We start from the raw sequence: 55,501 nt of genomic DNA on the forward strand, positions 1-55,501 counted from the left end.
ATTGTAGTGCCGACGCCACGTTTCAACGATGACCTTCGCTTCGCGTCGACTGCGGAACCACTCGACACTCAGGCATTCGTCGCGGAATCGGCCATTGAAGCTCTCATCCATGCCGTTCTGCCACGGTTTGCCGGGATCGATCAGCGCGGTCTCGACGCCAGCGCCCTCCAACCACTCGAGAACGGCGTTGCTGACGAATTCCGGGCCGTTGTCGGAGCGCAGATAGCGCGGTGCACCGTGCTCGCTGATCAGGCGGGTCAGGACGTCGATGACGCGTCCGGAGCGGATGCTGCCGGCGACGTCGATCGCCAGGCATTCGCGCGTGAACTCGTCGATGATGGTGAGGCATTTGAGGCTCTGTCCGTTAGCGCAGGCGTCGAACACGAAGTCGTACGCCCACACGTGATTTGCAGCGTTCGGCGGAATAGGCCGCGGCCGGGAGTTCGCGACACGCCGCCGTCTGCGCTTCGCGGGCAACTGAAGCGCGGCGAGCTGCCACAGCCGATGCGCACGATGCCTGCTCATGTGCAAGCCTTCACGCCGCAGGAAGATCCGAATTCGACGATAGCCGTAGCGCGGGTACTGCGCGGCCAGCCGTTTCATCGCCTCCAGCGCCGGCGCATCGCGCTCTGCACGTACCGACCGATACGACAGCGCCGAGCGCGCCACTTCGAGCAGCTCGCAAGCACGTCGTTGCGACAGGCCGCGCTCGCATGCGAACGCCACCTGTTCCCGACGCGCCTGCGAGCTCACCACTTTCGGCGGTTGATCTCCTTGAGCGTGTCGATTTCCAGATCACGCTCGGCGAGCAGCCGCTTTAGCTTTGCGTTCTCGGATTCCAAGCCGCGGAGCCGCTTAACGTCCACCGGCTCGAGATTGCCGAAATGACGCCGCCAGTTGTAGATCGTCTGCTCGCTGATCTTGTGCTTCTTCGCGACTTCAGCGACCGGCGTTTTGTCGGCTTCCCGCAGAATCGCGACCATCTGCTCTTCGGTAAAACGGACCTTCTTCATGAAACTCCCCTGCTGATACGGGAGCCATTCTCTCAACTTCCGAGTGGTCCGAAAAACCTGGGCAGGTCACTTCCTCTCCCTATCAGCGCACCGCCGTATCCCCCATACCCTTCCCGCCCAATCAAGACGAGCGCCCTGCGACGCACGGCAAGGACGGGGTTTCGCGAGATGCTATGTAGGGCTTGCCAGGTCAAACTTCCCAAGTTGAGAAGTCCATCCGATCAACTGTCGAGGAAGAAAGGAAATGGCAATGACAAGGCAAGCCCTGGAGGTGAATGATACGGATGCCGCGGTGCGGCTGTATATGGCACTCGAGCTGTCGGACGGCAAGTGGAAGGTCGTCGTCGGCGATAACAGCCGCGCGCCCAGTCAGCACAGTGTGGGCGCGGGCGAGGCGCTGGCGCTGCTCGCGCTGATCGAGAAGGCGAAGAAGCGCTGTGGTCTCGATGGTGCAACGCCGGTGGTGAGTTGTTACGAGGCAGGGCGCGACGGCTTCTGGTTACATCGTTGGCTGGTGGAGCACGGCGTGGCGAACGTGGTGGTGGATTCTTCGAGTATCGAAGTGAATCGGCGGCAGCGGCGGGCGAAGAGCGATCGGCTGGATGCGCTCAAGCTCTACGAGATGCTGGTTCGTTACTTCGGCGGGGAGAGGCGGGTGTGGCAAGTGGTGCGGGTGCCGACGGTACAAGAAGAGGATGCGCGACGGCCTCACCGCGAACGCGAGCGCCTGCAGCGGGAGCGCAACGCACACCTGAATCGCATCTGTAGCCTGGCGCTGCTGCACAACGTGCGGCTGCAGCGGCAGCGAGGCATGCAGGTGCAGGTCGCGGCGCTCGAAGGGCGGGTGCCGACGGCCTTGCTGAACGAACTGCGGCGCGAATGCGAACGCTTGCAGCTGATCGAGCGACAGATGCGCGAGCTCGCTGCCGCGATCGACGCGCAAGCGGAATCGCTGCTCGAGCAGCAGGGGCCGCTGGCAGCACTGATGAAGGTGCGCTCGATCGGGATCAAGAGCGCGTGGATTCTGGTTAACGAGTTATTCGGCTGGCGCCGCTTCAATAATCGGCGTGAGGTTGCCGGGTGCGTGGGCCTGACGCCCACGCCATACGACAGTGGCGGCAGCACACGCGAACAAGGCATCAGCAAGGCTGGCAACCGGCGGCTGCGCGCGCTGTTGGTCGAGCTCGCCTGGCTGTGGCTACGGCATCAGCCGCAGAGCGCTCTGAGTTTATGGTTCGGCGAGCGCTTCGCCGGTGGCGGCAAACGCATGCGTCGCATCGGCATCGTGGCGATGGCGCGGCGGCTGTTAGTGGCGCTGTGGCGTTACGTGCAGCACGGTGTGATACCGGCCGGGGCGCAGCTCAAGGCGGCGTAGCGGCGACCCACTTACCGAAAGGATTCGGTTCGAGATTCGATCGGTTGTGTGTTCGAGGTTCCGGCGCCCGGGACAGTCCTGGGTAAAGCGAAGCGGTTTACCGTCCTGCGAGATGGGGCGCTGTTGATTAAAGGTGGGCACCACAGCCTGAAATTCAGGCGCATGTTGCATCGGGTGTTGAAGGCACTGCCTCAACACGGATAGTAGGTGGACCGGGCTTGTGGCCCGGCGCCAGCCAACACCGCCTTAGAACATGCACTGCGATCGACGAACGCGAAGAGGATTGAAAGGCTCAACGAGGTGAGTTGACAAACGAGTCCTCATAGTAGGACTGTCGAGCTTCTCCGGTGGTGCCACGCGCGATGCTGTCCCCGCGTTGACGGGCGGTAGATCGAAGTCGAGCTGGTGCGCGAGTTCGCAGCGCCGTCCTTGTCGGGCGTCGCAGGGTTCCGATGCCGCAGCGGCAGCGCAGGCAGCGGCGCGAGGAGGGCGGGAAGGGTGTGGGGGATGCGGCGCGGAGTCCAGTGAGCACGCGGAGCGTTCAGGCGGTTCTGCTTCAAGGAGGCGCGCATACCACCGTAGCGGCAGCGGGAAGAACGAACCGAGTCAGTAATCGAAGAAGACCGTCTCGTCCCTCCCCTGCAGCACGACGTTCCGGCTGGCATTGCCGGAACGGACGCCGGTACGGTGAGGGATCGGCCATTCGAGCCTCGTCTTAATCAGCCTTGGCGCCCGACGCGCGCACGATCGGCGTCCAGCGCTCGATCTCCGACGCGACGAAAGCGGCATACGGTTTGGCATTGGCGCCCGCGAGCTCCATGCCTTCGGCGCGCAGGCGATCGCGCACCTCGCGCAGCGCGAGGATGCGGGCGACTTCGGCGTTGAGCTTGCTCACGATGTCGGCCGGGATGCCTGCCGGCCCCGACAGCCCGAACCAGACGGTCGCCACGAGCTGGGCAAACCCGAGCTCGCGAAACGTCGGGATGTCGCGATAGTCCGGCAGCCTCTCCTCCGACGACAGCGCGAGCGCGCGCAGCCGTCCGCTGCGTATCTGTCCGCTCGCGGTGCTCAAGGTCGTCGAGATCGCATGGATGTTGCCCGCGATCGCGTCCGCGACCGCGAGGCTCGCGCCGCGGTACGGCACGTGACGGATGTCGACGCCCGCGCTACCCTGCAGTAAGTGGGCGACGAGGTGTCCCTGCGTGCCGTTACCCGGCGAGCCGTAGGTGAGCTGCCCCGGCCGCGAGCGCGCGAGCGCGATAAACGTCTTGAGGTCCTTCGCAGGCAGTGACGGGTGGACGGCGAGCGCTGCGGGCGGGCCGCCGAACAGGGCGATGTGCGTGAAGTCGCGCAGCGGATCGAACGGCACCTTGGTGAGCGCGGCCGCGATGACGTGCGAGGCGACGCCGGACACGACCAGCGTATAGCCGTCGGGCGCGCTCTTCGCCGCGACCTCCGAGCCCACGACCCCGCCCGCGCCGGTGCGGTTCTCGACGATGAAGCTCTGGCCGAGGCTCTCGGCGAGCTTCGCCGATACCACGCGGCCCAGCGTGTCCGCGGTGCCGCCCGGCGCGAACGGCGCGATCACCCGCACCGGCCTGGCGGGCCACGCTTGCGCGTAGGCCGACGCGCACGACACGCACAGGAGTACGCATGAGGCGGCAAGCGCCGGCACGACGCGGTGGGCCATGACGACGAGTCTACCGACGATCGCCGGCAGACAGAACAGCGCGCAGGGCATCCGCGGGGTACAATCGCGGGGTGAAGACGCTCTGCGACGGCAGCCGCCGTCCTGTACGGGGCGCGCGGCACCAGCTCAAAACCTCCCCCAGCGGCCATATGAAGGCGCGCTGTCCCGTCTGCAAGCGCGTCCTCGTCGTCAGCCGCGTGCTCGGCGTGGTCGAGTTTCCCCGGCACGAGCCGAAGTAGGACGCGCCGCTTCGTCAGAGCGCCTGCAAGCGCTCCACGACCGCTTTCTTGACCACGATCCCCTGCCTGCGCCGGATCTCGCGCTCGCGGAAGCCGCGCTCCGAGGGGATGCGGATTTCGGACACGCCGGGCTGCCGGGGAAGCTGTCTGATCCTGCTCAGCAACTCCTCCAGCTCGGCCGTGAACTGCTCGACCGGCATGAAGAGCGCGGGATCGAAGGCGATGAACAGATGCGCGAAGTCGCAGACGTCGCCGTTGCGCACGCGCGCGCCGGCGATCAGGCCGAGCGCCTGGATCGCGATCGACAGGCCGTAGCCGCGGTGCCCGCCGAACGGGAAAACACCGCCTTCGGCGATGTCGCGCGCGGCGCGCGTCGGCGTGCCGTTCCTGTCGATGCCGACGACTTCGTGAAACTCCTCGCCGAGGAAAGCCTTCATCAGGACTTCACCCGACATCACCGCGGCGGTGCCGGTGTCGAAGATGAACGGATCGACCTTGCCCGGCAGCGCGATCGTCATCGGATTGGTGCCCAGCACCTTGCGGGCGGCGCCCGGCGGCACGACCGTCGGCGTGCTGCTGCCGATCGAGATGGCGGCAAAGCCCGCGCGGGCGATCTTCTCCATGTAGTAGGCGTTGCGGCCGCTGAACCAGGTATTCCTCAGGCCGATGATGGCGATGCCGGTGTCGCGCACCTTTTCGATCGCGACTTCGACCGCGCGCAGGAGCGCGACGTAGCCCATGTTGTTGCCGGCATCGAGCTGCGCCGAGCTCGGCGTCTCCCTGACGATCGAGATCGGCGTGCGCGGCTTCTTCAGCTCCGGCCGTCCCGCGATCACGAGTATGCGGGGCAGGCCCGCGAATTCGTAGCCCCACGTCGACGCATCCACCAGGTGCGTGGTCACGATCGTCGCTTCTTCCGGCGTGAGGCCCAGCCCGCGCAGCGCTTTTTCCCCCAGCGCCTGCGCTTCCTTCACGCTCAGACGGATCGTGTCCTCGGAATCCTTGTCCAGCAGCTCTTCTGTCATCTCGATCTACCTTGTCGCCAACGTCACGGCCTCAGGCCCGCGTTCGCCACGACCTTGCGCCATGTGTCCAGCTCCGCTTTCACGACCTTCGCGAGCTCGCCCGGCGAGCTGCCGACGATCTCGGTCCCCTGGGCTTCCGCACGCGCGGCGAACTCCGGCTGTTGCAGGGCGCGCTTCGCTTCGGCGCTGAGCTTGTCGACGACCGCCTTCGGCGTTCCCGCCGGCGCGAACATGCCGAACCAGCCGACCATGTCGTAACCCGGCACGCCGCTTTCGGCGATCGTCGGCAGATCCGGCAGGGCCTTCGCGCGCCTGGCCGAGGTGACCGCAATCGCCCGCAAGCGACCCGCCTTCACGAGCGGCATCGCGGAAATGGGAGCGCTGATGATCCAGTGCACGTCTCCGTTGGCGATGGCGGGATAGGCCTCGTTGACGCCTTTGTAGTGCACGCCGGTCATCTTCGTATTCGAGAGCATGGTCAGCAGCTCAGAGCTGAGATGGATGATCCCGCCCGCGCCGGAGGTCGCATACCGCAAGGTGCCCGGTTGGGCCTTCGCAAGCGCGACCACGTCCTGAACAGATTTCACCGGCAGCGATGGCGTGACCACCATGACATAAGGCAGAGACACCAGATTGCTCACCGGCTGAAAGTCGCGGGACGGATCGTACTTCTCGCGGCCAAAAGCGGCGTTGGTGACAAAGCCGCTGCTCGAGACGAGCAGCGTGTGGCCGTCCGGCGGCGCCTTGGCGACCAGCTCGATGCCGATGCTGCCCCCTGCTCCCGTGCGGTTGTCGACGACGAACGTTTGTTTGAACACCGTGCTCAGGTGCTGGGCGACCGCGCGCGCCGTCATGTCGACGCCGCCGCCCGCGCTCACGGGCACGACGATGCGCACCGGACGCTGCGGGTAGGTTTGCGCGAGGCACGGGACAGCGGTGCCGATCGAGGACATCAACAGCGCGGCACGGAGGACAGTTCTGGCAGGGCAATCAGTCATCATCCCTCGCTCCACCCATTACTCCAGCTTGATGTTCGCCTTCTGCACCACCTGCTTCCAGCTCGCGATCTCGTTGATCATGAACGCACGGAATCCGGCGGAATCCTGGTAGTCCGGCTCGACGCCCTCATCCGAAAACGCTTTCCGGATTTCCGGAACCGCCAGCAAGGCCTTGATGTCGCGGTCCACTCTGCTCACGATGGGCGCGGGTGTGCCGGCCGGTGCGAGCACGCCCCACCAGACGATCGCGTCGAATCCGGGCAGACCGGATTCGTCGAGCGTGGGCACGCCCGAGAAGAAGCTGCTGCGCTGCCTGGAGGTGGTGGCCAGCCCTCTGAGCTTGCCCGCCAGGATGTGCGGACGTATGGCCGGCAGCGACAGCAGGACGCCCTGGGTGTGCCCGCCCAGCAGGTCGATCACCTGCTGGTTGCCGCCTTTGAAGTGCACCACGTTGATGTCGACGCCGGCTCTCAGCTTGAAAAGCTCGGTGAACATATGGGCGGTCGACCCCGCTCCGGCGGTGCCGAAGAAGAGCTTTCCCGGGTTCGCTTTGGCGTAGGCGATGAGCTCTTTGACCGTCCTGGCCGGAACCACCGGATTGATCGCGAGCACGTAGTCGCCTTTCCCCACGCGGGAGATCGGCGCAAACGACTTGATCGGATCGTAAGGCAGGCTGCGCAAGGCCGGCTGCATCGTGAACGACGCCGGCACGAAGGCCAGCGTGTAGCCGTCGGGCGCCGACCGCGCGGCCAGATCGACGCCGATCACACCGCCGGCGCCCGCGCGGTTGTCGATCACCACCTGCTGCCCCAGCCGTTCCGACAAACCCTTCCCGATCACGCGCGCGACGAGGTCCGCGCCGCCGCCCGCGGCGAACGGAACGATCATGCGCACCGGCCGGCTCGGATAGCTTTCCGCCGCAAGCGCACTGCCGATGAACGCGAGCGGCAGCAGGAAGCCGGCGAAACCCGAGTAACGTGAACTACACCTCCTCATGCTCTCCTCCACTTGTTATTGGACGGGCGCGGGCGCTGTCAGTGCGCCTGCCCCTCTTCGCGCGGATATTGCAGCACCAGCGCCTCGAGACCTTTGGGACCTGCGCGAAGCTCGAACTGCTCTTCTTTCGGCTCGACGACCACCATCGACCAGAGCGGGAGCTCCTCCTCGCCGTGCACGATGCTGCCGTTGCCCACGAAGACGTAGTAGCCGCCTGCGCGTCGCGGGTCGGGCCCGTTCGCCGTCCTGCCGGCGCCGAGCCGCACGACGTGCGCCGCCATGCCGTCGTCGCTCTCTTCGAACAGCGTTTCCCAGACCGTTTCGGTTCGCGACTGCATCACCGGCTCGACCGAGAATTTCACCGGACCCGCGGTGAGATTGCGCCGCCGGCTCGGCCGGAGCTTCTCGCGCGAGCCCGGATCCTTCAGATAGGTCGGCTCCGAATTGCCCGTGTACATGCGCAGCGCGACGAACGAGAGTCCCTGCGGCCCGGCGGTGACCGGACCATAAGCGGTGTGGTGATCCTTGAACTGGACCGTGAGCGGCTCGAGGACCTGGCCGCGGCTGCCGATGGTTCCGGAGCCCGCGACGAAGAGCTGGAACATCGTCACGCCGTGAAAGTGCGGCACGATCGCCTCGTGCGCGTTGAGCTCCGACATCGTCGCCTGCGGCCCCGGCGCCTGGGCGCTCGAGCTGCGCGGGCCGAAGAACACCGTCCCCCAGTGCTGGTTGCCGGTACCGGGCGATATCACGACGTCCCGCTGCGCCAGCGCGTCGGCTCCACTTCGCGTGTAAATCATCGAGACTCTCCTTGTGATAGACGGGTCAGATCTCGATCATCTCGAAATCCGCTTTGGTCGCGGAACAGTCCGGGCAGATCCAGTCCGCGGGCACGTCGGCCCAGCGGGTGCCGGCGGGAATGCCTTCGTTCGGCAAGCCCGCCGCCTCGTCGTAAGTGAATCCGCACAACACGCACTGCCACACCTTGAACGGCATGTCCGTCGACCTTTCATGCAGCCGGGCATGCTACCATCCGTGTTCTATTCTCCAGCATGGGTTCCGTCTATCGGAACCGCTCGCGATGCAAGAGCGCCCGTGAATCTCGGAATCGCCGGCAAGACCGCGCTCGTGACCGCTTCCAGCGCGGGCATGGGCAGGAACATCGCGCATGCGCTCGCGGCGGAAAGCGCGAACCTCGTGCTCTTCGCCCGGACCGCCGAGAAGCTCTCCGCCGCTGCGAGCGAGATCCGGGAGCAGCACGGCGTGAAGGCGCTCGCGGTTCCCGGAGACATGCTCGTTCGCGCGGACGTCGAACGCCTCGCCTCGACGGTGCAGAGCGAATTCGGCGGGCCCGACATCCTCGTGCTCAATACCGGCCGCGCGCCGAATCCCATCCGCGCCACGCTCGAGGAGTCGGTCGAGAGCCGGTGGCACGAGGCCTACCAGAACCAGTTGTGGGGCGCGATCCAGGTCGCGACGACGCTCGTGCCGCTCATGGCCGGGCGCGGATGGGGTCGGATCATCGCGATCACTTCGGCGTCGGTGAAGGAGCCGATGCCGCACCACAGCCTGTCCACGGTGTTTCGAGCGGGCGTCACTGCGTACATGAAGCATCTCGCGAACGAGCTCGGCCCGCGCGGGATCACCGTGAATTGAGTCGCCCCGGCGCTGATCGACACCTCGCATCGCGCCGGCAGCGCGGCATACAGCGAAGCACAGACCGAAGCGCGCAGGAAGCTCACGCCGCTGGGCCGCATGGGCACGCAGGAAGAAGTGTGCGGCGCCGTGGCGTTCCTCGCATCGATGCAGGCGGGCTTCATCACCGGCTCGACCCTCAACGTCGAAGGCGGAATGCTCCGCGCGCTGCTATAGCCTCGGCCGTGATGCGCGCCGTCCAGCGAATACTCGCGATATTCGAAAGCTTCACCCCCGAGCGTAGCAGTCTCACGCTGCAGGAGATCGCCGACGACATCGAGCTGCCGAAGTCCACGACCTTCCGGATCGTGCAGAGCCTCGAGCAGGCCGGTTATCTCGTGCGTCTCCAGGATCAGAAGTACTGCCTGTCGTTTCGCATCACGCGCCTCGCCGGCCTCGTCAAGAGCACGCTGGGCATACGCGAGATCGCGCGGCCGATCGTCCTGGAACTCGCCGACGCCACCAAGGAGACGGTGTCGATACACACCGTGAGCGGCCGCAACCGCGTCTGCATCGAGGCCATGGCGACGGCCGCGTCTCCCTTGCGCAACGTCGTGCAGCCGGGAGAGCAGGTACCCCTGCTGGCCGGATCGGCGTCGAAAGTGCTGATGGCCTACATGCCGAAATCACAGCTCACGCCCATCGTCGCCGCGATCGCGCGGCAGGCGAAACGCAGTCAGTCCGACCTGGTGGACGAGCTCGGCAAGATCCGGGGTCACGGCTACGCGGTCTCTCATGGAGAGCGCCTGCTCGGCCTGTCGGCGGTATCGGCGCCGATCCTGGATGCGAACGACGAAGTTCACTACTGTCTCTCGATCGGCGGACCGACCGTACGAATGCAGGCGAACGAAAAAGACTTCATCGACCGCGCAATCAAGGCGGCCGCGCAGATCTCGAGGCAGTTCGGCGGCAACCATTAGAAGAAAGGGCATCGATGTTGCTCGACCACAAGATCGCCGTCATTACCGGCAACCCGTACGGCATCGGCCGCGAGACCGCCGCGCTCTTCGAGCGCGAAGGCGCGCGGGTCATCTCGATCGACGACAGCGCACACGGCTGGGGAACCGATTCACGGCCCGATTTCATCGCCGACGCCTCGGATGCGAACGCGATGGCTGCCGTCGTCGCACAGTGCACGACATCGGTGGAACGCGTCGACATCCTTTTCAATCTCGCAGGGCGTGCGGTGAAGCAAAGCTTCGAGAATACGACCGAAGCGACCTGGAACCGGATGATCGCGCGCAATCTCAACGCCGCTTTCATCTGCTCCAAAGCGTTCCTGCCGCTCATGAAAAAGTCGCGCGATGGCGCGATCGTCAATCATGCGTCCATCGACGGCTTTCTCGGCAACCCGTCCCTGGCGGCGTATTCGGCGGGCAAAGGCGGCGTCATCCCCCTCACCCACGTGATGGCGCACGACCTCGGCAAATACGGCATACGCGTCAACTGCATTTCCACGGGAGGGATCCGCGACGGCGAGGTGCGCGCCGAGGACGCCGCGCGGCTGCGCGTGACGCCCTCCGGCCGCAGCGGCACGCCCGAGGACGTCGCGCGCGTCGCGCTTTTCCTCGCCTCGGACCTGTCCGCGTACGTCAACGGGGCCAACATCGTCGTCGACGGCGGCCGCACGGTGATCACGCAGGGATGCTACGAAGACTGAAAGCCGCGCGCTCCGGCGCCGCTTGTTAAAATCTGCAATTTCACATGAGCCATCCAACACCCGCAGCACTCGAAGGCTTCTGCGCCGGCAAACGTCTTCGCCAACGCTTCAAGGTCAGCGGCGTCGGTCCGCCTTTGGTGCTCGTCCACGGCGTCGGCACCCGCCTGGAAGACATGGACCTGCTGTGCCGGGAGCTCGAGCCTTACCTGCGCGTGCTGCGTTACGACCTGCGCGGTCACGGCGAGTCGGAGAAGGTGCCCGGTCCCTACACGCTCGAGGACTTCTCGGACGATCTCGTCGAGCTGCTGGACGCGATGCAGTGGGAGCGCGTCCACTGCTTCGGCTTCTCGCTCGGCGGGCTGATCGTGCAGCGCTTCGCGCTCGATCATCCGGACCGGCTCGTGCGCGCGGGGCTCATCAGCGCGATCGCCGGGCGCACGCCCGAGGAGCGGGCGTCCGCGCTGCGGCGCGCCGACGAGCTGCGCGACGGCGGCGGCGCGACTTCACACCTCGATCAGGCGGTGACCCGCTGGTTCACCGATGCGTTCCGCGCAGCGAACCCCGACGTGATCGAAGGCCGCAAGCAGCGCATCCTCGCCAACCACCCGCAATGCTACGCCGCGGCGTATCGCGTGCTCGCGTCGTACGACCTCGCGGACGAGCTGCCGAAGATCCGGCACGAGACCCTGGTCGCGACCGGCGAATTCGACCAGGGCTCGAACACGCGCATGTCGCGGCTCATGGCGCAGCGCATCCCGCACGCCCAGCTGCGCATCCTCCCCGGCATGAAGCACGCGCTGCTGCTCGAATGCCCTCACCTCCTGGCCGATCTCATCAAAAGCTTCGTGCTCACCGGCCGGGCTTCGACGGAAGGTTATATCTCGGAATGAATCGCATCGCTCTCGTTGCATCCCTGTTCGCCTGCACGTCGCCCTGCTGGGCGCAGACCTTTCCCACCGGACCGCTCACCCTCATCGTGCCGTTCGCACCGGGCGGCGGCACCGACTTCATCGGCCGCGTGCTGAGCGAGCAGCTCACGACACAGCTCGGCCAGCGCGTGATCGTCGACAACCGCGGCGGCGCCGGAACCGTCATCGGCACCAATGCGGTCGCCAAAGCCAAGCCGGACGGCCAGACCATGCTGGTGAACGGCGCGTCGATGGCGTTCTTTCCCGCGTTGTTCAAAGACCTGCCGTTCGATCCGGCGAAGGATTTGCGGATCGTGACCCTCGTGTCCGAGCAGCCGTACGTGCTGACCGTCACGCAGTCGTTCGCACCGAAGACCGTGAAAGACTTCATCGCGCTCGCCAAGGCGAGGCCGGGCGAGATCAGCTACGTCAGCGCGGGTATCGGCAGCGGGACACATCTCGCATCCGAGCTGCTGTGGCAGGCGCTGGGCGTGAAGCTCCTGCACATCCCGTACAAAGGAACGGCGCCCGCGGTCGCGGACCTCGCCGCGGGTTACGTGCAGGTGATGTACACGACGGCCGCCGGTGCGACGGGCATGATCAAGTCCGGCAGGATCCGCGCGCTCGGGGTCAGCAGCGCGAAGCGCATCTCGTCGATGCCCCAGGTGCCGACGATCGCCGAAAGCGGCGTGAAGAACTTCAAGCAGGTGAGCTGGATCGCGCTGTTCGTTCCGAGCGCGACGCCGCAGGCGACGCAGGAGAAGCTGCGCTCCGCCGCGGTCGCGGGACTCTCGTCCGCGGACGTGAAGGCGAAGTTCGAGACCCAGGGCCTCGAGCCCGCGTCTTCGGCGTCTCTCGACGAAGCGCAGCGCTTCTACCAGAAGGAGGCGGTGCGCTGGGCCGGCGTGATCAAGGCGACCGGGATCAAGCCGCAATAATGGGCGCCGCATTCGACCTGCACCCCGAGATGCAGGGGCTCGTCGCGGCGAAGCAAAAGGTGTCCGGCGCGCCCGCGTCGAAAGACCTGCGCGACGCGTGGAACAGCTACGGCGACAGCATGCAGCGGCCGTATCCGGCCGACATGGTCGTCGAGGACCGCCTGCTCGAAACCCCCGGCTGCGGCAGGGCGCTCACGCCGGTGCGCATCTACCGGCCGGCCGCCGTTCGCGAAACCGCCGCACCGTGCGTGCTCTACGTGCACGGCGGTTCGTTCGTCAAAGGCAGCCTCGACAGCGGCGACGCGATCGCGTGGGGCATTGCGGATCAGGTGCCGGCGGTGGTCGTCAGCATCGACTACCGTCTCGCGCCCGAGCATCCGTTCCCCGCGGCGGTCGAGGACTGTTACGCCGTGCTGCAAACCGTCGCGGCGAACGCGGCCACGCTAGGCGTCGATTCCGAGCGCATCGGCGTCTGGGGAGACAGCGCCGGCGGCGGATTGAGCGCCGGGCTCTGCCTGCTCGCGCGCGATCGCAACGGACCGCGCATCGCGGCGCAGGCGCTGAACTATCCCATGCTCACCGACGAGCTCACGTCCGATGCGTACCGGACTTACGCCGAGTCGCCGGGCGCTCAGACCGCGTCGCTCGATGCGTGCTGGAGCCTGTACCTCGGAGAGCGGCGTCCGACGGACGATCCGTACGCCGCGCCGCTGAAGGCCAGGGATCTTGCAGGCCTGCCCCCGGCGCACGTGCACATCGCCGAGATCGATCCGCTGGCGGACGACGGCCGGCGCTACGCGCAGCGCCTCGAGCAGGCCGGCTGCACCGTCGAACTCCGTGTCGCGCGCCGCATGATCCACGGCTTCCTGCGCGCCAGGTTCTTCGGGCCCGATTCGTCCCGGGAATTTGCGCAGCCCTGCGCCTTTCTCGCGCGGTGGCTGCGCGCCGCGCATGACTCCACCGCGATCAGTCGATCTTCGCCCCGCTGATCTTCACGACCTTCGCGTATTTCTGATAGTCGGATTGCAGTCGCTGCGCGAACTGCTCCGGCGTCATGTGCATCGGGTCGAGCGTCTGCGCGCTGAGGTTCTTCGCCACGTCGGGATGGTCGAGCGCTTTCTTGAGCTCGGCATTCAACCGGTCGACGACGGGCCGCGGCGTGCCTTTCGGCACGAAGCAGGCGATCCACGCGGTGAACTCATAACCCGGCACCGCTTCCGCGAGCGCAGGCACGTCCGGAAACTGCGTGGTGCGCGTTTCCGACGTCACCGCGATCGGACGCACGCGCTCCGCCTTGATGTTCGGGATCACCGACGCGATGGTGGCGACGACGCTCTGGATCTCCCCGGACGCGATGGCGATGTTCACCGGGCCGCCGCCCTTGTACGGCACGTGGACCATCTTCGTTCCGGTCATCGAGTTGAGCAGCGCCATCGCGAGATGCAGCAGACTGCCGCTGCCGGCGGAACCATAGATGATCTCGCCCGGCCGCTTTTTCGCCAGCGCGATGAAGTCCTGCGTGGTCTTCACCGGCATCGACGGGTGCACGACCAGCATGGCCACCTGTCGCGCCAGCGTCGTGATGCCGATGAAATCGCCGAGGGTGTCGTAGGGCAGGTTCCTGTACAGATGGGCGTTCGCCACGTGCGTCGCCGACTGCACCATCAGGGTGTAGCCGTCCGCCGGGCTTTTCGCGACGAGGTCGCTGCCGATCGTGCCCGACGCCCCGCCGCGGTTGTCGATGGCGAACTGCTGCCCCATCGTGTCGGACATCCTCTGAAAGACGATGCGCGCGACCACATCGTTGGAGCCGCCCGGCGGGAAAACCACGATCACCCGCACCGCCTTCGCCGGATAGGCTTGCGCGAAGACGGGCAAAGGCGTCAGCAGAGCTGCCGCTAAAACCGCGAATACTCCTACGTGCCGGTACGATTGCATGCCTCTCTCCTCTCCGTATTATTCCGCCTTCATCTTGCGTTCGCGGATCACCTGCGCCCACTTCAGGATCTCGGCGATGGTCGGCACATCCGGCAGGACCGACGAGCGCTGCGGCATGCCCACCGCCAGTGCGATCAACCGGCCGTCCTTGATGAACTGGAGCAAGCTTGCCAGGCCCAGGATGGCGAAATGGACGCGCCCCGCCACGACTTCGAGCATGGCGTCCGACGCGCCCTTGAATCCCACCGACTTGGCCTTGATGCCCGAGGCGAGCTTGAAGCGCTCGCCGTTCATGAACGTCGAGCTGCCGACGCCCGCGTGGCTGTAGATCAGCTGGTTCGGCCTGGCCTTCGCGAGATCGACCAGCTCCCTGACCGTCCTGACGCCGGTGGAAGGCGACGTGATCAGCGCCGTGGTCGAGAACCCGAGGCGCGTGATGCCTGCGAAGTCCCGGGTCACGTCATACGGCAGGTTCTCGTGGACCGCCGCGCTGATGACGAAGGCCGCCGAAGAGACGAGCAGCGTATAACCGTCCGGTGTCGGTTTCGCCACGAGGGCGGTGCCCAGCGTGCCGCCCGCTCCGGTGCGGTTTTCGATGACGACCGGCTGCGCCCAGATGTCGCTCAGCTTCGCGCCGAGGGTCCGCGCGAGAACGTCGGACGTGCCGCCGGGTGTGAACGGCACGACGATGCGTATCGGTTTGGTGGGATAGTGGGCGTTGCTCTTGTCCGCGTGCGCCACGCACGGCGCGACGAGACCCGACGCGACCGCGACGGTCAGCGTGACTCTTTGCAGTGCAGCCATGGCCGCTCCCTCTCACGTGTTGCGTTCGAGATCAGCGGATCTTCTTCGGGCGTGCAGTCCTTTCGGGTCGTGCCGGACGGCGGGCCGGCGACCACATTACGGACCAGATCGGGGCGCATGGCAAGCGCGGCGTATAGTTGGCCCGGAGGTCACGATGCTCCTTCCCGTATCGCTCGTCGGCAGTTACCCGCAACCCGATTGGCTGATCGACCGAGCCGCGCTCGAGGCGCACGGCGTGCCGCGCGTGCGCGCGCAGCAGCTTTGGCGTATCCCGGAACCGCTGCTCGCCGAAGCGCAGCGTGACGCCACGCTGGTCGCCATCCGCAGCCAGGAAGAAGCCGGGCTCGACATCATCACCGACGGCGAGATCCGTCGCGAGAGCTACTTCAACCGCTTCGCCACCGCGCTCGACGGCATCGACAACGATCACCCGGGGACGGCGCTGAGCCGCGCCGGGCGGCCGACCGCGGTGCCGCGTGTCACCGGCGCGATCCGCCGCACGCGCCCGATCGAAGTCGAAGACATGATCTTCCTGCGCGCGCACACGCGACGGCTCACCAAGATCACCGTTCCGGGTCCTTTCACCATGACGCAGCTCGCGCAGAACGAGCACTACCCGGACGAGGAGAGCCTGGCGATGGCCTACGCCGACGCGGTCAACGCCGAGATCCGGGATCTGTTCGAGGCCGGCGCCGACTTCGTGCAGATCGACGAGCCTTACATGCAGGCGCAACCCGAGAAGGCGCGGCGCTACGCGGTCAAGGCGATCAACCGCGCGCTGGAGGGCATCGCCGGCACGACCGTCGTGCACATGTGCTTCGGCTACGCCGCCATGGTGAAAGCGGACAAGCCGGATCGCTATGCGTTTTTGGAAGAGCTTCGCGACTGCGCGTGCCGGCAGGTTTCGGTGGAGACCGCGCAGCCGCGACTGGATTGCTCGAGCCTGAAAGCGCTCGACAACAAGAAGATCCTGCTCGGCGTCATCGACCTCTCCGACCTGCGCGTGGAGACGCCGCAGACCGTGGCCGAGCGCATCCGCCGGGCGCTGCCTTACGTCGAAGCGCAGAACCTCATCGTCGCGCCCGACTGCGGCATGAAGTATCTGCCGCGCGACGTGGCGTTCGGCAAGATGCAGGCCATGGTCGAAGGGGCCGCGATCGTTCGCGCGGAGCTCGGCCCCTCCGCCTGACGACGCCGGCTATTCGCCTACGATCGGGTTGCTCAGCGTGCCGATCCCGGTGATCTCGATCTCGCAGACGTCGCCGGGCTTCATGTTCTTGGGCCCGCCTTCGGTGCCCATCCAGATCACGTCGCCGGGGTTGAGCGTGCAGTACCGGCTGATCTCCGCGATGTACGTCTCGACGTCGTGGATCATGTTTCCGGTTTTGAAGCGATCCACTTCCTCGCCGTTGAGGCGGATCGCGGTCGTCATCTCGCGATAATCGAGATCGGTGACGATCCACGGCCCCATCGGCTTGAACGAGTCGCAGTTCTTCGCGCGCCACATGGTGCGGTCGCCGCGCTGCCACGTGCGCTCGCTGACGTCGTTGCCGATCGTCCAGCCGAAGACGTAGTCGAGCGCTTTCTCCTTGGGGACGTTCCTCCCCTTCTTCCCGATCACCGCCACGAGCTCGCCCTCGTACTGGAAGAGCTCGCCGGCGTCTTTCGGCTTGACGATCGGGTCGCCGTGCGCGCAGAGCGCGTTCTGGGCGCGATAGCCGACGTCCGGCCGCTGCGGAAACTGCGGCTCGACGCCTTTGCGCTTCGCCGACGCGATGATGTGGTCGCGGTAGTTGATGCCGACGCAGAAGAACGTCAGCGGTATCGTCGGCGCCAGCAGCTTGACCGACGACAGCGGGCGCTTTTGGCCGCCGGCGGTGTGCGGCTCCCAGGGCGCGCCGTCGATGGCGACCACGCTGTCACCGTCGATCTTCCCGTACGACGTCTTTCCGTCCGCTTCGAAACGACACCATTTCGTGCTCATAGCTGTTTTTCCAGGTCAGTTTATGAATCGAGCGCCTGCAACACCTTCGGCGGCGACATCGGCAGGTCGGTCAGGCGCTTGCCGGTTGCGCGGCAGATCGCGTTGGCGATCGCCGCCATCGGCGGGACGATGTTGGCTTCCGCCACGCCCTTCACGCCGTACGGGTGATTCGGGTTCGGCACTTCGACCACGATCGTCTCGATCATCGGCAGGTCCGACGCCACCGGGATGCGATAGTCGAGGAAGCCGGGGTTCGAGAGCCGCCCGTCCTTGTCGTAGATGTACTCCTCGTTCAACGCCCAGCCGATCCCCTGCACCACGCCGCCCTGCATCTGGCCCTCGACGTATTTCGGATGCACGGCGCGGCCTGCGTCCTGCGCCGCGACGTAGCGCAGAATCTTCACCGCGCCGGTCTCGGGATCGACCTCGACGTCGCAGAACTGCGCCGCGAAACCGGGCGCCTGACCTTCGGCGTTGATGGCGGCCGCGGCGACGATCGGACCGCCCGTCGCGGTGCGCTTGGACGCGATGTCCTTGAACGACAGCGGCTCGAACTCGCCGGCGCGTTTGCCCGCAGGCCTCGCCTTGCCGTCTTCCCAGATCACGTCCGCGACGTCGATCTTCCAGATCTTCGCCGCGCGCGCGCACATCTCGGCGATCACCTTGTTGCACGCATCGATCACCGCGCGACCGGTGGCATAGGTGACGCGCGAGCCGCCGGTGGCCTGCGTGTAACCGACCGAGTTGGTGTCGGCGATGATCGGTCGCACGCGCTCGTAGTCGATCCCCAGCGTCTCGGCCGCCATCTGCGCGGTCGAGGCGCGCGAGCCGCCGATGTCCGGGCTGCCGGTCGCGACGACGGCACTGCCGTCCTCGTTGACGTGCACGGTCGCGCTCGATTCGCCGCCGCCGTTGAACCAGTAACCCACGGCCATGCCGCGTCCCTGGTTCTTGCCGAGCGGTTTGCTGTAGCCGGGATGCTCCTGCAGTGCGCGCAGCGTTTCGGCGAAACCCGCGTGCCCGATCTTCGCGCCGTGCACGAGCGGCGTGCCCGGCTTGGCGACGTTCTTCAGCCTGAAGGCCAGCGGGTCCATGTCGATCGCGCGCGCGGCCGCGTCCATGGTGCTCTCCACGGCGAACGCCGAGATCGGCGAGCCGGGCGCGCGGTACGCGACCGTCTTCGGGCGGTTGCACACCACGTCGTAGCCGATGGTGCGCACGTTGGCGATGTCGTACGGCGCGAAGCCGCACATCAGCCCGTTCATGACCGGCGACGTGGGGAAAGCGCCCGCCTGATACTTCATGAGGGCGTCGGCCGCGACGATGCGGCCGTCCTTCATGACGCCGATCCTGATGGTCATCGAAGCGCCGGACGTCGGTCCGGTCGCCTTGAACACTTCCTCCCGGCTCATCATGATCTTCACCGGATGGCCGGACTTGCGCGACAGCGTCACCGCGACCGGTTCGACGTACACCACGGTCTTGCCGCCGAACGCTCCGCCGATCTCCGCGGCGTGCACGCGCAGGTCCGCGGTCTTGATGCCGAGCAGCTTGCACACCATGGTGCGCACCACGAAGTGTCCCTGGCTCGAGACCCAGAGCTCCACCTGGCCGTCGGAGTCGTAGCGCGCGAGCGTCGCGTGCGGCTCGATGTAGCCCTGGTGCACCGGTGCGGTCTTGAAGCTCAATTCGACGACCTTGTCGGCGGACGCGAAGCCCGCCTCGATGTCGCCCATCTTGTATTCGATGCGCTTGGAGACGTTCGACGGCGTCGAAGGCGGCGGATCGATGCCGCGCGTGATCATGTCCTCGAAGAGCAGCGGCGCCCCGGGTTGCATCGCCTCGTCGACGTCGATGACGTGCGGCAGCACCTCGTAATCCACTTCGATCAGCTTGCACGCTTCTTCCGCGATCGCCGCCGTGGTCGCAGCGACCGCGGCGATGGCGTGGCCTTCGTACAACACCTTCTCGCGCGCCATGATGTTGCGCGTCATGTGCCAGAAATTCACCGCGACGCGCTCGGGACCGAGGTACTCGAACTTCTGGTCGGGCAGGTCCTTCGCGGTCATCACCGCCTTGACGCCTTTCAGCGCCTCCGCTTTGGACGTGTCGATCGAGCGGATGCGCGCATGCGCGTGCGGGGAGCGCAGGATCTTGCCCCATAGCATGCCGGGCAGATGGAAATCCGCCCCGTACTGGGCGAGGCCCGTCACTTTCGGCACGCCGTCGGGACGGACCGGGCTGGTGCCGACGACTTTCAGCTCTCGTTCGGGGATGACGATCGCCATGTTCAGCTCCCTCGCATTTCAGCGGCGGCGTCGAGCACCGCCTCGATGATCTTGTTGTAGCCGGTGCAGCGGCACAGGTTACCCGCGAGCCAGAAGCGCACTTCGGTTTCGGTCGGATCGGGATTGCGCTCGAGCAGCGACTTCGCCGCGACCAGCACGCCCGGCGTGCAGATGCCGCACTGGAGCGCGGCGTGCTCGAGGAACTTGCGCTGGAGCGGATGCAGCTTCTCGCCGTCGGCCATGCCTTCGATCGTCCGGATCGATTTTCCCTGCACTTCGGCGCCGAGGATCAGGCACGAGCACATCAGCCGCCCGTCGACGGTGACGCTGCACGCGCCGCAGTCCCCCGTGGCGCAGCCTTCCTTGGTGCCGGTCAGGTGCAGCTCGTCGCGCAGGACCTGTAGCAGCGTCTGGCGTGTCTCGCACAGAAACTCGACGTCGTTGCCGTTGAGCCTGGTCGTTACATGGACTTTGGCCATCAGTTCGTCTCCCGCGCGCGAGCGAGCGCGATTTGAGCGGCGCGCCGCGCCATCACGCCGGCCACCTTGATCCGGTATTCCCTGGTGCCGCGCTTGTCGTCGATCGGACGGCACGCCGCGCTGACCGCGGCGGCCATGCGCTTGAGCGCGTCCTCATCGACCTTGGTGCCGATCAATGCCTTTGCGGCCTCGGGCACGAGCAACGCGCGCTCGGCCACCGCACCGATGCTCACACGCGCATCGGTGCACACACCCGATGCGTCGAGCGTGAGGTTGATCCCGGCGCCGACGACCGCGATGTCCATCTCGGTCCGGGGAATGAAGCGCAGATACGCGTCTCCCGACCGGGGCGGACGTTTCGGCAGCAGGAACGACGCGACGATCTCGCCCTTGCCGAGCGAGGTCTTTCCCGGCCCCGTGCAGATGTCTTCGACTTTGACCTCGCGCCGCCCTTCAGGCCCCACGATGCTCGCGATCGCGCCCGCGGCGATCATCGCCGGCACGCTGTCGGCCGCGGGCGAAGCGTTGCACAAGTTACCGCCGACGGTCGCGCGTCCCTTGATCTGGGTCGAGCCGATCAGCCCCGCCGCTTCGGTGACGCCCGGCCACGCTTTCGAGAACGCCGCGTGCTCCATCAAGGCCATGCTGGAAACCGCGGCGCCGAAACGATACGCGCCGTTCTCGGCGACGACCGCCGTCATCTCGGGTATGCCTTTCACGTCGACCAGCAGCTCCGGCTCGACGCGGCCGCCCCGCATCTGGATCAGCAGGTCGGTGCCGCCGGCGAGGACTCTCGCCGTGCCTTTCGCGCCTGCCAGGAGCGCCACCGCGGCCTCCAGCGTGCCGGCCGCTTCATACCGCATGTCGTTCATCGCGTTCCCCCTCCGTGACCCCTCAAGATACCGCGCCGCCCCTCGTCACGCCATCCTCGCGAAGTGTTTCGATCCCGCGCCCTATTCGACCTTGATTCCGGCGCTTTTCACGAGCTTCTCCCATTTCGGAAGCTGCACCCGGATCTGCTGCGCGAACTCCTCGGGCTTGTTGCCCACCGGATCGAAACCGAGGAACAGGAGACGCTTCCGGATCTCGGGGTCGTCGAGGCCTTTCACGATCTCGGCGTTGATGCGGTCGACGATCGCGCGCGGCGTCCCCGCCGGCACCAGCAGGCCCTGCATGTGGTCGACTTCGAAGCCTTTGTAGCCCGATTCGTCGAACGTCGGCACCTCGGGCATCGCGGGGGAGCGCTTGAGGCTGGTGATCGCCAGCGCCCGCAGCGCGCCGCTGGCGACGTGAGGCTGCGCCGCCGGAACCGAGATGAAACCGGACTGCACGTGGCCGCCGATCACCGCCGGCATCATGGTCGCGCCGGTGTACGGCACGTGCGTGATGCTCGCGCCGGCTGCGAGCCTGAAGAGCTCGGTGGCGAGATGCTGCGCGGTGCCCGCGCCGGGCGATGCGCAGTTGAACGTGCCGGGGTTCGCCCTGGTCAGCGCGACGAGCTCTTTCACGTTCGCCGCTTTCACCGAAGGGTGGAGCAGCAGCACGCTCGGCGCGCTCGCGATGTACGACACCGGCTGGAAATCCTTCAGCGGGTCGTACGGCACTTTGGAGTACAGGCTGGGATTCACCACGAAGCTGCTGCTGACGAGCACCATCACGTGACCGTCGGGGCTGCCTTTCGCGGCGATCGCGGTGCCGATGTTGCCGCCCGCGCCCGGACGGTTGTCCACGATCACCTGCTGTCCCAGCGCGCTGGTGAGGCGGTTCGCCATGATGCGCGCGAGCGCATCGGTCGATCCGCCGGGCGGCCACGGCACGATCATGCGTATGGTGCGGCTCGGATAACCGGTCGGCCCCTGCTGGGCCACGGCGGCGGTATTGAACGCCAGAAGAACGAGTGCTGCGAGTCGAATCGCGATCATGGGTTCAGGTACATCCTCTGGATGCCCGGCCGGATCTCGCACGCGAGGTCGGTCAGCCGCCCCGCTCTGGTGTGCGCGATCACGTCCTCGGGCGTTATGCGATCAGAACCCTGCGCGCCGATGATGACGACTTCGTCACCCGCTTTCGCGTCGGGCGCGTCGGTCAGATCGATGCGGGTGTACTCGATCGAAGGCGGGCCGAGTATCGCCGCGCGCGCGCCGCCGACGAGCACCGCGCCGGCGTTGAGCCGATGCAGGCCGTCGCTGTAGCCGATCGGGATGACGCCGAGCCGTTTCGGCGAGCGCCCGCCGAACGGCGCCTGCGCCGGAAACTCGGTGCGATGCACCGGCTTCGCTTCGAGCAGCGTCGTCCTCAGCTTCGCGAGCGGCTGCGCCTCGTCGGCGCTGCCTTCGAGCGGGGTGAACAGCGCCTGGCCGGGATCGACGCCGTCGAGGTTCATCGCCTTCGTCATGCGCAGCACCTTGGAGCTCGCCATCACGCGCAGCGGAATGCTCACCCCGAGCGCCTCCGCCTCGCGGCACGCGCGGTCGAAGCGCTCGTACTGCCACTGCAGACACTCGTCGGCATCGGCCGCGGCGGTGATCGACGGATGGGTGTTGACGATCGCGACGCGCAGCTTGCCCGCGCGCGCCACCCGCGCGATGTATTCGGCCGCGGCATCGGACGGAACGCCGATGCGCTCGTTGCCCGCGTCGATCTTGATCGCGCAGTCGAGCTGGTCGGTCACGTTCGCGAGGAGCGCGCCCAGCGACGCTTCGTCGTGCAGCGTCGGGATGATGCGATGGCGCTCGATCGCACGGACCGAGTCGGCGTCGTACGGCACGCCGGCGTAGAGCAGGATCGGCGACGTAATTCCGGCCTCGCGCAGCGCGATCGCATCGGCGAGGCTGATGAGCGAGATCGCGTCGGCGCCCGCGCCGAGCACCGCTTTCGCGACCGGGACGAGGCCGAAGCCGTAGCCGTTCGCTTTCAGCGTGCCGAAGAACTTCACCGACGGTGGAATCGCTTCCCGGATCGCACGCGTGCAGCGGCGGATCGCTTCGAGATCGATCTCGACGACGTTGGGACGCAGCCAGGACGCGCTCATGCCGATTTCCTCCTCGCCGCCGCGGTCGCGGCCGCGTCGACCTCTCCCCCCGCGCGCACGACGACGCCGTATTCGTCGTGCGCGTGCCCGATCGAGATCTTGCCCTGCTTCAGGTCCTCGAGCACCGCGTCGACGTCGCGCTCGAGCGGGTCGCCGTAACCGCCGGCCGCGGCCATCTCGGCGCGGAAGACTTCTCCACGCTCGAGCCTGCGCATGAACTTCGACGGCAGCGCTTCCTCGCGATCGGTGCCGGGGTTCATGAACGCCCGCGCGGCCGAGCCGGCACGCCCGCCGAAGATTCCCCACGGCGGATGATGGAAGCGGTCGGAGCGCACCTGCACCAGCACGTCGTCGACGAGCATGCGGTACTGGCGCACCACGCCCAGCGCGCCGCGATACTTGCCGGGACCGCCCGAATTCGGAATGAACGAATACTCGTCGATGCGCAGCGGGTACTCCGCTTCGAGCAGCTCGACGGGCACGTTCGCGAGATTGCCGATGCAATACGGCCCGCCGTCCTGCCCGTCGCGATCCGGACCGCCGCCCTGGCCCGTGTTGTTGTGAAACTCGAGATGGACGAAGCGCCGCTGCTCGTCGTTGTACCCCGACGCGGAGATTGCGAACTCCGAGCCGCCGGGACAGCCCGTCAGCCGATCGGGCATGAGCTGCGCAAGCGCGCCGAGCACGACCGAGCGGATGCGCTGCCCGCTCTGGCCGCGCGAGCCGAGCGCCGCGGGGAACGGTGCATTGACGAACGTGCCTTCGGGCGCGATCACCTCGATCGTTCTGTACACGCCGGCGTTGCTCGGGATGTCGAGATCGAGCACGGTGCGGATCGCCGCGTACGAGCACGACGCGGTGAACGCGTAATTGCTGTGCACCGCGCCGCCGAGTCGGAAATCGGTGCCGCTGAAATCGACCGTGAGCGCTTCGCCTTTCTTGGTGAGCTTCGCGTGGATGCGCACCGGGCCGCCGCCGGCGCCGTCGTCGTCGTTCCATTCGGTGAACTCGCCGACCCCGTCGGGCAGCGCGGCGATCTGCGCACGCGCGAGACGCTCCGCGTAATCCATGAGGTCGGCGAGATACGCGCAGAACTCGTCGACGTCCCAGCCCGAGACGAGCTTCAGGAGCTCTTTCTCGGCCTGCTGGATCGCCGCGATCTGCGCGTGCACGTCGCCGAGCACCCGGTCGGGGACGCGCGTGTTGAACTCGATGATGCGCAGCAGGGTCTCGTTCAGGCGCCCCGCTTCGACGATCTTGCACGGCGGGATGCGCAGACCTTCCTCGAAGATCTCGTTGCTGTCGGTGGCGTTGCCGCCCGGCACGCGGCCTCCGAGGTCGGTGTGGTGCAGGATGATGCCGATCCACGCGATGCGCCGTCCGGCTGCGTACACCGGCTTGAACATGAAGATGTCGTTCAAGTGGCTGCCGCCCGAGAACGGATCGTTGAGCGCGAGCACGTCGCCTTCCTCGATCCGGTTCCTGAAAGGCTCAACGCAGCCGCGGAACGCCGGCATCATCGCGCCCAGGTGCACCGGCACCGCGAGCCCCTGCGCCGCGAGCTGGCCGTCGGCGTCGAGGATCGCAGCCGAGAAATCCATGCTGTTCTTGACGTTCGACGAGCGCGCGGTGCGCACGATCATCACCAGCACGTTGTCGGTGATGGTGACGAGCGCGTTGTGCAGCAGCTCGCGTTTGACCGGGTTGATGTTCACGCGCGCTCCAGGTGTACGTTGTTCCAGCGGTCGAGCCGCGCCGTCCAGCCCGGCCGCACGATGATGGTGGTGTCGTATTCCTCGACGATGAGCGGCCCGCTGCGCGGCTGCGCATCGAGATCGGCGCGCTCGATCACCGGGGTGTCGCACCAGCCGTGCTGCTCGCCGAAATAAGCGCGGCGCGCCGGCTCGCCGCGGCGCGCGCGCGTGTTGCCGTGCGTGATGCGCGTAGGGGTGCGCGGGGTCGCCGACAGTCCCTGAGCGGTGGCCTTGATCGCGACCGACTGGACGATCTCGCCGGTGACGTAGCCGAAGGTGCGGCGGTGCTCTTCCTCGAACGACCTGAACAGCGTGGCGACAGTGTCCGCGGTGGCCGGGTACTGCGACAGCGGGATCGTCAGCGTGGACGACTGCGCGCGGTATTGCATATCGAGGCTCACCGTGATGCGCTGCTGGTGCGCGGCCGCATACCCTTCCTCGGCGAGGAGCTTGCGTGCGCCTTCGACCAGACTCAGCGCGGCGGCGTTGATGTCGTCCGCCGAGCCCGTCGTGAGCCGCCGGTAGAAACCTTTCGCGAGGTGATGCTCGACGTCGGCGAACAGCATCCCGAGCGCGCTGAACAGGCCCGCCACCGGCGGCACCACGATACGGTTCATGCCGGCGGAATCGGCGAGGGTCGCGGCATGCACCGGGCCGTTGCCGCCGATCGCGAGCAGCGCGAACTTCGCCGGGTCCTGCCCGCGCTCCGAGGAGACGCTGCGCAGCGCGCGCAGCATCGTCGCATTGGCGATCGCGTGGATGCCGTACGCGGTCTCGGTGGCGTCGAGCCCGACGCGCGCGCCGAGCGTACGAATCGCCTGCCGCGCCTTGTCGGCATTGAGCGCGAGCTCACCGCCGACGAGCGCGGCGGGATTGAGATAGCCGAGCGCCAGGTTCGCATCGGTCACGGTCGGCTGGGTCCCGCCGTGGTCGTAGCACACAGGCCCCGGATCGGCGCCCGCGCTGCGCGGCCCGACCTTGATGCCGCTCGCTTCGTCGACCATCGCGATGCTGCCGCCGCCGGCGCCGACTTCGGCGATGTCGATCGTCGGCGCCTGCACCGGGTAGCCCGCGCCTTTGATCATGCGATTGCCCATGAGCGCGCCGCCGCCGACCTCGCACTCGGGGCTCATGCCGAACGCGTGGTTCTCGATGATCGTCGCCTTGGCAGTGGTCCCGCCCATGTCGAAGACGATCAGGTCGGCGATGCCGATCTGCTCGCCGAGCCGCTGCCCGCCGAGCACGCCGGCGGCGGGCCCTGACTCGATGATCGTGAGCGAGCGCTCGGCGACCGTCGGCGCGGGCGCGATGCCGCCGCTCGACTGCATGATCATGAGGGGCGCGGCGACTTCGAGCGCTTCGAGCCTCGCGTTCAGCGCGTTGACGTAGGACTGCACGACCGGACGGATGTACGCGTTGATCACGGTGCTGCTGGTGCGTTCGTACTCGCCGATCTGCGGCATGAGCGAGGTCGACGTGGTGACCGACACCGCCGGGAGCCTGCGCCGGAAGAACGCCGCGGCCTGCGCCTCGTGCGCATCGTTCGCATAGGAGTTGATGAAGCAGATCGCGAGCGCGTTGATGTTCTCGCGCTCGAGCGCCTGTGCGACGCTTTCCAGCGCGGCGCTGTCGAGCGCTTCGACGACTTCGCCTTTCGAGCTCACGCGCTCGGGCACTTCGAAGCGCAGCCGGCGCGGCACCAGCGGCTCGGGCTTGCGAAACCCCATGTCATACGGGCGCGGCGCGCGAAACCGGCCGAGCTCGAGGACGTCGCCGAAACCGCGGGTCGTTACGAGCGCGACGCGCACGCCTTTGCGCTCGATGATCGCGTTGGTGGCGACGGTGGTCGCGTGCACGAACTCGCCGATCTGCGCGCCGCGAACCGACAGCTCGCTGAGAAGCTCGCGCAGGCCCGACTCGATCGCCGCGCTGTAATCGTGCGGCGTCGAAAGAAGCTTCTTGCTGTAGACGGTACCGCTGTTTGATACGAGGACGATGTCCGTGAACGTTCCGCCGATGTCCACGCCCGCCCTGTAGTGCTCTTCTGTTGCCAAAGCCCGACTTTCCTTATCTCAATCGACTTTCAATCCGATGCGCGACACGAGCTTAACCGTAGCGTCGTATTCTGCCCGAAGCATGGCCTCGAACTCCGCCGCGCTTTTTCCCACCGGCTCGGCGCCCGCTTTCGAGATGCGCTCGCGCACTTCGGGGTTCGCGAGCACCGCAACGATCTCCTGGTTGAGCTTCGCGACGATCGCCGGCGGCGTGCCGGCGGGCACGAACACGCCGATCCACGTCATGTGGGAAAAGCCCGGATAGCCGCTCTCGGCCACCGTCGGCACGTCGCTCAACGTCGGCCAGCGCTTCTCCGACGTGACCGCCAGCGCGCGCAGGATGCCGGAGGCGACCGACGGCGCCGCGGACGGCACCGCGGCCATCGCGAGCGGAATCGAGCCGCCGACCACGTCCATGTGCGACTGCGCCGCGCTCTTGTACGGCACGTGCGTGATGTCGACGTTCGCAGCCGCCTTGAACATCTCCATCGCGATGTTGGTCGGCGAGCCGTTGCCCGCGCTGCCGTAGGACAGCTTGCCGGGCGCGGCGCGGGCGGCGCTCAGAAGGTCTTTCAGCGTGCGATACGGGAGCTTGGGGCTGGTGACGATCACCGACGGCGCTTCGGTGAGCTGAACGACCGCGACGAAGTCTTTCCGCGGGTCGTATCCCGGATTCCTGTAGATGAGCGGATTGATGTTGTGGCTGTTCGTCGTCTCGAGCAGCGTATGACCGTCCGCGGCGGCTTTGGATACGTACGCCGTTCCGATGTTGCCGCCCGCGCCGGGCCGATTCTCGACGACGACCTGGCGTCCGAGATTGCGCGTCAGACGCTCCGCCACGATGCGGCCGATCACGTCGAGGCCGCCGCCCGGCGCGTAGCAGATGACGAGCTGCACGGCCTTGGCCGGATAGTCGGCGGCCCTGTCCTGCTTCTCCTGCGCGGTCACGCTGCTGCACGCGAGCGCGAACAGCCACGCCGCGTTGCGGATGACGCCGTTCATGAGCGAGCCTCCTCCTCCGTTCCCGGGAAATGTTACCCTGCCCGTTCGCACCCTCACCACTCAACCCGAACCGGACAACCGCGATGGCGACCTACCACCCTTCGATCACCGACGAGCAGGCCGAGCTGATCCGCAACGCGTTGCTGTTCTTCGTGGCGAGTGCCGATCCCTCGCTCGCCACGGGTCCGCACGACGTCGGACCGGTCAACGTCTCGCCCAAAGGCGGCGTGCCCCTGCACATCCTCGGTCCGAACCGCGTCGCGTATCTCGATTACCGCGGCTCGGGCAACGAGACCGCGCGGCACTGCGCGGCCGGCGGACCGATCACGGTGATGATCCCCGCGTTCGACGAGGAGGACGCGGCCATCGTGCGCTTGTTCGGACGGGCGACCGTGACGCCGCTCGACGAGTCGCCGCTGAAGGACGTGATGCTCGCGCACCCGGCCGCCGAGCTCAAAGGCAAGGCGCGGCAGGTGATCGAGGTCGAGATCGACAACACCATGACGAGCTGCGGCTACGGCGTGCCGGTGATGAAGCTCGTGCGGCAGCGGCGCGCGGTCGACCGCGGCCGCCGCTACAAGGAGAAGACGCCGGCGCTCATCTGACGAAGGCGAGCCCCCAGCCAGCCATCGCGGTCAGGAGCACGACGAGCCATGGCGGCATCTTCCAGAACACCAGGAGCGCAAAGGCGACCAGCCCGAGGCCGAAATCGGCCGGAGTGAGGATGCCGCTCGTCCACACCGGGTGGTACAACGCCGCGAGCAGCAGGCCCACGACAGCCGCATTGACCCCTGTCAGGGCGGAGCGCACCGCACGATAACGCCGCAGGTCGTCCCAGAACGGCAATACGCCGATCACGAGCAGGAACGCCGGCAGGAAAATCGCAGCGAGACACAGCGCCGCGCCCTGCCAGCCGTTCGGCTCGGGCCCCATCGCGGCACCGAGGTACGCCGCGAACGTGAACAACGGTCCCGGCACGGCTTGCGCCGCGCCGTAGCCGGCCAGGAATGCGTCGTTCGTGATCCAGCCGGGCGGCACGACCTCGGACTGCAACAGGGGCAGTACGACGTGGCCGCCGCCGAAGACGAGCGAGCCTGCACGGTAGAAGCTGTCGAAGTAGGCGAGCGCCTGATCGGGATAGGCCGCCGTGAGGAGCGGCAGCGCGACGAGCAACGCGAAAAACAGCGCGAGGCTCACGCTTCCCGCTCGCCTGCTCAGCGGAATGCCCATCGGCACGTGCGGCTCGTCCTGCTTCGCGCGCAGGAATGCCCAACCGATCGCCCCACCCAGGACGATCGCCCCGACCTGTCCCGCGGAAGTCGGCCACACCATCGCGACGATCGCGGCCGCGATCGCGAGGGTGAAGCGCGGTGCATCGGGCGTGAGATTCCGGGCCATGCCCCACACCGCCTGCGCGACGACCGCGACGGCCACCACCTTCAGGCCGTGGAGCCAGCCGGTGTTGAGATCGCCCGCCAAGGTCTCTACACCGTAGGCGAAGAGGAGCAGCGCGAGCGCGGACGGCAGGGTGAAACCGAGCCACGCGGCAAACGCGCCGGGCAGCCCCGCTTTAGCCAGCCCGATGCCGATCCCGACCTTGCTGCTCGCCGGCCCGGGCGTGAACTGGCATAGCGCGACGAGATCGGCATAAACGCGATCGTCGATCCACTCGAGGCGCTTTACGTACTCTTCCCGGAAATACCCGAGGTGCGCGATCGGCCCGCCGAACGACGTGAGACCCAGCTTGAGGGCGGTGTTGAATACCGCGAGCGCGGAAACGCGCTGCGTCTGGCTCGCGCGCAATCGTTCCGTATCTGCCACCTGCTTCTCCTTAGGCGTCGCTTTACGATCTGTCCGGCGGACCGGCGAGCTCCGCTTCGACGAACGCGCCGCCGGAAGCGAGCAGCGCTTCGATCTCCTGTGTGCCGTAGCCGATCTCCGCCAGCACTTCGCGCGTGTGCTGCCCTTTCGCCGGCGACGCGCAGCGGGCGGCGAAGAACTCTCCGTCGTAACGGATCGGCCCGCCCATCGCGCGCGCGACGTTCGGCAGGCCGACGTCGAGGATGGGCAGGCACGCGGCGAGCGCGGGGTCGGCGAGCACGTCCGCCACGGTGTTGATCGGTCCGCACAGGATGTCGGCCGCGCGCAGTTTTTCGAGCCAGTAGTCCGACGTGTTCGACTCGAGCAGCGGCACGATGATCGCGTTCAGTGCGTCGCGGTTCTTCACGCGCGCCGCGTTCGTCGCGTAACGCTCGTCGTCGGCGAGCGCTTCGAGCGACAGCGCGCCGCAGAACTTCTTCCAGTGCGAGTCGCGCAGCACCGCGATCGTGATGTAGCGTCCGCCCGCGACCTTGAAAGCGCCGGCGGGCGCGAGCAGGCTGTTCTGATTGCCCTGGCGCGGCGGCAGCCGCCCGGTCGCCATGTTCTCGGTGTAGCCGCCGCACATCAGCGACGCCGCCGCGGCCACGAGGCTCACGTCGATCTCGGCGCCGCCCTGCCCCGTCAGCCGGCCGTAGAGCGCGAGCAGCACCGACTGCACCGCCGAGCTCGCAGCCGTCATGTCGATCAGCGGGAAGCCCACCCGCAGCGGCGGGCCGTCGGGCTCGCCCACGACGCTCATCACGCCGCTCATCGCCTGCAATATGGTGTCGCTCGCCGGCAATTGCGCGTACGCGCCGTCCTGCCCGAAGCCGGAGATGGTGCAGTAGACGAGGTCGGGCTTGAGCGCCTTGCAGCGCTCATAGCCGAAGCCGAGCTTCGCCATCACGCCGGCGCGGTAATTCGAGATCACCACGTCGGCCTGCGACACCAGGCGCTCGACGATGCGGCGCCCGTCGCCGGTGTTGAGATCGACGCCGATGTCGCGCTTGTTGCGGTTGAGCGCGATGAACTGCGGATTGCCGAAACGCCCCGGCTCGCCCTTGCCCGCGCTGCGCTGCCAGTCGCCTTCGCGGCGCTCGACTTTCACCACCTGCGCGCCCATGTCGCCCAGCAGCGTCGCGGCGTACGGTCCCGCCACGCCTTCGGTCATGTCGACGACGCGCACGTTCGCCAGGATCGCTCTCTTCATCGCTAGTCGCTCCTGAGGCCGGCCGCTTTCACGACCGCGCCCCAGCGTTTGACTTCGGCCTCAAGAAAGCGCTTCGCCTGCTCGGGTTTGTCCGCGACCACTTCGGCGCCGTCGCCGGTCAGGCGTTCGCGCACCGACGGCTGGTTCAACGCATCCGCGACCGCGGCCTGCATGCGCGCTGTGATCGGCGCAGGCGTGCGCGCGGGCACGAGCACCATGTACCAGCCGACGGCTTCGAAGCTCGGCACGCCCGCCTCGATCATGGTCGGCACGTTGGGCACGTGAGCGGCGCGTTTCGCGGACGTGACGGCAACGGGACGCAGCCGCGCGGCCTGCACGTGCGGCAGCGCGGACACGAGCGTCGCGAACATCGTCTGCGCATGACCGCCCACGACGTCGGTCAGCGCCGGGTTCGCGCCTTTGTAGGGAACGTGGTTCATGCGCACGCCCACCGCATTCGAGAACATCTCGGCGACCAGGTGCGGCCCGGTGCCGTTGCCCGACGAGGCGTAGGTCACCTCGCCCGGCTTGGACTTGGCGAGCGCGATCAGGTCGCGCACGGCCTTCACGGGAACCGAGGGATGCACGACGAGGATGTGCGGCTGCGTCGCGACGACGGTCACCGGCGCGAGGTCGCGCAACGGGTCGTACGGCAGCTTCGCGATCATCGCCGCGTTGATCGCGTAGGCGAGATTCACGAAGAGCAGCGTGTTGCCGTCGGGCGGCGATTTCGCGGCGAGATCGACGCCGATCACCGAGCCCGCGCCTGGCCGGTTGTCCACGACGATGGTCCGGCCGAGCGTCTGTGCGAGCGGCGTCGACACGGTGCGCGCGATGAGGTCGACGCCCGGTCCCGGCGGATAGGGAACGATGAGGCGCAAGGGGCGGCCCTGCTCCGCGGCCTGAGCGCCGGCGAGCGCCGCCGCCAGCGCGGCAATCACGCCTATCGACTGGAACAACCTCATGCTTTCCGCTCCTTGTTCCTGAACTCTTCGAGCTTGGCCCGCCATTCGTCGGAATGCATGCAGCCGATCCACGCTTCGCTGTCGTAGCGCAGCCCCGCGGTGAGCCCGGTTTCCATCGCGTGATTGATCGCGCGCTTGGCCTGCACCAGCCCGGTCATCGGGTAGGACGCCATCCTGCGCGCCATCGCCATCGCCTCGTCGAGCACTTGCGCGAGCGGCACGACGCGATTGACGAGGCCGAGCGCTTTCGCCTCGTTCGCATCGACGCGGCGCGCCGTGAGGATGAGCTCGCGCGCCATCTGATAGCCGACGAGCCGCGGCAGGCGCTGGCACGCGCCGCCGCCCGGGAAGAAGCCGTGCGTCACTTCGGGCAGCGCGAAGACCGCGGTGTCCGAAGCGATCGAGACGTCGCACTGGAGCACGAGCTCGAAACCGCCGGCCATGCAATAGCCCTTGATCGCGGCGATCACCGGCTTGCTCACGCCCGCCAGCGCGTTCGTCCACTTCGGTATGAGGTGATGGCGCTCGCGGATCATCTCCTCGGTCGAGCGCGCCGCGCGCTCTTTCAGGTCGGCGCCGGTGCAGAACGCCTTGTCGCCCGCGCCGGTGACGACGATCACCTTCACCGCGTCATCGGTGTCGAGCTTCGGGAAAAGGTCCAGCAACTGCTCGCGCAACGCCCGGTTCAGCGCGTTGTGCGCCTCGGGCCGGTTGAGCGTCAGCAGCGCGACGCCGTCGGCGACGCTCAGTGTGTACAGCGGTGTATCGTTCACGATGCGCCCCTTGTGGTTTGGCGCGGAGGATACCACCGCGGTCGCCGCCGGACCGATGGAGAGGTTGACACGGCGCGGCGCTTGCAGCCATGTTGCGGCGGCGCTCACACGAAAGGAACCGCATGCAACTGCTCGGCTGGCTCATACTCGCAACGCTCGTGCTGCTCTCGCTGTTCACCGCCATCAACTGGACGCTGCTCGCGGCGCCCGCGTCGATCGACCTCCTCGTGGTGACGGTGCAGGCGCCGCCGGCATTGATCGTGCTGACGGCGCTGCTCGCGATCGTGGCGCTCTTCGGCATCTACGTGGTGTCGCTGCGCACCGCGACGCTCGTGGAAACGCGGCGCCACCTCAAGGTGCTGGAAGGTCAGCGCGAGCTTGCCGAAAAGGCCGAAGCGTCCCGCTTCACCGCGCTCGCCGCACAGATCGAGCAGGAGCTCGCGGGCACGCGGACGCTGATCGAGGAGACGCGCGCGCAGACGATCGCGCGCATCGAAGCGCTCGAAGCTACGTTCGCGCGCACGCTGGACGAGACCGCGAACGCGGTGTTCGCGAACATCGGAGAGGTCGACGACAAGCTCGACCGGCTGGCGCAAACGCCGCGCTGACCGGCGCTGATGCCGCGCTCCTGTCCAGGAGGCTTCAGCGCGGCGCGGTCGGCCCGGCGCGCGGATCGAGCTTGAGCACCGCCTGCGAGCTGCCGGCCATGGGCACGAACGCGGTGCGCTCCTCGGCCGACCGGCGCGGCGCGATGCGTGCGCGGTAGGCCGCGAACAGCGCGGTTGCGCACAGAACCAGCGCGCTGTAGGTCAGAAAGCTGCCGGGGCCGAGCACGCCCATGACCATCCCGGCGACGGTGGGACCGACCGCGGCGCCGAGGCCGTACATGAGAAGCAGTCCTCCCGTGGTCTCGAGCAGCCGGGACGGCTCGATGAGGTCGTTCACGTGCGCCACGGCGAGACCGTAGATCGTGAACACGAATCCGCCGTAGAAGAACCCGATCGCGATCAGCGCGATTTCCGAGCGGTTCGCGACCAGCAAGCCGGCAACGGCGAGCGCCGCCGCAGCCGCGCACACCCAGAACATCACGAGCCGGCGGTCGCGGCGGTCCGACAGGTGGCCGATCGGCCATTGCAGCGCCGCGCCGCCGATGATCGTGGCGCTCATGAAAGCCGCGATCCCGCCGTCCGACAGGCCCACCCGCTGCGCGAATACCGCGCCCATCCCGAAGAACGCACCGTTGAGCAGCCCCGACGCGGTCGCGCCGACGACGCCGAGCGGCGACGTCGCATACAGGCTCTTCAGCCCGACGTGCGGCGCCTCCACCGCTTCGGGCTCGCGCACCTGCGTGAGCGTCACCGGAACGAGCGCGAACGACAGCAGCACCGAAGCGAGCGCGAAAGGCACGAAGCCGACCTTGTCGCCGACGAGGATCAGGAACTGGCCGATCGCCATCGCGACCAGCGTCACCGCCATGTACGTCGCGAATATCCGCCCGCGCTGCTCGTTGGGCGCGAGCGCGTTCAGCCAGCTTTCGATGACGAGATACAGCCCCACGATGCAGACGCCGGTCACCAGCCGGAACAGCGCCCACGACCACGGGTCGACCGTGAGCGCGTGCAGTATCGGCATGGTCGAAGCGATCGACGCCATCGTCGCGAACGCGCGTATGTAGCCCACGCGCCGGATGAGCGCGGGACAGATGTAGGTGCCGAGCACGAAGCCCGCGAAATACGCGGACATGACGATACCGGTCACCCACACCGGAAACTCCGCCATCGCCGCGCGCAGGCCGAGCACGGGGAAGAGCAGACCGATGCCGACGAGCAGCAGGCCGATCCCCGAAAGCAGCGAGACGAGGCGCAGCATCGCGTCTTCAGCCGCCGCGCTCGACGGCCGATACCGCGTCGATGAAGCGCCGCACCCGCTCGTCGCGCGGCGCTCCGAACATCGCGGCGGGGGCGGCATCCTCGACGATGACGCCGCGGTCGAAGAACAGCACGCGGTCGGAGCTCGCTTCGGCGAACTTCATGTGGTGCGTGACGATGAGCAGGGTCATCGTTCCCGACTCGGCGAGCTCGCGCAGCAAGGCGAGTATCCCGCCGACGAGCTCCGGGTCGAGCGCCGAGGTGATCTCGTCGAAGAGCATCACCCGGGGCTCCATCGCCAGCGCGCGCGCGATCGCCACGCGCTGCCGCTGCCCGCCCGAAAGCTGCGCGGGATAGCTTCCCGCTTTGCCGTCGAGGCCGACCCTCTCGAGATACCCGCGCGCCCGCGCTTCGGCCGCGTCCCGCGCGAGTCCGAGGACGCGCACCGGCGCTTCCATCACGTTGCCGAGCGCGGTCATGTGCGGGAAGAGGTTGTAGTGCTGGAAGACCATGCCGACGCGCTCGCGCGCGCGGCGCAGCCTCGCCGTCGCGCCACGACCGGTGGAGCCTGCCGCCCACGGCGCTTCGCCGTCGATCGTGATCGTCCCGGCGTCCGGCGCGTCGAGGGTCATCAGCAGCCGCAGCAGCGTCGACTTCCCCGAGCCGCTGGGGCCGATGATGCTCACGGTCTGCCCGGGCGCGATGTCGAGATCGACGCCGCGCAACACCTCGGTCTCGCCGTAGCGCTTGGTGACCCCGCGCACGCTCACGATCGGGCTCATGCGTGCAGCGCCCTCGCGAGCCGCGCCTCGAGCACTCGTATGGCCGCCGCCGAGACCAGGCTCAACGCGAGGAAGACGACGCCGACCAGCGTCATCGGCTCGATGTAACGGAACGTTTCGGAACCCGCCATCTTCGCCGTCTGAAGAAGCTCCACCACCGTGATCGCCGAAAGCAGCGGCGTGTCCTTGAACATCGCCACCATGTAGTTCCCGAGCGCCGGCGCCACGCGCGCGATCGCCTGCGGCAGAACGATGCGCCGCCACGTCTGCACGCGGGAGAAGTTGAGCGCCGCCGCCGCTTCCCACTGGCCGCGCGGCACGCCTTCGATGCCCGCCCGATACACCTCCGCACAATAGGTCGCGTAATGCAGGCCGAGTCCGATCGCGCCGGTCGCGAACGGCGATAACGCGATCCCGACCTCCGGCAGCACGAAAAAAAGAACGTAGAGCTGCACGAGCAGCGGCGTCCCGCGCACGAACTCGACGAAGACCGCCGCCGGCCGCCGCACGAGGCCGTTCCCGGAACGCCGCGCGACGGCCAGCGCGAGTCCGAGTACGAGCGCAATCGCCATGCCGGCGAGCGTCGCCTGCACCGTGACCCACAGCGCGGGCGCGAGCACCGGCACGAGAGCGGCCGCGTAGCTCCAGTCGAAGCTCATGCCGGCACGCCCGCGCGGCGCTCGAGCCGCCGGAACGCACGCGCGATCAGCGTCGCAGCGGCGAAATAGAGCACGAGCACGACGGCGAAGATGAAGCCCGTCTGCAGCGTGGCGGCGCGCAGCAGCTGCGCGGCGAACGTGAGCTCGTGCACCGCGATCATCGACACGAGCGCGGTGTTCTTCAGCAGCTCGATCGCGAGGTTGCCCGCGGGCGGGATCATCGCCGGCAGCGCCTGCGGCAGCACGACGCGCGCGAGCGTCTGCGCACGCGACAGGTTGAGCGCCGCCGCCGCATCGCGCTGTCCCGCCGGCACGGCGTTGATCGCGCCGCGCACGACTTCGGCGCCGTACGCGCCGGCGTTCAGCCCCAGCACGGCCACGCCGGCGGCGAATGCATCGAGCTCGATGCCGGCGAAAGGCAGCACGAAATAGACCCAGAAAAGCTGCACCAGCGCCGAAGTGCCGCGGAAGACTTCCACGTAAAGCGCCGCGGCCCCGCGCACGGGACGCGCCGCAGCACCTCGGGCCAAACCCGCCGCGAGCGCCGCGACCACCGCAACCGCGGCGGCACACACGGTGAGCGCGACCGTCAAACCGAGCCCGCGGGCGAGCTCGATCGCGAGACCGCTCATGGCGTCGCGGGCTCGTCCGAGCCGCGGCAGAGCTCTTCCGCCGTCACCGTGCCCGGCAGCTCCTGCTCGGTGAAACCCAGCGGCCGCACGAGCTGCGCGTGGCGCGGCGTGCCGATCAGCTTCGCAAGCCCCGCGTTGAAAGCCTCGACGAGACGCCGGTCGCTCTTCCTGAACCCGAACGCGCCGTACCCGCGCACGGCGCCGCTTTTCGCGACCGGGTCGTGGAACGGCTGCGCGCGCTCGGCCGCACGGCTGTCCGCGCGGTGCAGGAGATCGTTGACCGTGAGCGCGGTCGCCGCATATGCGTCGACGCGGCCCGCGATCACGCCTTCCAGGGCGCTCGGCGGATCCGGGAAGACGAGCACGCGCTCGCGCGGCACGCCGCTGTCGAGGGCGTACCGGAGCTGGACCGCGCCCGCGACGACGCCGAGCGTCGCCGACGTGGTGCGCGCCGCATCGGCGTAGCCGTGCAGCCCGTGCGGGTTTCCCGCGCGCACGATGAACGCTTCGCCCACCGAATAGGTGGGATTGGAGAACGCGATCTCGCGGCAGCGCGCCGGCAGCACGTACATGCCCGCGGCGATCATGTCGAAGCGCCCCGCTTTCAGCCCGGGTATCAGCGAGCCGAACTCGGTGAGCACGCCTTCGATCTCGACGATGCCCATGTCGCCGAGCACCGCGCGCGCGATCGCCGGCGCCTCACCGGTCAGCTCGCCGGTCCTGGGATCGAGCCACGCATACGGCGCTTCGTTCGCATAACCGACGCGTATCCTTCCGGCCGCGCGCGCCCGCTCGAGCGTTTGCCCGTCGGTTGCGGCCGGCTGTTCGGAGCAACCGCCGGCGAGGGCCGCCAGCAGAAACGCGAGCGCCGGCAGTGCGGTACGCCGCCGCACTACCGCCAGGCTGCGTAGTCGGTCTCGGCCGGCTCGACCGGCGGCGTGTGCTCGCGCGCGGCGATGAACTCCGGACGCGGCTTCAGGCCGTAACGCGGCGCACCGAGCTTGTTCTCGACGCTGTTGTAGACCATGAACAGGTTCGCGCGCGGATACGGCGAGATGTTGCTGTTCGAGCCGTGCATCGTATTGCAGTCGAAGAAGATCACCGATCCGGCCGCGCCTTTCATCGAGCGTATGCCGCCGCGCTCGATGAGGAAACCGAGGCTCATCGGATCGGGCACGCCGCACTCCTGCTTCTTGAGCGAGGCCCTGTAATGGTCCTCGGGCGTCTCGCCCACGCACGAGATGTAGCTCGTGTGCGAGCCCGGGACGAGCAGCAGCGGACCGTTGAGCTCGTTGTTGTCGGTGAGCAGGATCGTGCACGAGAGTGCGCGCATGCGCGGCATCCCGTCCTCGACGTGCCACGTCTCGAAATCCGAATGCCAGTAGAAGTCCTTGCCGAAAAAGCCGGGCTTCAGATTGAGCCGGGACTGGTGGACGTACACCGCGCTGCCGAGGATCTGCCGCGCGATCGCCGCGAGCCGCGCATCGCGCGCCACGCGGTCGAACAGCGGATCGAGCCGGTGCGCCGCGAAGATCGAGCGCACTTGGTCGCTGTCCGGCTCGCGGATCGCTTCTTCGCGCCCGCCGATGGCCGGGTCGGCCGCGAGGCGCCTGGCTTCGCGCAGGAACACCGCGACCTCGTCGGGCCTGAAGAACTCCTTCAGGAAGACGAAGCCGTTCTTCAGGTAAGCCTTGAGCTGATGCTCGGTCAGCCCGGGCTCGTCGGCGCGGCCGTAAACGACCGGATCCTGACGCCGCAGGATCGCCGATTCGTTGTCGCTGCGCGACTGATAAGCGTCCGAGATCGGTAACACCATGTTTCTTTCTCCTTTCCTGTCGCGCCGCGTCAGGCCGCGGCGTCGTCTTCGACCAGCGGATAGACGCCTTCGGCGTCGTGCACTTCGCGGCCGGTGAGCGGTGGATTGAAGACGCAGATGAGGCGCAGGCGCGTCTTCGCCCGCAGGTAATGGCGGTCGTGACGGTCGAGCGCGTAGAGCGTGCCCGGGACGATCGTGTGCACTCGGCCGTCGGCGAGGGTCTCGACCTCGCCCTCGCCTTCGATGCACAGCACCGCCTCCAGGTGATTCTTGTACCAGATGTGCGTCTGGGTTCCGGCGTGAATGATGGTCTCGTGCATCGAGAAACCCATGCCGTCGCGCCTGAGCAGCAGCCTGCGGCTCGTCCAGTTCGGAGTCTCGACCTCGTGCTCGCCGCCGGCGATCTCGTTCAGCGTACGGACGATCATCGCGCGCCTCCGAACTTCACGAAGGCGAGGTTGTTGAGCTCCACGCGCGCCACGTCGAGCGCCGCAGCGACGCTCTCCTCGAGAATGTCGAGCCCGGCGCGCAGCCGCCCTTCGTCGATCGTGAGCGGCGGCAGCAGCTTCACGACCTGGTCCTGACTGCCGGAGGTCTCGATGACGAGCCCTCGCTCGAACGCTTTCGACGCGATCGAAGCGGCGAGCTCGGGCGCGCCCTCCGCGGCGAGCCCCTGCATCATGCCGCGGCCGCGCACGGCGAGCGCTCCGTGACCGTAGCACTGTGCGATGTGAGCGAGCCGCGCGCCGACGATCCCGGCCTTGCACTGCACCGCCACCTGGAACTTGCCCGTCGTCCAGTAATGCTCGAGCGCGGCGGTCGCGGCGACGAACGCGAGATTGTTGCCGCGGAAAGTGCCGTTGTGAGCGCCGGGGCTCCAGACGTCGAGCTCGGGCTTCATGAGCGTGAGCGACATCGGCAGGCCGTAACCGCTGATCGACTTCGACATCGTGACGATGTCGGGGCTCACCCCGAACGGCTCGAAGCTGAAGAACGAGCCGGTGCGGCCGCATCCCGCCTGGATGTCGTCGACGATGAGCAGCATGTCGTGGCGGCGGCACAGCGCTTCGAGGCCCTTCAGCCACTTCGCGCTCGCGACGTTGACGCCCCCTTCGCCCTGCACGGTCTCGACGATCGCCGCCGCGGGCGCGTCGACACCGCTGCTCGCGTCACCGAGCACGCGCTCGACGTACTCGAGGGTGTCGACGTCCGGGCCCATGTAGCCGTCGTACGGCATGAAGGTGGTGTTGCCGAGCGGGACCCCCGCCGCGGCGCGAAACTTCGAATTGCCGGTCGCGGCGAGCGAGCCGCCGGTCACGCCATGAAAGCCGTTCGTGAACGAGATGACGTTCGAGCGGCCCTTGATCTGGCGCGCGAGCTTGAGCGCGGCTTCGACGGCGTTGGTCCCCGTCGGTCCCGGGAACTGCACCTTGTACGCGAGGCCGCGCGGCTTCAGGATCACGCGCTCGAACGTCTCCAGGAACTCCTTCTTAGCGACGGTGGCCATGTCCAGGCCGTGCACCAGCCCGTCTCCCTCCACGTACTCGAGCAGTCGTCGCTTCAGGATGGGATTGTTGTGCCCGTAGTTGAGCGTTCCCGCACCCGCGAAAAAGTCGATGTACTGCCTGCCGTCTTCGTCGACGAGGACGGCGCCGCGCGCCTTGCTGAACAGCGTGGGAAATGCACGGATATAGCCGCGAACCTCGGATTCCAGCCGGTTGAAGACTTTCAGGTTCATGCTGAGCGTTCTCCTTCTGGTTGTTCGCCCTGAAACGGGCCGATGCGAATCAACATCTCGCATTCGTGGTCATCGCCGCCGAAATCTTCCTCGGCGAACAGCAGGTTCTCGGACTGCGGGGCGCCCAGCGCGCGCGCGAGCGCGTGGAACAGCCGCCGCGACGCGGCGTTCGAAGGCGACACCGTCGTCTCCAGATATCGGCAGCCCGCAAGCGCGGGCCGCGCCAGCAGCTCGCGAAGCATCGCGCTCGCCAGTCCGGTCCCGCGCATCGACGCGTCGACCGCGACCTGCCACACGAACACGGTGTCGGTGCGCTCCGGGTGCACGTAAGCCGAGACGAATCCGACGACGCGCGATGCAACGCGCGCGATCACGCAGGTCTTCGCGAAGTGCTCGCAGAGCAGCAGGTACGCGTACGACGAGTTCAGATCGAGCGGCTTGCACGCGGAGATCAGCCGATGGATCGCCGCGCCGTCGGCACGATGCGGCCTGCCGAGCGTGATCGGCGTCGATCGCGGGTTTTCGAAAGCTGCAGTTACCCCTGTCACTGTTTCAGACATTCCAGACAAAATTAGCCCCCGGTCATGCGCCGAGGTTCGGATTGGTTCGTCCCGTGCGTGGGACGGCGTTTACATCAACGGCCGATGCTGTCGTTCGGCCGCGCGGACGATGCGAAAGGCGTGTGAGCTTCCGGCCTGCATCGTTTTCAGACGCGGCGCGTCGGGATGACGCGCCGCGCGTTCTTGTGTGTCGCGAATCTTAACTGCCAGTGACGCTCGGCGAAAGCGCGAATGTCGGGACTTTGCACCACGCTTTTGCGCGTACCGAGCCATGTCTGGCCACAGCGGTACCGCGAAGTTCCCCGTACCCGAACACGATGCTGCGCGCATCGAGCGTCACGTCCTCAATGCTAGAGACAGGGAATCACCGCAATTCCTGACAAGAATGTTCGCTGCGCTCAGCGCGCACGCCCATATTCGCACTTCAGTTGCGAGGCGGCCACGCGTCCGCATCACGCGCGTGAAGCGCCGGCTATTTACCGGACAAGGCAAACCGCACGAGCTCGGCGACGTTGCGCACACCGAGCTTCTCCATGATGCGGCTCTTGTGGACCTCGACCGTGCGGGTGCTGATTCCGAGCGCGGCGGCGATCTCCTTCGCGTGCAGACCGCGCGTGACGTGCTCCAGCACCTCGCGCTCGCGTTCGGTAAGGCGTTGCAGCCTTGCAAGGTCGGCATTCGCCCTGTCGTCTTCCCTGAGCCGCTGCTGCTCGACGGCGAATGCGCTTTCGACCGCATGGCCCAGTTGCTCGTCGTCGAACGGTTTCTCGAGAAAGTCGATCGCGTGAGCACGGAAAGCCGCGCGCGCAGCGGGAACATCGCCGTGGGCGGTGATGATCACGAAGGGAATACGGCTGCCCTGCTCGCGCACCCACGACTGCAGATCGAGGCCGCTCATGCCCGGCAGCCGAAGATCCGCGAGCACGCAGCCCCGCCATTGCGGCTGCCATTCCGAGATAAACGCCTCGGCGCTCGGGAAGAGCCGCGACACGTGCCCGGCGAGACCGAGCATCAGGGCGAGCGAATCGCGTATCGCGGCGTCATCGTCGACGACGAAGATCGTCAGCTCGTGTGCCGCAGGCTCAGCCATGATCGGTCGTGACCGGGAGCGTGAGCAGAAACTCGCCGTGCTGCGCGATGCGGGCCGTCAGGCTGCCCCCGTGCGCCTCCGCGATGGCACGGCTCACCGCAAGCCCCAACCCGAGCCCGGTGGGCTTGCCCGATACGAAAGGCTCGAACACGCGATCCCGATCACCGGGCTTCACGCCGGGGCCGTTGTCGCAGACCGACAGCGCGACGAAGTCGGCTCGCGGTCTGGCGGCATGCAGCGAGATCGATCGGGCTTCGGCGGGGAGCGTTTTCACGGCGTCCACGGCATTGGCGACCAGATTGCGAAAGACGAGGTCGATCTGGACGCGGTCGATCAGCACCAGCGTCGCCGGCTCTGCGACATCGACCGATACCCGCACGCGGCTGTCCATCGCTTCGGCCGCGGCGGCCGCGCCCGCCAGCAGCTCTTCCAGCCGCACCGACTCGAGCCGCGTCGTCCCTGCCTTGAAGAAGTCGCGGAGGCGCCGCACGACCTCCGCGGCCCGGTTGCACTCGCGCAGCATCTTTTCGACGACATCTCGCAGCTCCGCGGTCCTGCCCGCGTCCGCGAGCTTCAACGCCGACCGGCCGTAGTTGGTGACGGCCGTGAGCGGCTGGTTGACCTCGTGAGTGATGGCGCCGGCCATCTCGCCGGCGGCCGCCAGACGCAACGATTGCCGCAGCCCCGCGTTCGCGCGCTCGCGTTCGTCGACCATCACGCCCAGATAGAGGCCGGTCATCGTGAGCGAAGCGACGAGCACCTGCAGGTCGAGCATCGGCAGCGTATCGTTGGGATGATGGTGGATCGCCAGCACCACGCCGGCCTGTATCAGCGCGACTGCGACGATCGCCCCTGCCATACCGCTCCGTACGGCTATCCAGATGAGCGGCAGGAACAGCAGGTAGAAATGATGCGCGGGATCGCCCCGCAAAACCTCGAATATGAGCCACAACGACAATCCCAATACGGCAATCTGCAGATAGGTTTCCGGACGACGTCCGATCTCGACCAGACGTGCGCGCCGTTCGGCATCCGCGACGACGAGCAGCAGCGGCGCGGTGACGATGATGCCGACCGCGTCGCCCACCCAGAAGCGCAGCCAACCGGCCGCCAGAGCGTCCTCGTTCAGTGACCCGCTCGCGAAGAGCACGCCCACGAATGCCGCCGAGATCGCCGCGCTCATCGGAACGACGACGACCACGAACAGCGTGAGGTGCCTCACTCGATCGAGGCGGGGTTCGGGCCGCAGCAGCCGGCGCAGCATCCACGCCGCGCCGGTGTAGCCGAGCGTCAGGACCAGAGCGGTCAGGGTGATCAGCGCATAGCCGCCCGGTGCGCCGCGAACGATGAGGTCGGCGAGCAGCACGGTGGCGAACACGCTCGGCGCATGGATCAGCCCGCCGAGCAGCATCCACGCGATCGCCAGCGCCGGCTGCGGATTCCACGGCGTGATGTTGAACGGCCCGAGCGGGTCTATGTAGCTCACCCAGTCGAGCAGCAGATAGCACGGCGCGAACACCGCCGCGTCGCGCGCGTAACGGAGCGGCGCCCTCACGGACGCATCATGGCGCAGCGTTCGCGCCTTCGACAAGTACGTAGTTTCACGTACGGATTTCTCACAATTGCGTGCTGTAGCCCCCCCGATATCGTCGCATGATGTCGACGAATATCGCACTTCTTCAGGTGGTCGGCGCGGCGCTCTTCGCGCTGGCGGTCCTCCATACCTTCTCCACCCGCTACTTCCAGCGTCTCGCCCACACGCGAGCCGCGCACGCGGGCGCGTGGCATCTCCTCGGGGAAGTCGAGACCGCGTTCGGGTTCTGGGCCTTCGTGCTCGTGCTCTTCATCGTGCTGTCGCACGGCTGGAGCGCCTCCGCTCAATACCTGGATGGGCTCACGTTCACGGAGCCGATGTTCGTGTTCGTCATCATGGTGATTGCGGCAAGCCGCCCCATCATGCAGCTTGCAGCGGACCTCGTGGAAGGCGCTTCGAAGGTGCTGCCGATGCAGCGCGGCACCGGCGTGTATTTTCTCAGCCTGTCCTTCGTCCCGCTCCTGGGGTCGCTCATCACCGAGCCTGCCGCGATGACGCTGGCGGCGCTCATGCTGCGGGATCGGGTGTTCACCTCCGGAATCTCGAACCGGCTCAAGTACGCGACCGTCGGCGTCCTCTTCGTCAACGTCTCCGTCGGCGGAACGCTCACCCATTTCGCGGCGCCGCCGGTGCTGATGGTCGCGGCCAAATGGGGCTGGACGACCGAGTTCATGCTCTCGACGTTCGGCGCCAAGGCCGCCCTCGCGGTGCTGATCAACTCGGCAGCCGTCACTTTCCTGTTCCGGCGCGAGCTGGCCCGGCGCGCGCGCATGCGCGGCGACACCTTCCACTTACGCGCGCCGCTGGCGTTCGTCGGCGTGAATGTGGCGATCCTCGCGGCCGTCGTGGCGACCAACCATCACCCCGAAGCGTTCATGGGACTCTTTCTGCTCTTCCTCGGCCTCGCGGAGGCATACCGGCGCCATCACGACCGGCTGATGCTGCGGGAGGGCCTGATGGTCGCGTTCTTTCTCGCCGGTCTCGTGGTGCTCGGCGGGCAGCAGCAGTGGTGGCTGCAGGAGGTGCTCGCCCGGCTGGACGAGACGACGCTCTTCTACGGCGCCGCTTCCCTGACCGCGATCACCGACAATGCCGCCCTGACCTATCTCGGTTCGCTGGTGGAAGGCATCACGGACGAGTACAAATATTCGCTCGTCGCCGGCGCGGTGGCCGGCGGCGGGCTGACGGTCATCGCCAACGCTCCGAATCCTGCCGGGTTCGCGATTCTCAAGGACCATTTCGAGGATCAGGCCATCAGCGCGCTCGGATTGCTCGCAGCCGCGCTGCCGCCGACGCTGGTCGTGATCGCCTGCTTTCGCGGAATTCGCGGCCAGATCGCGGAAGCGTTCGACTGGGGCATCTGGGCAGCCTGGTTCGCCGAGCTCGACCGGTCGTTCCTGTTCCTCCTGATCCTGCCTTTCGTCGTCGGGGCCGTCGGCTTGTGGGCGGAGTTTCGGCACCGGCGCGGCGAAGAACGATAAACGGGACGCCGGGCTGCAATCCGGCATCGTCCCGGTTTCATCGTCCCACGGCGCCGTCCTGCACGTCGGCGGTCGCCCGCGAATCGCGCGCCGCCTGAACTTCGGCGTGAGTCGGCCGCTTGATCGCCGAAGAATCTCCCTTTCCAGCCCGGACCGGCGGTCGCGCGGGCGTCCGCGGGAGCGCACTGTGCTCCGCGTGCTCGAGCTCGGCGCGAACGCGCGGCAGCGCTTCGGGATGCTCGCGCTGCAGGAAATCGAGCATCGCCTCGCGCACGCGGCATCGCAGGTCCCACGCCCTGGACGCATCCGCGGCGCTGACGAGCGCGCGCACCTGCACGGTCCGCTCGCTGGCGTCGGTCACCTGGATCATCGACACGCGCCCGTCCCATTCCGGCGAGCTCTTGCAGATGCGTTCCAGCTCCGCGCGCAGCGGCGCGAGAGGAACGCGGTAGTCGAGCCACAGAAAGACGGTGCCGAGCAGCTGTGAGCCGGTGCGCGTCCAGTTCTGGAACGGCTTCTGTATCACCCACTCCAGCGGCACGACCAGGCGCCGCTCGTCCCAGATTTTGACAACGATGTACGTCGCCGTGATCTCCTCGATCCGACCCCATTCGTTCTCCATGATGACGACGTCGTCGAGCCGTATCGGCTGCGTCAGGGCGATCTGCAGCCCCGCGATCAGGTTTCCGAATACCGGGCGGGCCGCGATACCGGCCACCACACCGACCACACCGGCGGATGCGAGCAGGCTCGCGCCGATCTGCCGCATGCCCGGAAAGGTCATGAGCAAAGCGGCACCGCCGATGACGAGCACGAAGAACTTGACGGTGCGGACGAGCACGCGGGTCTGCGTCTGGATCCGTCGCGCGTGAATGTTGTCCGTCACGCTCGCCGGGTGCAGCTTGACGACGGCTTCCCCGACGGCGCCGATGACTCGCAGCGCGATCCAGGTGATCGCCGCGATGAGCAGCACCGCTACCGTGTGCACCGCGAACGCGCGCAGCAGGAGCTCCGGCGGCGCCGCGCCGAGCACGAGCTCGAGCGCCAGCAGCGGAGCCGCGAAGCGGATCGGCGTCGCCGTGAACTCCACGACGGTGCTCGCGATCGTGCTGGAACGCGAGATGCGCCTCAGCACCGCATACGCGACCTGGTGCGCGACGAGCGCCGCGATTACGCCCGCGCTGCCGAGGATGCCGGTCGTCAGCCACGGATATGAATAGTCGAACAGAGATGCAAAATCCATTGTCGCTCCACGATGCTCCGGTCTTGTTGGTCGCCCTGCATCGGGGCGAGTTCACTGGGCATCGCTTGAAAAGTGTTGCAGGACGGCGCACGGGCGCGGCGTGCGGGCACCGCGCCCGGGAGAACCCCGCTGTTCGACGCCGGCTGGAGACGTTGGGCGTCGCGCGCCTTCAGGCGCTCACGCGGCGGCTTCCGCCTCCTGCAGAGCGTCGTCGCGCTTCCTGCGGATCGCGGGCAGCACCATGACGAGCAGGAGGAGTGCGGTCGCTATCAGGAACGCCGCGCTGATCGGACGCGTGACGAATACGCTCGGATCGCCGCGCGAGATCAGCAGCGCGCGCCGGAGATTCTCCTCCATCAGAGGGCCGAGCACGAAGGCGAGGATGAGCGGCGCCGGCTCGACCTTGAGCTTCATGAAGACGAACCCCACGAGCCCGAAGAATATCGTCATGTAGACGTCGAGGTCCATGTTGTTCACGCTGTAGACGCCGATCGCCATGAACGTCAGGATCGCCGGGAACAGGATGCGGTACGGAACGCGCAGCAGCCGCACCCACAACCCGACGAGCGGCAGGTTGAGCAGCACCAGCATCGCGTTGCCGATCCACATGCTCGCGATCAGGCCCCAGAAGAGCTCCGGCCGCTGGGTCATCACCTGAGGTCCGGGTGCGATGCCCTGGATCGTCAGCGCGCCGAGCATCAGCGCCATCGTCGCGCTGCCCGGGATGCCCAGCGCGAGCGTCGGAATGAACGCGCACTGCGCCGCCGCGTTGTTCGCCGACTCCGGACCCGCCACGCCTTCGATGGCGCCCTTGCCGAATTCGTCGGGACGCTTCGCCATCTTCTTCTCGAGCGCGTACGTCGAGAACGCGGCGATGGTGGGGCCCGCGCCGGGCAGCGTTCCGAAGAACGCGCCGATGCCCGTCCCGCGCAGCACCGGCCAGATGGAACGCTTCATGTCCGTCCTGGTCGGATAGAGGTGCTTGATCTTCTGGGTGAGCAGAGAGCGCGTCGAGGTGTCGGTGCCCTGCTGCAGGTTCGCGAGGATCTCGGCGAAGCCGAACAGCCCCATCGCGACGACGGTGAAGCTCAGGCCGTCGGTGAGGCCCGTCGCGCCGAACGTGAATCGCGACATGCCGGAGTTGACGTCGGTGCCGATCAGCCCGAACAGCAGCCCGAGAAAGATCATGCCCACCGCCTTGAGGATCGACGCCGATGCAAGCACGGCGGACGCGATCAGGCCCATCACCATCAGCGAGAAGTACTCGGGCGCCCCGAACTTGAGCGCGACCTCCGCGAGCGGCGGTCCCGCTTTTGCTATGAGGATCGTGCCGACCGTACCGGCGAAGAACGAGCCGAGCGCCGCGATCGCCAGCGCGGGGCCGGCACGACCCTGCCGCGCCATCTCGTGGCCGTCGAGGCACGTCACGACCGACGCCGATTCGCCCGGCAACTTTACCAGGATGGCCGTCGTCGAGCCGCCGTACTGGCAGCCGTAGTAGATGCCCGCGAGCATGATGAGCGCCGAAACCGGCTCGAGGTTGAAGGTGATCGGCAGCAGCATCGCGATCGTCGCGAGCGGCCCGATGCCCGGCAGCACGCCGATCATCGTGCCAGCGAAGACGCCGATGAAGCAGTACATGAGGTTCTGCAGCGACAGCGCGACGCTGAAGCCGAGATACAGATTCGGAAAGAGCTCCTGAATTTCGCCCATGTCACCGCTCCCAGGGAAAGAGCGGGAAAGGAAGGCCGAGGCCCCAGATGAAGAGCGCCCAGGATCCCACGATCAGCGCGACGGTTTCGATCAGCACCTCGTGCCACCGGAATTCCCGTCCCGACACGGCGGCGAGAATGATGAGGATCGCCAGCGAAGGAACGAAGCCCAGGTGGTCCATGCCCCACGCGAACGATGCGAAGCCGACGCTGAGCAGCAGCATCGCGCGCCATGGGAAGGATCCGATGCCCTCGCCCTGCAGCCTGAAGCCTCCCGCCGTGACGATCGCGCCGATGGCGATGAGGCATGCACCGACCGCGACCGGGAAGTAACCCGGGCCCATGCGCATCGCGCTGCCCATCGGGTAATCGTTCGCGACGACGATCGCAAGAACGCCGAAGCCGATGAACATCAGCCCGGCCCAGAAATCTTCCGTACTCGTAATCTTCAAGCCCACTCCTCCCGCATTCTCGACATGCGCTGAGGAAAGGACCGAGGCGGTCGCTTGTTTCTTACGCCGGACCTGCCGCCGAACACGGAGAACCCGATGAAGCACGCGCCGATGACCGTAACCGATCCTGCCCGCGGCTCGCGGGACCGCAGCGTCCGAGCACTCCGCGTCGCGCGCCTCGCGGTAGCCGATTTCTTCGGCGACGAGATGACGACGTACGCGGCGGCGCTCGCGTATCGGGTGCTCTTCTCGCTGTTCCCCTTCCTGATCTTTCTGACCAGCCTGCTCGGCTTCTTCGGCGCGCCGCAGCTTTTCGAATGGATGCGCGAGCAGGCCGCCTACGTGCTGCCGGCGCAGGCGATGGAGCTCGTCAACACCGTGCTGGGCGAGCTCCGGCAGACGCAGGGCGGAATTCTTTCGGCGGCCGTAGCGCTCGCAGTGTTCTCCGCGTCGATGGCCGTTGTCGGGACGATGGACGCGCTCAACGTCGCGTACGACGTGAAGGAACGCCGCCCGACGTGGAAGCGCTACGTCGTGGCGGTCCTCTATACCGTCGCGCTCGCGCTGATGCTCATCATCGCCGCCGCCGCGATGATCAGCGGGCCCGCCCTGCTCGAGTGGGGCGCGCGCTATTTCGGCCTGGATACGCTGTTCATCGTCGTCTGGTCGTGGCTGCGCTGGGGGGTGGCCGCGGTGCTGCTGATGCTGGTCGTGAGCATCGTCTATTACGCGGCGCCCAACGTGAAGCAGCGGTTTCGACTGATCACGCCCGGCGCCGTGATCGCCGTCGCCGCGTGGATCGCGGCGTCGCTCGCATTCGGTTACTACGTGCAGAACTTCGCGAGCTACAACAAGACCTACGGCAGCATCGGCGCGGTGATCGTGCTGCTCTTCTACTTCTACCTCTCCGCGGCCGTGATGCTGTTCGGCGCCGAAGTGAACGCGGTGCTGACGCGCGAAACCGGCGGGAAGATCGAAGAGGCGCCAGCCGGAGCGGCGCGATCGCGATGAGAACAATCTTCAGTGTCGGCATGCGCGGATATGCTCACTTCTTGATCTTGAAAGCGTCGGAGAACGCGCGCAGACGCTCGTCCTTGGGCGCGTAGATCATCCGCACGAGGGTGACGGGCTGCTCGTTGTAGAGCCGCGCCAGATCGCGGAGCACCGCGTCGTATTGCGACGCCGAGGGCGCGAAGCGGTAGGCATCGCCCTGCCGCTCGATGAGGCCGCACTGCATGAAGCCGGAGACGTATCGGTGGACGGCGGCTTCGTTGAGGTCGGCGTGTTCGAGCTTCGCGGTCAGCTTGCGCAGGCTGTGCGCGTGCGCCCGCTCGCGCGCGACGAGCAGCAGGAGTTCCGCGGCATCGACGTCGGGAATACAGGCCTGAACGAACCCGCGCACGTCGGCGGGGAGCTTGGGATCCGTCATCGCACTTCGACAAAATGCGCGCGCTCAAGCAATAAGCGGTCCATTGCCGGACGGGCGCGCTGTCATTGCCGGTGCTGCCGAGAGTCGGGTCAATGCTCCATGTACATTCGAACGCCGGCGTTTCGAGACGGCACGATGACAAAAAAAAAGACCCGATGCCGCCATCGGGTCCGCACAGCACAGGAGCTCGGGGAAGGTGGAAGGGTCCTGTCCGCCGTTCGAGGCCGACGCGTCAGTCGATCCGCGCGCCCGAAAGCTTCACGACCTTCGCGTACTTGTCGTAGTCCGCCTGCAGGCGTTTGGCGAACGCCTCGGTCGTCATGGGCATGGGGTCGAGCGTGTGACCGACGAGCTTGGACGACACGCCGGGATCGGCCAAAGCCTTGCGGATCTCGCCGTTGAGCTTCTCCACGATGGCCTTCGGCGTCGCCGCGGGCGCGAAGCACGCCACCCACGCGGTGAACTCGTATCCCGGCACCGTCTCGGCGATAGCAGGGACGTCGGGGAACTGGCTCGTGCGCGTATCGGACGTGACGCCGAGCGGCCGGATGCGGCCCGCCTTGACGTGACTCAGCACCGAGCCGATCGTCGCGATCATCGCCTGCGTCTCGCCGGCGACGAGCGCGGTGCCCGCGGGGCCGCCGCCTTTGTACGGCACGTGCACCATCTTCACGCCCGCCATCGACGCGAGCAGCGCCATCGTCAGATGGACGAAGCTGCCGTTGCCGGCCGAGCCGTAGATGAGCTCGCCGGGCCGTTTTTTCGCCAGCGCGAGAAAGTCCTGCGTGGTTTTCGCCGGCAGCGAAGGGTGTACGACGAGCATCCCCACCTGACGCGCCATCGGCGAGATGCCGACGAAATCCTTCAGCGGGTCGTACGGCAGCTTCTTGTAGAGGTGCGCGTTGGCGACGTGCGTGGCCGACTGCACCATCAGGGTGTAGCCGTCGGCGGTGCTGTTCGCGACGACTTCCGAGCCGATCGTGCCCGCGGCGCCGCCGCGGTTCTCGATCACGAACTGCTGGCCCATCTGCTCGCCCACCTTCTGGAACACGATGCGGCCGACGATGTCGTTCGATCCGCCCGGCGGGAACACGATCACCACCCTCACCGGCTTGGTGGGATAGGTCTGGGCAAAGCTCGCGGCTGTCAGCAACAGCGCGCAACACACGACGACTGCAACTCGAATCAGGATCATGTCCGCCTCTCCTCGGGGGCTGCCGAACGTGGGACCGGCGGCTGCGAGCAAACCTTACGCGCGGCGCGCTTCGCGTCAGAATCGGCGGCGTTCGCCGGTCTCTATCCGCATGTCGAGAGCGGGCGGACATCGTCTATTCCAGGACCGGGTACGGCCGTGCGGGCCCACGGCCGCCCCGCGGTCCGCGAGACACGGCGCGCTCGCCCTGCTCGTATCGGCTCTGGTGTGCTCGTGCGCGACATCGCCGGCCGCGCATTCGGACCCTCTGCGCGGCCCGACCCCGGCTTTCAACGACGTCGCCGCTCCGGCGAGCGATTGCTGGGCACGGCTCTACGAGCACAGCGGCTTCGGCGGCCGCGCGCTCACGCTCGCCGGACCGACGCGGGTCGGCGGCCTCGCGCCGCACCCGGGTTTTCCGTGGGAACCGCGTTACGATAGCCTGGTCGTGGGGCCGGGCGCCGTGCTCGCGCTCTTCGCAGGCCCCGACTTCAAGGAGCGCGAAGCGACCTTCGAGGCCGGCGCGAAAGTCCGCGATCTCGACGACGAGATGAGCGTGTTCCGCCGGATCCGATCGATGACGGTGACGTGCGCGGCCCCGAAAACGGCGGCGAAGCGCTAGCCTTGCACCTCACCTTTCGACCGTAATCCATGCGCCTTTCACTGCGTTTCATCGTGCCGCTCGCGATCGCGCTCGGCATCATCGCCTACAACGTCGTGCCGCTCGTCGATCAGCTCACGCTGAAGTGGTTCGTGCGCGATCTGGACATCCGCAGCAAGCTCATCGCCTCCGCGGCGCAGGAACCGCTCGCCGAGCTGCTCACCGACGGTTCGCGCGACCGGGTGCGGCTGCAGCGCGTGCAGGCGTTCCTCAACCGCATGCTGCAGGACGAGCGTATCTTCGCGCTCGGGTTCTGCGACGCGTCGGGCGCGCTGGTGTCGCACACGCTCACCTATCCGCGCGAGCGCGGCTGCCGCGCGACCGGTCCCGTTCCGCCGGAGTTCGGGCAGAGCCCGGACACGCGCCGCCCGCTGTACGCCACGAGCAATTCGATCGACGTCGAAGGCCGGCACCTCGGCGAGCTGGTCATCGTCCACGACATGAGCTTCATCGCGCTGCGCAGCGCCGACACCAAGCGCTACATCGTCTGGCTGTTCGCCGCGATCGGCGCGGTGATCGCCCTCATCACCGTGGTGATCGCCGAGCTCTCGTGGCGCGGATGGATGGCGGGCATCAAGGCGCTGATTCGCGGCCAGTCGCTGGCGCTGTCGCCCGAGCCGCGCTCGCCCGAGCTCAAGCCGATCGCGCGCGACCTCGAGGCGATGGTGCGCGATCTCGACAGCGAGCGGCGGGCGCGCGACGAGTCGCAGATCGCGTGGAACCCCGATGCCTTGCGCAGGATCCTGCGCGAGGATCTCAAGGGCGACGAGATCCTGATCGTCTCCAACCGCGAGCCGTACATGCACGTGCGGCGCAACGACCGCACCGACGTGCTGCGTCCCGCGAGCGGCCTGGTCACGGCGCTCGAGCCGGTGATGCGCGCGTGCTCGGGAACGTGGATCGCCCACGGCTCGGGCAACGCCGACCGCGACAACGTCGACGCGCACGACCACGTGAGGGTGCCGCCCGACCGGCCCGCGTATCGCATACGCCGCATCTGGCTCTCGCGCGAGGAGGAAGTGGGCTACTACTTCGGCTTCTCGAACGAAGGCCTGTGGCCGCTCTGCCACTTCGCGCACACGCGGCCGATCTTTCGCGCGCCCGATTGGGCGCATTACTGCGCCGTCAACGCCCGCTTCGCCGACGCGATCAAGCAGGAGTCGCGCACCGAAGACCCGATCATCCTGGTGCAGGACTATCACTTCGCGCTGCTCCCCCGCATGATCCGCAAGCGCCTGCCGAACGCGACGATCATCACCTTCTGGCACATCCCGTGGCCGAACCCGGAAGCGTTCGGCATCTGTCCGTGGCGCGAGCAGATCCTCGACGGGCTGCTCGGCTCCTCCATCGTCGGATTCCATACGCAGTTCCACTGCAACAACTTCTTCGACACCGTCGACCGCTATCTCGAAGCCCGGGTGAGCCGCGAGACTTCGACCATCTCCTACGGCGGCGATCCGACCGAGGTGAGGCGCTACCCGATCTCCATCGAATGGCCGCCGGCCGCGCTCGCCGCGCAGCGCCCGGTCGCGGAGTGCCGCGAGCGGATACGGCGCGAGCACGGGCTTTCCGCGGACGTGCGCATCGGCATCGGGGTGGACCGCCTCGATTACACCAAAGGGATTCTCGAGCGCTTCGCGGCCATCGAGCGCCTGCTCGAAATCGATCCGCGCTGGATCGGGCGCTTCGCGTTCATCCAGATCGCCGCGCCGTCGCGCTCGAGCATCGAGGAATACCAGGGGCTCGATGCGCGCGTACGCGCCGCCGCGCAGCGCGTGAACGACCGCTTCGGCACCGCGGAGTGCCGCCCCATCGTCCTCAAGGTCGAGCATCACGACACCGAGGAGGTGTACGCGCACTTTCGCGCCGCCGACGTGTGTATCGTGTCGAGCCTGCACGACGGCATGAACCTCGTCGCCAAGGAGTACGTCGCGGCCCGCGAAGACGAGCGCGGTGCGCTCATCCTGTCGCAGTTCACCGGAGCGGCCGGCGAGCTGCCGGAGGCGCTGATCGTCAACCCCTACGACACCGAGCAATGCGCGACGGCGCTGCGTGTCGCGCTCGACATGCCGCCGGACGAGCAGCGCGCGCGCATGCGCAGCATGCGCGGCCTGGTGCAGGAGTTCAACGTCTACCGCTGGGCCGGAAGAATGCTGCTCGACGCCGCGCGCATGCGGCACCGCGGGCGCGTGGCGAGCGGCGCGCGCAGGCCGGGAAAGGTCGTCGACCTGCGGCGCGTCTGAGCGGCGCGTCCGCGTCGCACGCTGCACGCCTGGTAAGGATCGAAGCCGCGCGGCGGTCTCATTGCATGCGAATCAACCACGGGAGGTGGAGCATGCATCGGACGCACGCGTTGATCTTCCTGGCGGGAATGCTGCCAGCATCGATACCGTCCGCGCTGGGCGCGCAGTACCCGACGCACCCGGTGCGCGTCATCGTCCCGCTCGCAGCGGGCGGCGGCATGGACGCCGTCACCCGGGCGCTCTCGCAGAAGCTCGGCGACGCGATGGGCCAGACCTTCGTCGTCGACAACCGTCCCGGCGCCGGCAACCAGATCGGGCTCGACATCGTCGCCTCCGCCGAGCCCGACGGTTACACCATCATGATGATCAGCGCGACGACGGTGATCCACCCGCTGCTCTACGGCTCGCGGCACGACGTGCTGCGCGACTTCATGCCGATCTCCCAGGCGACGGCGCAGGGATACGGCCTGGTCATCCATCCTTCGATCCCCGCGAAATCGGTCCCCGAGTTCGTCACCTATCTCAAGGCGCGCCCGGGCCAGGTCAACTTCGCGTCGTCAGGCATCGGCAGCCCGATCCACATGACCGGCGAGCTGTTTCAGATCGCGACCGGCACCAAGATGACCCACGTGCCTTTCAAGGGTCTCGGCGCCGCCTATACCGATCTCGTCGCGGGCCGCGTGCAGTCCGCGTTCGCGACCGTGATCTCGTCGCTGCCGCACGTGCACGCGGGCCGGCTGCGCGCGCTCGCGGTCTCGACGCCGCAGCGCGTGAGCGCCATGCCCAACGTGCCGACGCTCACCGAGGCCGGCGTTCCGGTGACGGTCGTGAACTGGTACGGCCTCATCGGGCCCAAGCGTCTTTCGCCCAGGCTGCAGCAGACGCTGAGCGCTGAAGTCGCGAAGGCGATGCACAGCGCAGACATGGAAAAGCGTCTCGCGGGCGAAGGCTCGAACGCCGTCGGCAGCTCTCCCGCCGAGTTCACCGCCCACCTGAAGCGCGAGCAGGAGCAATGGCGCAAGGTGATCGCAGAAGCGGGGATACGCGAGAAGCTGCGGCCGCATTGATGCGCCGTAAGCATTCCGGCGCGGCTCCGGTCCGATCCGTTGAGGCGTACGCATAGCGTCGCCGTTCGCAGGAGAAGCCATGGAGAGACAGGAGCGCAAGCTTCGGTTCGGAACCGATCCGATCACAGAAGAGTGCTGGGAATTCGATCTCGACGGCCCGTTCGGGCAGGCGTGGGTATGGCGGCGCGTGGACACGCGTGGTTGCGTGCTCGACCGCTCGCGTCCTTTCGCGTCGTGCCTCGCCGCCGTGCGCGACGCGCGCGCGCACGGCTTCTCCGGACGCGCCGATATCGTCAGGCCCGCGCCGCAGCCCGTGCAGCGCAGGCGCTGACGCCCGTGCGCATCATCGGCGCCCGATCATCGGCGCATTCTCGCCGGGCTTCGGCGGTTCGCGCACCGGCACGACGTCGGGAGCCTGATCCGGCGGCACCGGCGGCTGCCTGACGTCCGGCTCCTCTTCGTCTTCGCGTGGGTCGGGGGTCGGGGTATGCAGATGGAGTGAAAGCTGGGCCATGGCCGGCCCGTGCAAGATACGCTCCGGCCGACATCCTCGATAGCGGGATCCCGGCTGCGTCTACGGTCGCGTCAGCTCTCGATGAACAG

The 55,501-nt window shown here is 67.4% G+C and carries 55 protein-coding genes and 1 pseudogene (1 of these 56 cut by a window edge); 16 read left to right on the forward strand and 40 right to left on the reverse strand.

What is annotated here, in order from left to right:
- Positions 1-1,013, reverse strand: a protein-coding gene (locus tag VHP37_05190; protein ID HEX2825719.1) for an IS3 family transposase whose coding sequence is annotated in 2 segments (ribosomal slippage) — positions 1-764 and positions 764-1,013 — 1,014 coding nt annotated over the 2 segments. Because the reading frame shifts where the segments join, the coding sequence is not laid out codon by codon here. This gene is flagged as partial in the annotation.
- A gap of 244 nt (positions 1,014-1,257) precedes the next feature.
- Between VHP37_05190 and VHP37_05195 the strand changes: the two genes are divergently transcribed.
- Positions 1,258-2,388, forward strand: coding sequence for an IS110 family transposase (locus tag VHP37_05195; GenBank protein ID HEX2825720.1), 1,131 nt, complete (start codon positions 1,258-1,260; stop codon positions 2,386-2,388).
- A 715-nt stretch (positions 2,389-3,103) separates the two neighbouring features.
- Here the strand turns inward: VHP37_05195 and VHP37_05200 are convergent.
- The 6 genes from VHP37_05200 to VHP37_05225 all read right to left on the reverse strand — a co-directional run bounded on the left by VHP37_05200 (position 3,104) and on the right by VHP37_05225 (position 8,332).
- Entirely contained in the window at positions 3,104-4,078 is a 975-nt protein-coding gene (locus tag VHP37_05200) for a tripartite tricarboxylate transporter substrate binding protein (GenBank protein HEX2825721.1), read from the reverse strand.
- A 253-nt stretch (positions 4,079-4,331) separates the two neighbouring features.
- Positions 4,332-5,342: an Ldh family oxidoreductase gene (locus tag VHP37_05205; protein HEX2825722.1), complete on the reverse strand. Its 1,011-nt coding sequence runs from the start codon at positions 5,340-5,342 to the stop codon at positions 4,332-4,334.
- Between the two features lie 23 nt (positions 5,343-5,365).
- Positions 5,366-6,295 (reverse strand): tripartite tricarboxylate transporter substrate binding protein, encoded by a 930-nt coding sequence (locus tag VHP37_05210; GenBank protein ID HEX2825723.1) that lies wholly within the window; start codon positions 6,293-6,295, stop codon positions 5,366-5,368.
- A gap of 63 nt (positions 6,296-6,358) precedes the next feature.
- Positions 6,359-7,336, reverse strand: coding sequence for a tripartite tricarboxylate transporter substrate binding protein (locus VHP37_05215; protein ID HEX2825724.1), 978 nt, complete (start codon positions 7,334-7,336; stop codon positions 6,359-6,361).
- Between the two features lie 38 nt (positions 7,337-7,374).
- Positions 7,375-8,136, reverse strand: coding sequence for a hypothetical protein (locus VHP37_05220; protein HEX2825725.1), 762 nt, complete (start codon positions 8,134-8,136; stop codon positions 7,375-7,377).
- A gap of 25 nt (positions 8,137-8,161) precedes the next feature.
- Positions 8,162-8,332, reverse strand: a complete 171-nt coding sequence (locus VHP37_05225) for a rubredoxin (protein ID HEX2825726.1) — start codon at positions 8,330-8,332, stop codon at positions 8,162-8,164.
- A gap of 27 nt (positions 8,333-8,359) precedes the next feature.
- Between VHP37_05225 and VHP37_05230 the strand changes: the two are divergent.
- The 6 genes and pseudogenes from VHP37_05230 (at position 8,360) to VHP37_05255 (ending at position 13,526) form a co-directional block, all read left to right on the forward strand.
- A pseudogene (locus VHP37_05230) lies at positions 8,360-9,208 on the forward strand (SDR family oxidoreductase).
- Positions 9,209-9,219: 11 nt separating this feature from the next.
- Positions 9,220-9,951, forward strand: a complete 732-nt coding sequence (locus VHP37_05235; GenBank protein ID HEX2825727.1) for an IclR family transcriptional regulator — start codon at positions 9,220-9,222, stop codon at positions 9,949-9,951.
- Positions 9,952-9,965: 14 nt separating this feature from the next.
- The gene (locus tag VHP37_05240; protein HEX2825728.1) at positions 9,966-10,691 is read left to right on the forward strand and encodes an SDR family NAD(P)-dependent oxidoreductase; all 726 of its coding nucleotides are present in this window, start codon (positions 9,966-9,968) and stop codon (positions 10,689-10,691) included.
- A gap of 44 nt (positions 10,692-10,735) precedes the next feature.
- On the forward strand, positions 10,736-11,581 hold the full coding sequence (locus tag VHP37_05245; protein ID HEX2825729.1) for an alpha/beta fold hydrolase: 846 nt from the start codon (positions 10,736-10,738) through the stop codon (positions 11,579-11,581).
- Positions 11,578-12,537: a tripartite tricarboxylate transporter substrate binding protein gene (locus tag VHP37_05250; protein ID HEX2825730.1), complete on the forward strand. Its 960-nt coding sequence runs from the start codon at positions 11,578-11,580 to the stop codon at positions 12,535-12,537. Before VHP37_05245 ends, VHP37_05250 begins: the two co-directional genes overlap by 4 nt.
- Positions 12,537-13,526 (forward strand): alpha/beta hydrolase, encoded by a 990-nt coding sequence (locus VHP37_05255; protein ID HEX2825731.1) that lies wholly within the window; start codon positions 12,537-12,539, stop codon positions 13,524-13,526. The genes VHP37_05250 and VHP37_05255 overlap by 1 nt, the downstream gene beginning before the upstream one ends.
- On the opposite strand, the gene VHP37_05260 is transcribed toward VHP37_05255, so the two are convergent.
- A complete protein-coding gene (locus VHP37_05260; protein HEX2825732.1) occupies positions 13,504-14,475 on the reverse strand; it encodes a tripartite tricarboxylate transporter substrate binding protein in 972 nt (323 codons plus the stop codon). The two genes, VHP37_05255 and VHP37_05260, sit on opposite strands and share 23 nt — an antisense overlap.
- Before the next feature lie 18 nt (positions 14,476-14,493).
- A complete protein-coding gene (locus VHP37_05265; GenBank protein HEX2825733.1) occupies positions 14,494-15,279 on the reverse strand; it encodes a tripartite tricarboxylate transporter substrate-binding protein in 786 nt (261 codons plus the stop codon).
- A gap of 154 nt (positions 15,280-15,433) precedes the next feature.
- Between VHP37_05265 and VHP37_05270 the strand changes: the two genes are divergently transcribed.
- Positions 15,434-16,468, forward strand: a complete 1,035-nt coding sequence (locus tag VHP37_05270) for a uroporphyrinogen decarboxylase family protein (protein ID HEX2825734.1) — start codon at positions 15,434-15,436, stop codon at positions 16,466-16,468.
- Between the two features lie 9 nt (positions 16,469-16,477).
- Here VHP37_05270 and VHP37_05275 read toward each other — a convergent pair whose 3' ends face one another.
- The 9 genes from VHP37_05275 to VHP37_05315 all read right to left on the reverse strand — a co-directional run bounded on the left by VHP37_05275 (position 16,478) and on the right by VHP37_05315 (position 27,871).
- A complete protein-coding gene (locus VHP37_05275; protein HEX2825735.1) occupies positions 16,478-17,263 on the reverse strand; it encodes a fumarylacetoacetate hydrolase family protein in 786 nt (261 codons plus the stop codon).
- 20 nt (positions 17,264-17,283) lie between these two features.
- Positions 17,284-19,551: a xanthine dehydrogenase family protein molybdopterin-binding subunit gene (locus VHP37_05280; protein ID HEX2825736.1), complete on the reverse strand. Its 2,268-nt coding sequence runs from the start codon at positions 19,549-19,551 to the stop codon at positions 17,284-17,286.
- A gap of 2 nt (positions 19,552-19,553) precedes the next feature.
- The gene (locus VHP37_05285) at positions 19,554-20,030 is read right to left on the reverse strand and encodes a (2Fe-2S)-binding protein (protein HEX2825737.1); all 477 of its coding nucleotides are present in this window, start codon (positions 20,028-20,030) and stop codon (positions 19,554-19,556) included.
- Positions 20,030-20,902 (reverse strand): xanthine dehydrogenase family protein subunit M, encoded by an 873-nt coding sequence (locus VHP37_05290; GenBank protein HEX2825738.1) that lies wholly within the window; start codon positions 20,900-20,902, stop codon positions 20,030-20,032. The genes VHP37_05285 and VHP37_05290 overlap by 1 nt, the downstream gene beginning before the upstream one ends.
- Positions 20,903-20,983: 81 nt before the next feature.
- Entirely contained in the window at positions 20,984-21,952 is a 969-nt protein-coding gene (locus VHP37_05295) for a tripartite tricarboxylate transporter substrate binding protein (GenBank protein ID HEX2825739.1), read from the reverse strand.
- Positions 21,949-23,061 (reverse strand): alanine racemase, encoded by a 1,113-nt coding sequence (locus tag VHP37_05300; protein HEX2825740.1) that lies wholly within the window; start codon positions 23,059-23,061, stop codon positions 21,949-21,951. The genes VHP37_05295 and VHP37_05300 overlap by 4 nt, the downstream gene beginning before the upstream one ends.
- A complete protein-coding gene (locus tag VHP37_05305) occupies positions 23,058-24,776 on the reverse strand; it encodes a hydantoinase B/oxoprolinase family protein (protein HEX2825741.1) in 1,719 nt (572 codons plus the stop codon). Before VHP37_05305 ends, VHP37_05300 begins: the two co-directional genes overlap by 4 nt.
- Entirely contained in the window at positions 24,773-26,869 is a 2,097-nt protein-coding gene (locus VHP37_05310) for a hydantoinase/oxoprolinase family protein (protein ID HEX2825742.1), read from the reverse strand. Before VHP37_05310 ends, VHP37_05305 begins: the two co-directional genes overlap by 4 nt.
- Before the next feature lie 18 nt (positions 26,870-26,887).
- Positions 26,888-27,871 carry a tripartite tricarboxylate transporter substrate binding protein gene (locus VHP37_05315; protein ID HEX2825743.1) on the reverse strand — a complete coding sequence of 328 codons (984 nt, stop codon included), beginning with the start codon at positions 27,869-27,871 and terminating at the stop codon, positions 26,888-26,890.
- An 83-nt stretch (positions 27,872-27,954) separates the two neighbouring features.
- Between VHP37_05315 and VHP37_05320 the strand changes: the two genes are divergently transcribed.
- On the forward strand, positions 27,955-28,476 hold the full coding sequence (locus tag VHP37_05320) for a pyridoxamine 5'-phosphate oxidase family protein (GenBank protein ID HEX2825744.1): 522 nt from the start codon (positions 27,955-27,957) through the stop codon (positions 28,474-28,476).
- On the opposite strand, the gene chrA is transcribed toward VHP37_05320, so the two are convergent.
- Genes chrA through VHP37_05340 form a run of 4 tightly spaced genes read right to left on the reverse strand, consistent with a single transcriptional unit; the run spans position 28,469 to position 32,679 of the window.
- Complete coding sequence (chrA, locus tag VHP37_05325) at positions 28,469-29,674, reverse strand: chromate efflux transporter (protein HEX2825745.1); 1,206 nt, start codon at positions 29,672-29,674, stop codon at positions 28,469-28,471. The two genes, VHP37_05320 and chrA, sit on opposite strands and share 8 nt — an antisense overlap.
- Positions 29,675-29,714: 40 nt before the next feature.
- Positions 29,715-30,941, reverse strand: coding sequence for a CoA transferase (locus VHP37_05330; GenBank protein HEX2825746.1), 1,227 nt, complete (start codon positions 30,939-30,941; stop codon positions 29,715-29,717).
- A 2-nt stretch (positions 30,942-30,943) separates the two neighbouring features.
- A complete protein-coding gene (locus VHP37_05335; GenBank protein ID HEX2825747.1) occupies positions 30,944-31,906 on the reverse strand; it encodes a tripartite tricarboxylate transporter substrate binding protein in 963 nt (320 codons plus the stop codon).
- Positions 31,903-32,679 (reverse strand): enoyl-CoA hydratase-related protein, encoded by a 777-nt coding sequence (locus tag VHP37_05340; GenBank protein HEX2825748.1) that lies wholly within the window; start codon positions 32,677-32,679, stop codon positions 31,903-31,905. The genes VHP37_05335 and VHP37_05340 overlap by 4 nt, the downstream gene beginning before the upstream one ends.
- A 122-nt stretch (positions 32,680-32,801) precedes the next feature.
- Here VHP37_05340 and VHP37_05345 point away from each other — a divergent pair, with 122 nt between their 5' ends.
- Positions 32,802-33,287: a LapA family protein gene (locus VHP37_05345; protein HEX2825749.1), complete on the forward strand. Its 486-nt coding sequence runs from the start codon at positions 32,802-32,804 to the stop codon at positions 33,285-33,287.
- Positions 33,288-33,321: 34 nt separating this feature from the next.
- On the opposite strand, the gene VHP37_05350 is transcribed toward VHP37_05345, so the two are convergent.
- The 11 genes from VHP37_05350 to VHP37_05400 all read right to left on the reverse strand — a co-directional run bounded on the left by VHP37_05350 (position 33,322) and on the right by VHP37_05400 (position 43,379).
- Positions 33,322-34,548 (reverse strand): MFS transporter, encoded by a 1,227-nt coding sequence (locus VHP37_05350; protein ID HEX2825750.1) that lies wholly within the window; start codon positions 34,546-34,548, stop codon positions 33,322-33,324.
- 7 nt (positions 34,549-34,555) lie between these two features.
- Positions 34,556-35,329 (reverse strand): amino acid ABC transporter ATP-binding protein, encoded by a 774-nt coding sequence (locus tag VHP37_05355; protein HEX2825751.1) that lies wholly within the window; start codon positions 35,327-35,329, stop codon positions 34,556-34,558.
- Entirely contained in the window at positions 35,326-35,988 is a 663-nt protein-coding gene (gene ehuD, locus VHP37_05360; GenBank protein HEX2825752.1) for an ectoine/hydroxyectoine ABC transporter permease subunit EhuD, read from the reverse strand. Before ehuD ends, VHP37_05355 begins: the two co-directional genes overlap by 4 nt.
- Entirely contained in the window at positions 35,985-36,620 is a 636-nt protein-coding gene (gene ehuC / locus VHP37_05365; GenBank protein ID HEX2825753.1) for an ectoine/hydroxyectoine ABC transporter permease subunit EhuC, read from the reverse strand. Before ehuC ends, ehuD begins: the two co-directional genes overlap by 4 nt.
- A complete protein-coding gene (gene ehuB, locus VHP37_05370) occupies positions 36,617-37,513 on the reverse strand; it encodes an ectoine/hydroxyectoine ABC transporter substrate-binding protein EhuB (GenBank protein HEX2825754.1) in 897 nt (298 codons plus the stop codon). Before ehuB ends, ehuC begins: the two co-directional genes overlap by 4 nt.
- Positions 37,513-38,436, reverse strand: coding sequence for an ectoine hydroxylase (gene thpD / locus VHP37_05375; GenBank protein ID HEX2825755.1), 924 nt, complete (start codon positions 38,434-38,436; stop codon positions 37,513-37,515). Before thpD ends, ehuB begins: the two co-directional genes overlap by 1 nt.
- Before the next feature lie 29 nt (positions 38,437-38,465).
- Complete coding sequence (locus tag VHP37_05380; protein HEX2825756.1) at positions 38,466-38,864, reverse strand: ectoine synthase; 399 nt, start codon at positions 38,862-38,864, stop codon at positions 38,466-38,468.
- A complete protein-coding gene (gene ectB, locus VHP37_05385) occupies positions 38,861-40,174 on the reverse strand; it encodes a diaminobutyrate--2-oxoglutarate transaminase (protein ID HEX2825757.1) in 1,314 nt (437 codons plus the stop codon). Before ectB ends, VHP37_05380 begins: the two co-directional genes overlap by 4 nt.
- Entirely contained in the window at positions 40,171-40,722 is a 552-nt protein-coding gene (gene ectA, locus VHP37_05390) for a diaminobutyrate acetyltransferase (GenBank protein ID HEX2825758.1), read from the reverse strand. Before ectA ends, ectB begins: the two co-directional genes overlap by 4 nt.
- Before the next feature lie 484 nt (positions 40,723-41,206).
- Positions 41,207-41,824 carry a response regulator gene (locus VHP37_05395; GenBank protein ID HEX2825759.1) on the reverse strand — a complete coding sequence of 206 codons (618 nt, stop codon included), beginning with the start codon at positions 41,822-41,824 and terminating at the stop codon, positions 41,207-41,209.
- Positions 41,817-43,379 carry an MASE1 domain-containing protein gene (locus tag VHP37_05400; protein HEX2825760.1) on the reverse strand — a complete coding sequence of 521 codons (1,563 nt, stop codon included), beginning with the start codon at positions 43,377-43,379 and terminating at the stop codon, positions 41,817-41,819. Before VHP37_05400 ends, VHP37_05395 begins: the two co-directional genes overlap by 8 nt.
- Before the next feature lie 98 nt (positions 43,380-43,477).
- Between VHP37_05400 and VHP37_05405 the strand changes: the two genes are divergently transcribed.
- A complete protein-coding gene (locus tag VHP37_05405; protein HEX2825761.1) occupies positions 43,478-44,899 on the forward strand; it encodes a putative Na+/H+ antiporter in 1,422 nt (473 codons plus the stop codon).
- A 37-nt stretch (positions 44,900-44,936) separates the two neighbouring features.
- Here VHP37_05405 and VHP37_05410 read toward each other — a convergent pair whose 3' ends face one another.
- The 3 genes from VHP37_05410 to VHP37_05420 form a co-directional block, all read right to left on the reverse strand.
- A complete protein-coding gene (locus tag VHP37_05410; protein ID HEX2825762.1) occupies positions 44,937-46,142 on the reverse strand; it encodes a mechanosensitive ion channel family protein in 1,206 nt (401 codons plus the stop codon).
- A 177-nt stretch (positions 46,143-46,319) separates the two neighbouring features.
- Positions 46,320-47,855, reverse strand: a complete 1,536-nt coding sequence (locus tag VHP37_05415) for a tripartite tricarboxylate transporter permease (GenBank protein ID HEX2825763.1) — start codon at positions 47,853-47,855, stop codon at positions 46,320-46,322.
- 1 nt (position 47,856) lies between these two features.
- Positions 47,857-48,306 carry a tripartite tricarboxylate transporter TctB family protein gene (locus tag VHP37_05420; GenBank protein HEX2825764.1) on the reverse strand — a complete coding sequence of 150 codons (450 nt, stop codon included), beginning with the start codon at positions 48,304-48,306 and terminating at the stop codon, positions 47,857-47,859.
- Positions 48,307-48,402: 96 nt separating this feature from the next.
- Here VHP37_05420 and VHP37_05425 point away from each other — a divergent pair, with 96 nt between their 5' ends.
- On the forward strand, positions 48,403-49,317 hold the full coding sequence (locus tag VHP37_05425) for a YihY/virulence factor BrkB family protein (protein ID HEX2825765.1): 915 nt from the start codon (positions 48,403-48,405) through the stop codon (positions 49,315-49,317).
- A 34-nt stretch (positions 49,318-49,351) separates the two neighbouring features.
- Here the strand turns inward: VHP37_05425 and VHP37_05430 are convergent, their stop codons facing one another.
- Both VHP37_05430 and VHP37_05435 read right to left on the reverse strand, forming a co-directional pair.
- Complete coding sequence (locus VHP37_05430; GenBank protein HEX2825766.1) at positions 49,352-49,735, reverse strand: hypothetical protein; 384 nt, start codon at positions 49,733-49,735, stop codon at positions 49,352-49,354.
- A 232-nt stretch (positions 49,736-49,967) separates the two neighbouring features.
- Positions 49,968-50,930 carry a tripartite tricarboxylate transporter substrate binding protein gene (locus VHP37_05435; GenBank protein ID HEX2825767.1) on the reverse strand — a complete coding sequence of 321 codons (963 nt, stop codon included), beginning with the start codon at positions 50,928-50,930 and terminating at the stop codon, positions 49,968-49,970.
- A gap of 223 nt (positions 50,931-51,153) precedes the next feature.
- Between VHP37_05435 and VHP37_05440 the strand changes: the two genes are divergently transcribed.
- From VHP37_05440 to VHP37_05455, 4 genes are all read left to right on the forward strand, one after another.
- Complete coding sequence (locus VHP37_05440) at positions 51,154-51,549, forward strand: hypothetical protein (GenBank protein HEX2825768.1); 396 nt, start codon at positions 51,154-51,156, stop codon at positions 51,547-51,549.
- Positions 51,550-51,578: 29 nt separating this feature from the next.
- Positions 51,579-53,831: a trehalose-6-phosphate synthase gene (locus tag VHP37_05445; protein ID HEX2825769.1), complete on the forward strand. Its 2,253-nt coding sequence runs from the start codon at positions 51,579-51,581 to the stop codon at positions 53,829-53,831.
- 92 nt (positions 53,832-53,923) lie between these two features.
- On the forward strand, positions 53,924-54,898 hold the full coding sequence (locus VHP37_05450) for a tripartite tricarboxylate transporter substrate binding protein (protein HEX2825770.1): 975 nt from the start codon (positions 53,924-53,926) through the stop codon (positions 54,896-54,898).
- Between the two features lie 79 nt (positions 54,899-54,977).
- A complete protein-coding gene (locus VHP37_05455) occupies positions 54,978-55,229 on the forward strand; it encodes a hypothetical protein (GenBank protein HEX2825771.1) in 252 nt (83 codons plus the stop codon).
- A 12-nt stretch (positions 55,230-55,241) separates the two neighbouring features.
- On the opposite strand, the gene VHP37_05460 is transcribed toward VHP37_05455, so the two are convergent.
- The gene (locus tag VHP37_05460; GenBank protein ID HEX2825772.1) at positions 55,242-55,412 is read right to left on the reverse strand and encodes a hypothetical protein; all 171 of its coding nucleotides are present in this window, start codon (positions 55,410-55,412) and stop codon (positions 55,242-55,244) included.
- 71 nt (positions 55,413-55,483) lie between these two features.
- On the reverse strand, positions 55,484-55,501 hold the final stretch of the coding sequence (locus VHP37_05465) for a DUF3379 family protein (GenBank protein HEX2825773.1). The gene runs 690 nt beyond the window's last position; the window shows 18 of its 708 coding nt (coding positions 691-708); the start codon falls outside the window, past its right edge; the stop codon is at positions 55,484-55,486.

The organism is Burkholderiales bacterium, assembly GCA_036262035.1.
Lineage (GTDB): Bacteria > Pseudomonadota > Gammaproteobacteria > Burkholderiales > SG8-41 > JAQGMV01.

What these genes read in the sequence shown, in the direction of transcription:
- thpD (HEX2825755.1), bottom strand. Translation starts at nt 38,436, where the DNA reads ATGGTGTTACCGATCTCGGACGCTTATCAGTCGCGCAGCGACAACGAA.
- VHP37_05410 (HEX2825762.1), bottom strand. Translation starts at nt 46,142, where the DNA reads ATGGATTTTGCATCTCTGTTCGACTATTCATATCCGTGGCTGACGACC.
- VHP37_05350 (HEX2825750.1), bottom strand. Translation starts at nt 34,548, where the DNA reads ATGCTGCGCCTCGTCTCGCTGCTTTCGGGGATCGGCCTGCTGCTCGTC.
- VHP37_05195 (HEX2825720.1), top strand. Translation starts at nt 1,258, where the DNA reads ATGGCAATGACAAGGCAAGCCCTGGAGGTGAATGATACGGATGCCGCG.
- ehuC (HEX2825753.1), bottom strand. Translation starts at nt 36,620, where the DNA reads ATGAGCGGTCTCGCGATCGAGCTCGCCCGCGGGCTCGGTTTGACGGTC.
- VHP37_05210 (HEX2825723.1), bottom strand. Translation starts at nt 6,295, where the DNA reads ATGTCCTCGATCGGCACCGCTGTCCCGTGCCTCGCGCAAACCTACCCG.
- VHP37_05435 (HEX2825767.1), bottom strand. Translation starts at nt 50,930, where the DNA reads ATGATCCTGATTCGAGTTGCAGTCGTCGTGTGTTGCGCGCTGTTGCTG.
- VHP37_05220 (HEX2825725.1), bottom strand. Translation starts at nt 8,136, where the DNA reads ATGATTTACACGCGAAGTGGAGCCGACGCGCTGGCGCAGCGGGACGTC.
- VHP37_05205 (HEX2825722.1), bottom strand. Translation starts at nt 5,342, where the DNA reads ATGACAGAAGAGCTGCTGGACAAGGATTCCGAGGACACGATCCGTCTG.
- VHP37_05275 (HEX2825735.1), bottom strand. Translation starts at nt 17,263, where the DNA reads ATGAGCACGAAATGGTGTCGTTTCGAAGCGGACGGAAAGACGTCGTAC.
- VHP37_05260 (HEX2825732.1), bottom strand. Translation starts at nt 14,475, where the DNA reads ATGCAATCGTACCGGCACGTAGGAGTATTCGCGGTTTTAGCGGCAGCT.
- VHP37_05225 (HEX2825726.1), bottom strand. Translation starts at nt 8,332, where the DNA reads ATGCCGTTCAAGGTGTGGCAGTGCGTGTTGTGCGGATTCACTTACGAC.
- VHP37_05380 (HEX2825756.1), bottom strand. Translation starts at nt 38,864, where the DNA reads ATGATCGTCCGTACGCTGAACGAGATCGCCGGCGGCGAGCACGAGGTC.
- VHP37_05460 (HEX2825772.1), bottom strand. Translation starts at nt 55,412, where the DNA reads ATGGCCCAGCTTTCACTCCATCTGCATACCCCGACCCCCGACCCACGC.
- VHP37_05415 (HEX2825763.1), bottom strand. Translation starts at nt 47,855, where the DNA reads ATGGGCGAAATTCAGGAGCTCTTTCCGAATCTGTATCTCGGCTTCAGC.
- VHP37_05450 (HEX2825770.1), top strand. Translation starts at nt 53,924, where the DNA reads ATGCATCGGACGCACGCGTTGATCTTCCTGGCGGGAATGCTGCCAGCA.
- VHP37_05265 (HEX2825733.1), bottom strand. Translation starts at nt 15,279, where the DNA reads ATGGCTGCACTGCAAAGAGTCACGCTGACCGTCGCGGTCGCGTCGGGT.
- VHP37_05290 (HEX2825738.1), bottom strand. Translation starts at nt 20,902, where the DNA reads ATGAACGACATGCGGTATGAAGCGGCCGGCACGCTGGAGGCCGCGGTG.
- ectB (HEX2825757.1), bottom strand. Translation starts at nt 40,174, where the DNA reads ATGAACCTGAAAGTCTTCAACCGGCTGGAATCCGAGGTTCGCGGCTAT.
- VHP37_05285 (HEX2825737.1), bottom strand. Translation starts at nt 20,030, where the DNA reads ATGGCCAAAGTCCATGTAACGACCAGGCTCAACGGCAACGACGTCGAG.
- VHP37_05295 (HEX2825739.1), bottom strand. Translation starts at nt 21,952, where the DNA reads ATGATCGCGATTCGACTCGCAGCACTCGTTCTTCTGGCGTTCAATACC.
- VHP37_05335 (HEX2825747.1), bottom strand. Translation starts at nt 31,906, where the DNA reads ATGAGGTTGTTCCAGTCGATAGGCGTGATTGCCGCGCTGGCGGCGGCG.
- VHP37_05455 (HEX2825771.1), top strand. Translation starts at nt 54,978, where the DNA reads ATGGAGAGACAGGAGCGCAAGCTTCGGTTCGGAACCGATCCGATCACA.
- VHP37_05280 (HEX2825736.1), bottom strand. Translation starts at nt 19,551, where the DNA reads ATGGCGATCGTCATCCCCGAACGAGAGCTGAAAGTCGTCGGCACCAGC.
- VHP37_05315 (HEX2825743.1), bottom strand. Translation starts at nt 27,871, where the DNA reads ATGAACGGCGTCATCCGCAACGCGGCGTGGCTGTTCGCGCTCGCGTGC.
- ehuD (HEX2825752.1), bottom strand. Translation starts at nt 35,988, where the DNA reads ATGAGCTTCGACTGGAGCTACGCGGCCGCTCTCGTGCCGGTGCTCGCG.
- VHP37_05200 (HEX2825721.1), bottom strand. Translation starts at nt 4,078, where the DNA reads ATGGCCCACCGCGTCGTGCCGGCGCTTGCCGCCTCATGCGTACTCCTG.
- VHP37_05395 (HEX2825759.1), bottom strand. Translation starts at nt 41,824, where the DNA reads ATGGCTGAGCCTGCGGCACACGAGCTGACGATCTTCGTCGTCGACGAT.
- VHP37_05345 (HEX2825749.1), top strand. Translation starts at nt 32,802, where the DNA reads ATGCAACTGCTCGGCTGGCTCATACTCGCAACGCTCGTGCTGCTCTCG.
- VHP37_05445 (HEX2825769.1), top strand. Translation starts at nt 51,579, where the DNA reads ATGCGCCTTTCACTGCGTTTCATCGTGCCGCTCGCGATCGCGCTCGGC.
- VHP37_05320 (HEX2825744.1), top strand. Translation starts at nt 27,955, where the DNA reads ATGGCGACCTACCACCCTTCGATCACCGACGAGCAGGCCGAGCTGATC.
- VHP37_05300 (HEX2825740.1), bottom strand. Translation starts at nt 23,061, where the DNA reads ATGAGCGCGTCCTGGCTGCGTCCCAACGTCGTCGAGATCGATCTCGAA.
- VHP37_05430 (HEX2825766.1), bottom strand. Translation starts at nt 49,735, where the DNA reads ATGACGGATCCCAAGCTCCCCGCCGACGTGCGCGGGTTCGTTCAGGCC.
- VHP37_05405 (HEX2825761.1), top strand. Translation starts at nt 43,478, where the DNA reads ATGATGTCGACGAATATCGCACTTCTTCAGGTGGTCGGCGCGGCGCTC.
- VHP37_05270 (HEX2825734.1), top strand. Translation starts at nt 15,434, where the DNA reads ATGCTCCTTCCCGTATCGCTCGTCGGCAGTTACCCGCAACCCGATTGG.
- VHP37_05235 (HEX2825727.1), top strand. Translation starts at nt 9,220, where the DNA reads ATGCGCGCCGTCCAGCGAATACTCGCGATATTCGAAAGCTTCACCCCC.
- VHP37_05330 (HEX2825746.1), bottom strand. Translation starts at nt 30,941, where the DNA reads ATGAAGAGAGCGATCCTGGCGAACGTGCGCGTCGTCGACATGACCGAA.
- VHP37_05250 (HEX2825730.1), top strand. Translation starts at nt 11,578, where the DNA reads ATGAATCGCATCGCTCTCGTTGCATCCCTGTTCGCCTGCACGTCGCCC.
- VHP37_05255 (HEX2825731.1), top strand. Translation starts at nt 12,537, where the DNA reads ATGGGCGCCGCATTCGACCTGCACCCCGAGATGCAGGGGCTCGTCGCG.
- VHP37_05215 (HEX2825724.1), bottom strand. Translation starts at nt 7,336, where the DNA reads ATGAGGAGGTGTAGTTCACGTTACTCGGGTTTCGCCGGCTTCCTGCTG.
- VHP37_05245 (HEX2825729.1), top strand. Translation starts at nt 10,736, where the DNA reads ATGAGCCATCCAACACCCGCAGCACTCGAAGGCTTCTGCGCCGGCAAA.
- VHP37_05425 (HEX2825765.1), top strand. Translation starts at nt 48,403, where the DNA reads ATGAAGCACGCGCCGATGACCGTAACCGATCCTGCCCGCGGCTCGCGG.
- VHP37_05355 (HEX2825751.1), bottom strand. Translation starts at nt 35,329, where the DNA reads ATGAGCCCGATCGTGAGCGTGCGCGGGGTCACCAAGCGCTACGGCGAG.
- VHP37_05240 (HEX2825728.1), top strand. Translation starts at nt 9,966, where the DNA reads ATGTTGCTCGACCACAAGATCGCCGTCATTACCGGCAACCCGTACGGC.